Below are 51779 nucleotides of genomic sequence, written 5' to 3' on the forward strand. Positions count from 1 at the left end.
TCGACGCCGCCGGTGTGTGGCGGATACCGAGGAGCGACCTGCAGAATCTCCATCTTACTCGAAGGCTTCGCGGAGTTCCTCGTCGACTTCCCAGGTGCCGTCGCCCTCGCCGCGGAGGAGTTCGACGCCGGCGCGCAGCAGCGACACCTGCGCGTCGAAGACGGCGTAGATCGCCTGCAGGGGGCCGAGGAGGTCCTTCTGCCCCAGCCAGACGAACGTGAGGAGGGCGGCGGGGACTGCCAGTCCGGCGGGCCCGGCGACGGAGATCGCGGCCGCAGAGACCGCGAGGACGCCGAGCGCGACCAGCCACGGCGAGACGATCATGAACCACCAATTGAACGGGAGTACGAGCCGGCCGTAGTTGCCGTACCGGCCGACGGCGTCGCGGTGCTGGGCGAGCAGGCGGATCAGTCCCATCCCGCGACGATCCTTCTGGAGCCGGCGCTTGCCGAACTGCGAGTGGGAGGCTTCCATGTACCGGATCGCGGGGTCGAACACGACTCTATCGCCCGCGCGCCGGATCTTCAGCGCGAGTTCGGTGTCGTCGGCCAGCGAGTTCGGGTCGATCGGCTGGATGGCGTCGTTCTCGAACGCCGAGAAGGGGCCGTGGAAGATCAGCGTCGAGTCGAGATGCGACTCCAAGGTCTGAATGTGGGCCTGCACGCCTCGATACCCGGCCTCGACCTCGCTGCCGCCGAGCACCTCGGCGTTCCGCCCGGTGACGGCCCCGATGTCGGGGTCGGCCAGATTCGCGGCGGCTTCGCGCAGCGCGTCCTCCCCGACGTAGGAGTCACAGTCGGTCTTGACGACCATCTCGTTGCTCGCGGCGGCGTAGGCGTCGTTGAGCGCGGGTGCCAGCCCTCGACGTTCGGTCTCGCGGATGAGATTCAGCTCAGGGAACTCCCTATCAGCGAAGTACTCCTCGATCAACTCGGGCGTCTCGTCGTCGCTGGAGTCGACGACGACGAGTTCGATCTTCTCCATCGGATACTCCAGCGCACAGATGTCGTCGAGTTTCTGCTCGACGATGCCCGATTCGTTGTACGTCGGGAGGACGATGCTGACGGTCGGCTCGGCCTCGCGCTTCTCGGCCGGAGAGCCGGACGGCCGAACCCACGCATAGAGCGCAAGAAACGCGAGATACGGTAGTGCGGTCACGGCGACGAGCGCGGCCGCGACAGCGACGAAGAGGTTCATGCGACCGGCTACGGAACCGAGTTATAACATACTGTTGGTCGGTCGGAAACGACAGCAGCAGCGGACCGAGCGAATCCGCCGGCAAGCATTCCCATTCCGCCAGCACTTATACCCCACGAGGAGCACCGTTCGAGTATGGCCCGAAACGACTACCAACAACAGCTCGCAGAGCTCGAAGAGGACGTGCTCTACATGAGCGAGCTCGTGCTCGAACGGCTCCGGATGGGGCTCGACGCGCTCGAACAGAAGGATCACGAGACCGCACGCGAGGTCATCGAGGGCGACCACGAGATCAACCAGCTGTACCTCGATCTCGAACAGGACTGCATCGACCTGCTGGCGCTCCAGCAACCGGTCGCCAGCGACCTGCGCTTTATCGCCTCGTCGTTCAAGATCATCACCGACCTCGAACGCGTCGGCGATCTGGCGACGAACCTCGCGGAGTACTCGTTGGACGCCCACGAGGACGTGTTCCCGGAGGTCGACGTACAGGCGATCGGCTCGCTCACCCACGACATGATCGAGGACGCGATGGACGCCTACGCCGACCGCGACACCGACGCCTGTCGGGCGATTTCGGCGCGCGACGACGACCTCGACGAGCTGTGCGAACAGGCCAGCCAGATCGTCGTGCGGGACCTGATCGAGCGCGAACTCGACTCGCCGGACGACCAGCAGATCGAAGAACTACTCAACGACGTCTCGCGGCTGCTGCTGACGATCCGCGACCTCGAACGCATCGGCGACCACGCCGTCAACATCTCCGCGCGGACGGTGTACATGGTCGAAAGCGACGACGAACTGATCTACTGACTCTCCTCAGGGACCGTCGTAGCGCCACGTCTCGCCGCCCCAGCGCGGATCGACCACGCCGGGCAGGTCGCCGAGGCGCTCGGCGATCATCTCCCACCACGGCTCCGGTTCGTCGTAGCCCGCGGCGTGGGAGGGGTACACGTCGCGCTTGAACGCCTCGGCGTCGAGTTCCCCGGCTTCCCGGAGTCGGTCGAAGGCCGCACGGACGGCGTCACGGCGCCAGTCGCGCATCATGCCGCTGACGCCCGGCATCTCCATGTCCTTGAGCAACTCGTCGACGCGCTCGTCGACCGGTCGGTCGTCGCCGTCCTCGCCGACGAAGGCGGCTCGCGGTCGAAACCACACCGTTAGCGGCGGCTCTTCGCGGATCTGCTTGCGGCGCAACTCGCCGGCGCGACAGAGCGCGTCGAGCTTGCTCGTCGCCTCGTACTCCGTCACCGCGATGGCGTCGGCAATCTCGGCCGCAGTGTGTGGTTCTGCACCCTCAAACTCCGCGAGCAGCGACTGGTCGGGGACCTCTTCGACGAACTGTCCCCAGCTACGGTCGTCCTCGCTCATCGGTCACCACCGTAGAGTCGGCCATTATTTTTTCCATCAATCCACGCCCCGATAACTTTTTCGGGGACGCGGGTGGGCGTCGTCTATTCGAGCGCGCTCTCCGGGAACCGAGAGGAGGCACTAGCAGCGCGGCCGGAGCACAACGTAGAAGGCGCCGACGCGTCGAGTGGTGGCATGGTCGGGAAAGTCGATCAGGAGACGCTGGCGCGGGTGCTCGCGGGGACCGGCGCGTCGAGCACGGTGCTCGGCGTCGGCCCCGGCTACGGCGAGGACGCCGCGGCGATCGAGTTGGGCGAGCAGACGCTCGTGATCAGCGCCGACCCGATCTCGTTGGCGGCCGAGCGCATCGGCACGCTCGGTGTCAACGTCGCGTGCAACGACGTTGCGGCGAGCGGCGGCGACCCCGAGTGGCTGACGAGCGTCCTCTTGCTCCCCGGCGACGCCGACGACGCGATGATCGACGCCATCGTCGCCGACCTCGATCGGGAGGCTCGCTCGCTCGGCGCGACGATCGTCGGCGGCCACACCGAATACGTCGATCAACTGGAGCGCCCGCTGCTCTCGCTGACGGCGATCGGGACGACCGACCGGTTCGTCCCCACGGGCGGGGCCGATCCGGGCGACCGCGTCGTCCTGACGAAAGGCGCCGGCATCGAGGCGACGGCGATTCTGGCGACGGATTTCGCCGCCGAACTCGACGTGCCGGACGACGCCGTCAGCGCCGCGGCGACGTTCTTCGAGGAGATCAGCGTCGTCCCCGAGTCGCGCATTCTCGGCGCCCACGCCACCGCGATGCACGACCCGACGGAGGGCGGCGTCCTCGGGGGGTTGGTCGAGATGGCCCACGCGGCCGCGGTCGGGATCGAGGTCGAGCGGTCCGCGATCCCGGTCCGGGCGGCGACCGAACAGCTCTGTGCAGCGGCCGGCGTCGATCCGCTCCGGACGTTCGGCTCGGGCGCGCTGTTGGCGACGCTGCCCGAGGCACAGGTCGACGAGACGATGGCCGCGCTGGACGACGCCGACATCGAAGCGGCGGAGATCGGTCGCGTCGTCGAGCGGGAGCAACCGGGCATCGAACTCGACGGCGAGCGCTTCGAGAACGCGCCGCGCGACGAGCTGTACGCGCTCTGGGAGTAACCCGAAGCAGGTGGCGCGAACGGACTTCTCGACGGCGGTCGGCGTCTGACTTGCATGACCGTCGTCAAGATCATCAAAGTGCTCGGTACGTCAGGCGAATCGTTCGACCACGCGGCCCAAGAGGCCGTCCACGAAGCGTCCCAGACCGTCGAAGACATCCACGGCATCGAAGTCGAAGACCAGACCGCTACCGTTGAGGACGGTGAAATCGTCGAGTACAAATCGACCGTCGAGGTGGCGTTCCCGGTCAAGCACGGCGAGGAGTGAGTAGCGCTCGGCGCCTCATCCTCGATATTCCCACGACCGAGTGTGCATCGTCGTCCGCGACCGAATCGCCCGACTGCACCGACGCCAACGTATGTGGCGACCGACGTGGAAACCTCCGACGAGATGTCTCTGACCGAGTCCATCGGCGTCGCCGAGGGGGAACGAACCGGGAGCGAGCAACGCGGTCGACGCTGGCTGACCGCGGCCGCCGCGATCGGCGGGACTGTCGTGTTGTACCTGTTCTCGCTGTACGCGCCGCCAGTGATTCGTCGAGCGCTGGGGAAAGAGTCGGCCGAGGAGTAGCAAGCGACCGAGGCGGAGCCTACGTCAGCACGCGTTCGAGCGCCACCGCGACACCGGCATCGGCCTCGGGATCGCCGACGATCCGGCCGAGACAGATCGCGGCGTCGTCGGGCGTGAAACACGCCACCAACGGGGCGTCGTCGGACTCCGCATCGGCGCCCCAGCCGGCCACGGGGGCGGCGTCATCTTCGACCGAGAGCACGCCGGGCGCGTAGACGGGCGCTCCCTCGGCGACTTCGCGGGCGGCGCTTTCCGCGATCGTCACGTGGGGTAGGTGGGCGAGCGCGCGCTCGGCCGGGTCGACGACCTCGCGAAGCGACGCCTCGTCGCCCTCGTCGAGAAACGCCAGCGCGTCGACCAGATCGTGCATCGTGTGCAGATCGCGGTCGTCGAAGGGATCGGTCGCGGTCCGGCGCAGATCACCCATGTGCGCGCCGGTGCCCAGCGCCAGCCCGAGGTCGTGACAGAGCTTTCGGATGTACGTCCCGCTCTCACAGCGAATGCGAATGAGTGCCTGCCGATCGCGCACCTCCAGCAGGTCCAGCCCGTAGATCTCGCGCGTGCGAAGGCGCCGGGTCACCGCGCTCTTTCGCGGCGGCTTCTGGTAGAGTTCGCCCTCGAAGGAATCGATCACGGCTTCGGCGTCGCTCGGCGGGTCGTCGTGGAGTTCCAGCACCGCGACGTACTCCTTGGCGCCCTCCAGAAACACCTGCGCGAGGCGCGTGGCGTCGCCGAGCAACACCGGTAGACAGCCCGTCACCTTCGGATCGAGCGTCCCGGCGTGTGCGGCGGCCCACTCGCCGGCGTAGTCGGCGGCGGCGACGTGCTCGCCGGTGGCGTCGCGCAGCCAGCCAGACACCTGATGGGCCGACGGGCCGGGCGGCTTGTCGAGGTTGACGACGCCGAAGGCGAGCAGTTCCGCGGGCGTTCGATCCTCGGGCGGGCCGCGCATGTTAGAAGTCGTAGTCGACGCCGGTGATCGGCGTCTTGCCCTCGTCTTGGTCGGGGTCGTACCGCTCGACGGCATCGACGACCAGCGACGGGACGGCGTCCTCGCCCCAGCGCGCGGTGTTGACCGTCAGGTCGTAGATCGAGAGATCCGCGATGTCGATGCTGTAGTACTCCAGATAGCGCTGGCGCTCGCTTGCGGCTCGCTCTTCGGTCTCGTCGAGGGCCTGCGCGACGGGCTTGTCCTCGCGCTCGGCGATCCGACGCGCGCGAACCTCGATCGGCGCGTCCAGCCAGATGCGCACGTCTGCCTCGTCGGCGGCGAGCCAACCGGCGAGTCGGGATTCGAGCACGACATCGTCGCGCTCGCGGGCGACTTTCTGGAGGCGCTGATCGAGGTCGCGGTCGATCTGGTCGTCCTGTTCGGCGAGTTCGTTGAACTCCGCGAGCGTGTGGCCGCGCTCGTCGGCCAGTTGACGGAAAATGTCGCCGCCGCTGACGTGCTCGACGTCGAACGCGTCGGCCAGCGTGGCGGCCGTCGTGCTCTTGCCGGCGCCGGGAGGGCCGGAGACGGTCAGTAACATACACACACTGAGCGACTGGCGCTAAAAGAGGTTTTGAACTCGGGCGATGCGAGGACGCCGAACGGCGACGACCGCCAGATCAGGTCGGCGTCGTCTGGATGTTGAGCGGCTTGGCGAACAGCTGGCGGAAGCCCATCGTCGACAGGAAGTACCAGACGATCCACGCCGGCATCGGACCGAGGATCCCCTCGTTCCACTCGATCTCGCCGACGAAGGGCAGGATGGCGGTCTGCTCGGCCGCCGGAATCTGGCCCGTGTTGGTCATCCAGTAGAGCCACAGGAAGATGGGGATCGTCAGCACCATGATCCACACCATCGGGCGGAACTGCTCTTTGAACATGCCGAGCTGGTCGCCCATGGCTTCCATCTGCTCTTCTTGGATGCGTTCGAGCGCCTCGTCGTCGCCGCGCTCCTTGGCGGCCTTGCGGCGCTCTTGGATGGCCTCCATCTGCTCTTGGTACTCGGACATCTTCTCGGAGTCCATGAGGTTCGCCTGCAACAGCATCGAGTACACCGAGGTCAGCATCGCCACGATCATCACGACGGCGTAGAACGGCAACACGGCGTCGATCGGCCCCAGAACGGTGTTGAACGTGTTCCCGATGGCGTCCCGGACGGGGTTGAAGTAGTACCCGACCATCATCGCCAGCGTGGCGACGCCGGCGAGCTTGTCCCACTGGGACCACGAACTCTCCTCGCTGTCGGGCGAGTCGGGCGATTCGGGCATTTCGACGGAGCCGTCGTCGCCGACGACCTGATCGACGCCGTCGGGGTCGGCCAACTGGAAGCCGTCTCCCTCGGTGCTCCGGAGGATGCCACGTTCGATCAGCCGCCCCCACTGGCCGCTGGTCACCTCGCCCTCGACGTCTTGCCACTCGACCTCGCCGCCGTTTTGCTCGGCGACGCGTTTTACTGACGCGAGCGCGTCGGCAAAGCTCTCATCTTCCTCGATGAGAGACTGTACTTTCTCCGCGGTGCGTGCCATTTGACGGTTGCTAAGCGGTCCCCCGTAATCAACCTTTTACTCTCGTTCCCCGACGGCTGCCAAGCAGACCGGGGCGACCGGGGCGTCCGTATCACAAGGGTAGGCATGGAGAGAACGACCCAGAACGGCCAGAAAGCTCAGTAATGGCCCATAACTCCCCGACGTCTTGCGACGTTCGAACAATACCGAAACACTCCGTACCCTCCCAGCGAGTACACGACCGCGACACCAGTGAGAAGGCCGAGTTCCGCGGCTGGAAACTCCCAGAGTCGAACCCCGCTGCGCATGGCTCGCTGTAACAGTTCCGATCCCTTCACCAACGGCAGGAGATTCATCACAAACACGTCAGCTCTTGGCGCCGCGACGAGTCCCATCAGCGCGAACTGCATGAGCTGTGAGATGCTACTGATACGCTTGTACACGAGGGTTAGACCCGCAAAGCCGAACCCGAGACCGACCACAGATAGAAGCGCCAGAGTCGTGAGCGGAACGATCGTAACGAGATCTAAAGCGAGGCTGCGCCCGCTCGTGAGAAGCATCAGCGCGAGCATCATCCCACCAATACAAAGACTCATGAGCATATTCACGAGCATCTTTCCTGCGATGATTACACCGAATCCGTACGAAGAGATGTACAACTGTTCGAGGGTGCCCCAGCGTGATTCCTGGGTGATTTCCCGGGATAGGCTGGAGTAGGCACTCTGGGCCATCGTCCAGAGGAACCAGCCGACGATAACCGCGTCGAGCGTTGATCCCAGTGCACCTGCCCCTCCATTGAGACTGCCAGCAGCGGCCTGACCGCCAAAGAAGATGACCGCGAAGAACAGGTACATCGAGACGATCTGGGCCAAGAAATTCATTCGGTAGCGCACCACAAGCAGAACTCGTATTCGGAGAAGCATCAGTAGCAATTGAGCCATACCAGTTCTCTCGCTTGCGGGATCGGTTTGTGGAGGTGGCCCCTCAGTCGCTGCATCGCCCATCAGTTATCGGACCTCCTGAGCCGGTGTTTCCTGCCCCAGTTTGTTTTCTTTGATCACGTGCAGAAAGGCATCTTCCAGAGACGAATCGGACGATTCGAGCGATTCGATTGTGAGTCCCTCCGAGCGAAGTGTATCCACGAGCGAATAAAATTCGTCATGGGCGACACTGACTGTAAACGTCGTTGCATCCGGTTGTTTCTCGAACGCTCTGGCATCGACTGTCGAGGCGAGTCTGTGTCGAGTGTCGTGGTCCAAGCACTCGTCGACTGCGATTTCGTAGATCTGCGTGCTGAACAGTTCCAGCAGGTTGTCGATCGTATCGTTCGCGACGATTCGACCGTCGTTCATGATGATCGCTCTGTCACAGACTGCCTGAACGACATCCATGTCGTGGCTGGACAACACCACCGTAGTGTGATCGTCCTCAGCGAGTTCACAGAGCGTCTCACGAAGTGTTCGAGTGCTCTCGACGTCCAGACCGAGCGTCGGCTCGTCGAGAAAGACGATATCGGTGTCTTGCACAGCGGTACAAGCCAGAGAGACCTTCTGCTTTTCACCACGTGATAATTCTCGGACAACGGTGTCTGCTTCGTCGGTCAAGCCGAATCGCTCAAGCAATTCGTTTATCCGGTCGTCGCGGAGCGCGTCGGCCCTTCTTCCGAGGACGGAAAAAAACTCCAAATTTTCCCGAACCGTGAGCCGCCAGTAGACGTTTCGAGCCCCCTCTAGCATCGCACTAACTCGCTTATGGGGCGCCGATACGTCAGCGTGGACATCGGTACCGGCGATACAAATCCGGCCGCTGGTCGGAACGATCAACGAGAGTATCGACTTGATCAGTGTCGTCTTCCCGGCACCGTTTGGTCCGAGGAATCCAACCGTCGAACCTCGTTCTATGTCGAAGTTGACACCGTCTACAGCCCGGATTTCTTCGCCGTCACGGCGGTAGGTCTTGACGAGATCAGTCACCGAAACAACGGATGCAGTCGATGGATCGGATGGAGAGTTGCACGTTGGTTGCGGAGACGCCACGTTTAGAGAGGAGAGGCTAAATTTATGACCCCACATTACTCAGTTCGTTCAACTTGTATATAAACACATAAATTTATCCATATATTATGGAGTAATAAGAATCGAGAATCGGCGTCCGATCCAGTTACCAAGGAATCCAACGATCAATATCACGTCACCGCACAATATTTTGAAGAATAATACGAAATAATTACGTAGAGAATTCTCAAAGATACTCGCATGGGCGACACCGACTTTCACGCCGGGAAGGTACAACAGATGTACGACAACCGGCGGAAGTTGTATGAGATTGGATGGGAGAAAGGAGATCATCAAAGCATTCACTGTGGGCTGTACGACGAAACCGAGCACGGGACCAACGATCCGTTCGAAAACATGATACGTCGACTGTCGAACACCGCAGAGGTTGATGCCGGAACACGTGTCCTAGACATCGGCTGCGGCGGGGGAGACGATGCGGTCTGGAACGCGCGCCACAGAGATGCCACGGTCGTTGGGGTCGACATTGACGACGAGTTTCTCGAAGCCGCAGCGGACAACGCAGCCTCTGCTGGTGTCACAGATCAGGTGTCGTTTCGTAACGACGACTTTCACGAGCTAGCAAGCGTCAACGATCGGACGTACGATGTCGTGTGGGGACTCGAGGCGATCGGCCACTCTGCCAACAAGTCACGAGTTTTCGAGCGGTGCCGGCAAGTGCTTGATGACGGAGGTCGACTGGCGATCGGTGACCTATTTGCACGCTCTGACACGCCTGTCGACGATGCTGGACGGCGCATCGACATCCTCGAAAACTCGATGTGCGTTCGAATCGATACGGTCGAGAAGATCGAGACGGCTCTCGCGGACGCAGGGTTCGAGAACATCGAGATACTAGACATCACGGAGGCGGTCAAGCCGGGTCTGAAAAAGTCGTATTTGTCGAGCCTGTTCATGTATCCGCTCAGTAGCCTACTGCGCCGCCTCGGACGTGCCACAGATTCCGTAGTCGGATTTTATCGTGGATCGTATCACATGTACAAACTTCTTAGCAAGGGGGCACTCGGATACTACTTCGTCACGGCCGACCGAGCCTGACCGATCGGCAGGGGCGGGCAAAGTTCCCACAATAGCGAGGTCAGAACAACCAACTGCGGACGATGTCGTTAGCGTAGAAGACGGCGGGATACGTCGCGGGGAACGCGATCAAAAACCCGTTTAGCCGCATGAAGAGTGCTGTCGCAAGGTGGAATACGAATCCGGCCACAAAAAAGCCAAGCGTCCAGACTGGGTCAACGATGAGAACGAGCGGAAAGAGCGATTCGAACGCGATAACAGACACCGAAAGCAGTTGTGACAGTCGCGGATGGTCGTTTGCCAGATTATAGATGCCACCGTGTCCCCACACTCTCGTCGAGAAGACGACGACGATCGCCGAACCATCGCGCCACTCAGTAGAGACGAGTTTGGAGAGTCCTGCGATGAGATATGAAAGAATCGACTGAACTGCAATAAACAGGAGCCCTGCGAGCTGAAGAGTGCTCCCCGGAGAGGCGGCACTCGCGACGAGTAGCCCAACTGCAACGACCGTGGCGATATGATAGTCACCACTCAGCCCACCTTGATGACGTAGCGCAATAGCGATGTCGAGAACGACGACGGGTGCGAGCAAGAACGGTGAAACGTTGCCAGTGACAGCTAGTCCGCCGAGAGCAAGCCCAACTAACAACCGAGCGACCAGCATCCACTGAAAGTAGGGATTACGAAGAAGGGGAGCGAGACGATCAGCAACCCGGTTGCGCTGGAGGTGTAGCTTGGTAACTTCCCAGCTCAACATGCCTCCATCAGTAAATCGTTCGCGCGATCGCAAGTGCTCCAGAGAGGTCAACACGATGTGCATCGACAGAGCGATTGCCGTGATCTGGAGAATTACCGCCGGATCGACTGTGGATTCGATCATTGTTCTAACGCGTGAAACTTCGATACGAAAACCGGTTCGTAGCCGTCCATCTGTCTCGACCCTCGCATAATAGCGAACTGCCGCGCCTCACTCACATCGAGGTGCGACAGCTCGGAGATGAATTTCAAGATAGTGAGATAGTGAACGCTGAGATGGATCGGTTTGTCGTCAATTGACCGTAGCTCGTTCTCGCTGTCGTCCGCGCCGATCTGCTCGGGTTCGGAGGGCGCATCTTCGTCAACCGGTCCGGAGGTCAACGGCCCCACGACGTCGAAGAGGATTTTCGTCTGGTAGTAGGAGGGATTCCAAAGCCAGCCGAGCCTGTCCGGTGGTTCGCTGAATCCATCCACTTCTTGCCACTTCGTTAGTTTGCCGTCGACGCAGCGATCACGGTAGACGAGGTAGTAATCGACGCGACCCGGGTGCGGTGCAAAGAAATTGTACTTCGGTACCAAGCCTAGAAATGGCCCCAGTATGCGCTGCAGTCGCTCCGATCCGCCTTGGACGGAGTTTACGCAGGTCACAGCAGTGAATATTGTTAATAAAGCGACAGTGGCGCCAGCTGCAATACTTTCTAACATATATAGTAGACATAATTTTATTTGTAGTACTAATAACTTTCTAACTTTCGGTGCTTATCCAAGCAAGAATAAATGAACGTAGTCGGTTTTCCAGTCCCAGTGACCGTCGTTAAGAGGACTGAATGCGTGCCTCGATGAGCGCGTCGGCGGACGCTTCTGCATCGTCGAGTTCGGAATCGATTTCTCGGATCTTTTCTCCCATGGCTTCGGGAGCGGACGCATCGCCTGCAGTCATCACAGCCGTTGTAACCGCCAGCACGACGAGGTGATACGGCGCCGAAGGAGTCGGCGAAAGCTTCGCGCTGTCGGCGGCGTCCAGAGCGCGCTCGGCATCCAGAGCAACCTCGGTCTGCGAGGACGGCATCACAGCGACGAGGTACTCGTAGGATTCCGCATCATCGGTGCGATGTTCGCCGATCTCGAAATCGTCGGCGTTCGGTTCGCTGCCTTCGTAGGGGACGACAGTTGCACCCGTCGAACCGTCGTGGGTCGAGAGGTCGCTGAACAGGGTTTCACCTTGGTATAGCAGGTCGAACGAGAGGTCGTCGTCGTCGGCGTCGACCTCTGCGAGAGTGTCGGCCTCAGTGTCGTCGATAGCCGCTTCAAGCTCAGCGTACAGGTCGGAGTTCTCGGCTTCGGCCGCAAACTCGATATCCTGCATCAGATCGCCGTCTTCGCTCCAGATCACGACGGCCTTGTTCTCGAGGGGCTCTAGTTCCTCCGGCAACTGGTCCGTGATCTCAATCGTGGAGGGAGAGATTCGGTTCGAAGGCTGGTCAGCATCGAGGCTGTTTCTCTCAACAGCATACATTTCTTTTGACGCCATGCGAGATAAAATATCTACCAGTAGGATAAATAAGTTTCGTCAGCATCAATATAAATACAGCACTGATAACACACGTCTCTCAGAAATCACAGCAGTTGTGCAGTTGGTTCTGTAGAAGGCTGTTCGATGGTTACCAAATAGTCCCCGGAATTATCGCTCAGTTTCGGGAGGTGGGTAGCGGCACGATTACCGATCCCGCCACCGGAGCACGGTCGCGGCCCACGTGTAGCCGGTTCCCGCGGCGAGAAAACAGACGAGGTCGCCCGGCTGGACCCGACCGCGGGCGAGTCCTTCCTCGAGTGCGAGCACCTGATCGACGCTCTGGACGTGCCCGTACTCGTCGAGGTAGTAGCCGTCGGCGTCCGGATCGAGGCCGAGCTCTGCGAGCAACTGCTCGTGGAACGACCGTTTCATGTGGGTCAGCGCGACGAAGTCGATGTCGGTGCGGTCGAGCCCCGATCGTTCCAGCGCACGGTCGGCGACATCGAGATAGTTCGGAAGCGAGACCGGCGCCAAGCGCTCTTTCATTCCCTTCGGATCGGGCACGTCGAGCGCGTGAGCGCCGGTCGAGATCGTTTCTTTGCTCAGTGGGTTCCGCGTCCCGCCGCCGGGCATCACCACGTCCCGGGAGAACGACCCGTCGGTGACCGCCGCGCTCTCCCGGACGTGTGCGAGGGCGCGGTCGCCGCCGCCGCGTTCGAGGACCATCGCCGAGGCGCCGCTGCCGAAATTGAACATAAAGGAGGAGTCTTCGTTGCCGTAGTCGACGAGATCCTCCTCGCGGCTGGCCGCGACCAGCAGCGCCGTGTCGATGTCTCCCGTGAGCAACTGTGCGCGGGCCTGCCGGATTGCGATCGGGGCGCCGGCACAGAGCGTGTAGCTCTCGGTTGCGTACGCAGCCTCGGCGCCGAGTCGCTCCGCGATGTCGGCCGCCGCGCTCCAGACGACGTAGTCTTTGAACTCACTGCCGTGATACAGCACCAGATCGAGATCGGCGGCGTCGAGATCGGCGGTGGCGAGGGCCTCCTCGGCGGCGGCGACGCACATGTCGCTTGGGTGCTCGGCGTCGGGTGGACAGACGCGCTTCTCTCGGACGCCCATCTTCTCGACGACGACGTCCTCCGGAATGCCGCTGCGATCGGCGATCTCCGCGCCCGTCAGCCGCTCGTCGGGGAGGTATCGACCGTAGCCGGTGAGCGAAACGGTCACCGCTGCCACCCCCGGATGCGAGAGCGCAGGCGCTCGGGCAGGCGCTCGGCGACCGTTCCGCCCAGCCGATCCCGAAGCGTGCCGAGGATTCCCCGCGGGACGTAGAGGACGAATAGGATGAACACGATACCGAGATACAGGTCGGCCCGCCCGTCGACGAAGATGCGGATCACGTCGGCGACAGTGACGCCACCGACGCCCGACGACAGCGTCGATTCGGGTAACGCTCGGCGGAGATAGCGCGCGACGCCGTAGTACTCCGTCGAGAGCACGCCTTCGGTGGACGCTTTGAATAGGTAGCCGTACAGCGGCCCAGCGAGCGTGCCGAACCCGCCGATGATCGACGCGAGCAGGGCGTCGGCCGTGACGAACAGATCGAACGTGTTCTCCGGTGAGACGGACCGGCGGTAGCCGGCAAACAGCGCGCCGGCGATCGCCGCGAAGAAGCCGCTGATGGCGAAGGCGACGAGCTTGATCCGGAACACGTCGTAGCCGACCGCGCGGGCGCGCTCTTCGTTCTCCCGAATGGCGATCATCACCCGACCGAACGGGGAGTGGACGATTCGCTGCAACACGAAGTACGAGACGAGCACGACGACGCCGATGGCGTAGTACGACACCCACGTCGCGTCGACGGCGATCCCCGGCCCGAACTCACCGAGGCTCGTGCCGACGATGCGCCCGATTTCGACCTGCAGCGCGTCGACGCCCGGGACGCCGATCGAGAACCCTTCGCCGCCGCCGATCAGGGCGCCGTCGCGGGGGTTGGAACCGACGTAGTCCCAGTTTCTGATGAACACGTGGGCGACCTCGGCGAACCCGAGCGTGATCATCGCAAAGTAGACGCCCGACAGCCGGAACGAGACCGACCCGACGAGCAGTGCGACGCCGACCGCGAACAGGCCCGCGATCAGCAACAGCAGCAAGAACGGCGTCCCGGCGCCGAGCAGCGGTATCTTTCCCGTCGCCGCCAAGACGACGAAGTACGCGCCGGCGCCGTAGAACAGTCCGTGCCCGAAGGAGAGATACCCCGTGTAGCCGCTGATGAAGTCGAAGCTTACGGCGAACAGACCGATGTACAGCACCGCGACCATCGTGTCGATTCGCGGCAAGAGCACGGCGAGCTCGGCGCCGACCGGCGTCCGAGTGAGGATCGCGTAGACGAACGGGTACAGCGCGAATGCGGCGACGACGGCGATGTGGACGGCGTGGTCGCCGAGCATCCCTCGCACGGAGCCGAACCGCGAACCAGTCGACGTGTCGCCGGCGTCAGCGGACGCGTCGCTGGAGTTCGCCGCCGTGTCGCTCACCGCCGACGCCGAGGCGTCGGCCGGTTCGGTAGGGTCGCTAATGGCCCCCCACCTCCTCGACGCCGAACAGTCCTTGGGGCCTGACGATGAGGACGCCCACAAGCACGAGGAACGTCACCATCTCCGGAAGCCCGGGGAAGGGAATGTGGTTCTGGAACAACCACGTCATCAGCGCGTCGGTGAACCCGACGACGCCGGCCGCGACGACGGTGCCGCGGAAGGAGCCGAGGCCGCCGATAATCACGACGACGAACGACACGAGCAGCGTCTCGACGCTCAGTGGGACACTGGCGCCGAATCGCGGATCCCACATCAGCACGGCCCCGGCGACGCCGGCCAGCCCGGCACCGACGCCGAAGACGACCGTGAACGCTTGCCGGATGTCGACGCCGAGCGCGCGGGTCATCTCGGGATCCTCGCTTCCAGCACGGATGTACAGGCCGTAGCGCGTCCGGGTGAGAAATGCCCAGATTCCGGCGACTGCGAACGTTCCGAGCACCACCTCGAACAGATACAGGCCCCGCATCGAGATGCCGGCGACGGAGTACCAGTTCGAGAGGAAGCCGGGCGCGGTGCCGATCGCCGCCTGCCACTTCGCCTGTGGCTGGAGCCCGTTCAGCTCGACGGCGATGCGCGCGAACTCGTCGAGCACCAGCACGAGCCCGAACGTCAGGAGGATCTGGAACAGCGGCTCGCGGTCGTAGATCGGCCGAATCAGCGATATTTCGACGGCGCCGCCGAGCAGCGTCAGCAGGGCAAACGTCGCGGCGATGGCGACGAAAAACAGCGCGAACCGGGCCGGGCCGCCGGTGCCGGACGACACCAGCACGACCATCGCCGCACCGCCGAGGTAGGCGCCGATCATCGTCAGCGAGCCGTGGGCGAAGTTCAGCACGCCCATCAGCCCGAAGATCAGCGAGAGGCCGCTGGCGATGATGACGTACAGCGCCGACTTCGACAGGCCGTCCAGAATCAGGCGCACGAGCGTTCTCGGCTGCAGCAGCTCGACGAGGATGTCGAGCATGCCGAGGACGACGAGGTCGGTCATGCGCTGAGATACCTCCGGATGGTTTCGTCGTCCTGCGATACGGCGTCTGAGTCGCCGGATTCGACCACAGTGCCGTGGTCGAGCAGGTAGAACCGGTCGGTCAGATCCATCGCCATCGGGAAGTTCTGCTCGACGAGCAGCAGCGTCACATCCTCGGCGAGCGAGCTGAGCGCGTCGACGACCTCCTCGACGATCAGCGGGGCGAGCCCCTCGCTTGGCTCGTCGACCAGCAGCAGGTCGTTGTCGCCGACGAGCGCGCGGGCGATGGCGACCATCTGCTGTTGCCCGCCGCTCAGATCGCCGGCGTCGCGGGTGCGGTGGTCTCGCAGTTCCGGGAAGGCGTCGAGCGCCTCCTCGACCCGCGCCGCGACATCGGCGTCAGGACGCGTCGCCGCTCGCAGGTTCTCCTCAACGGAGAGATGGCTGAACATCCGGCGTCCCTCGGGGACCCAACCGACGCCCCGGCGGGCGATTTCGTGGGTCTCGGTGCCGGTGATGTCCTCGCCGTGCAGGCGGACGGACCCCTCCCGGGGCGGGGTTAGCCCGAGGATCGAGCGCAGTGTCGTCGTCTTCCCGACGCCGTTGCGCCCCACGAGCGCGACGTTCTCGCCCTGCTCGACGGCGAGGTCGACGCCGCGAAGGACGTGGCTCTCGCCGTAGTAGCTGTGTACGCCGTCGAGTTCGAGCGCGGGCGGCGCGTCGCTCACGCCGCCTCACCTCCGGGATCGGCGTCACCGCTCGTGTCCGTCGAAGTGTCGCCGGTCGCATCGGCTTCGTAGCCGCCGAGATAGGCCTCCTGAACGGCCGAGTCCTCCCGCACAGCGTTCGGCGGGCCGTCCGCGATCAGCTCGCCTTGATGGAGGACGGCGACCCGATCGCTCACGTCCATCACGACGTCCATGTTGTGTTCGACCAGCAGGACGGCGTGATCTTCGGCGACGCTCCGGATAAGCTCGACAAGCCGGTCGATGGCGTCGCTGGAGACGCCCGCAGTCGGCTCGTCGAGCAGCAACACGTCCGGATCGCCGGCCAACGCGATGGCGACCTCCAAGTGACGCTTTTGCCCGTGCGAGAGCGCTTCGGCGGGAGTGTCAGCCTCGTCAGCGAGGCCGACCCGATCGAGGATCGCACGGGCTTCGCGCTCGTAGCGCTCGAAGGCGTCGGCGTTGCGCCAGAGCTTCCACGAGTCGACGCCGCCGTGGGCTTGGGCGGCCACCCGGACGTTCTCCAGCGTCGTCGCCGTCGGGAACAGATTCGAGATCTGGTAGGAGCGGTGGACGCCTCGCAGCGCCGTCTCGTGGGGGTCGTCGTCGGTCACGTCCGTCCAACCGCCGTCCTCGCGGAACTCGACGCTTCCCGCCGTCGGCGCGAGCGTGCCGGTGAGCAGGTTGAAAAACGTCGTCTTGCCGGCGCCGTTCGGGCCGATGAGCGAGCAGAGTTCGTTCTCGCCGAGTTCGAACTCGACGCCGTCGACGGCTGTCAACCCACCGAACCGCTTGGTGAGATCGCTCGTACGGATCATCCTGAGAGGTTGCAGTCCATCCCCCCGGCGTCCTGTGAGAGCGTCGATTCCTCGCCGCCGACGGTTGCAATCGGCTCGCTCGGCATCACCGCGGCGTCCCAGTTGCTCGCCCACTCGTCGCTCGTCGGCACTGGGTTCGCGATCGTCATCGACGATCTGGCTTGGTTGTTGTACTCCTGATAGGTGTAGCCGCCCTCTCCTTTCGGCGTGTCTTGGACGGTCATACCGGTGAGCGCGTCGACGACATCGTCGGCGCTGGTCGATCCTGATTCCTCGACGGCCTGTACCAGCGAGGACGCCGCGGTGAACGTCCCGGACGTGAACAGGTCGGGGACGGTCCCGTACGTGTTCGTGTAGTCCTCGACGAACGTGTTGTTGATCTCGTTGTCGTACTGGTTCCAGTGGTACCGCGTCGTGAACGGCCCGAGTTCGGCGTCTCGGAGATCTTGGGCGGTGAAGTCTTCGCCGAAGGTCCGCTGGGCGACGCCGCCGATCGCTCTGTTGGAGATCATCGTCGCGAAGCCGCCGAACATCCGGAGGTCGTAGTCGCCCGCGAGGCCGGTCGAAAGGAACGCCGGCAGCGTCGAGACGGTGAAGCCGCCGATGACGGCGTCGGCGTTCGCCTCGACGGCGTTGTCGTACAGCCCCTGGAACTCGGAGTAGCCCCGCGGGACGAACTGCTCGCCGACGATTTCGATCCCTTCGCTCTCGAGGACGGTCCGGTAGTTCCGCGCGACGGCGCGACCGAAGCTGTAGTCGGCGGCCATGATGTACACCCGCTGAACGTCGGTCTGGTTGGCGACGTACTGGCCGCCGCTGCGCGCGTCCATCGCGGTGTTCTCGTTGGCTCGGAACACCCGATCGTGGCAGTACTCGCTGGAGGAGGTGATGTCGGCAGCCGCCGCCGGCCCGGCGATAAAGGGCGTGTCGGTGTTGGCCACGACCGAGCCGATCACCTGTCGCGCCGAGCCCGACGACGCCGTTCCGAAGAGCACGTCGACGTCGCGGTTCTGAACCAGATCCGTTGCGACCGACTGGGCCTGATCGGCGTCGAACTCGGTGTCCTCGATCAGGAGTTCGTAGTCGTACTCGTCGCCTTCGACTGTTTCCTCGCCCGCGGAGTCGATGTCGAGCGGATCGGCGTCGTGCTTGTACGCCAGCCCCGAGAGGAACCCCCAGAGGCTCTGTTGGCCGTAGTACTCTAGGTCGCCGGTCAGCGGCTGCATGACGCCGATACGGAGCGAGTCGCTCCCACCACCGCCGGGGCCGTCTTCGCTCAGGCAGCCGGCGAGGCCGGCCATCCCGAGCGCGCCAGTGCTCTTCAGGACCGATCGTCTGGAAATGCGTGTCATTGTATCTCAATATGTCGAGCGAACACCGCAAAGACACCAGTGTTGATATACAAACCTCGCTAGTCGTTCCCGATCACGCGTAGGTCAGCGTCATGCCGCCGTCAAAGAGCAGATCGCCGCCGTTGAGGTGCCGTGCGAGCTCTGAGAAGCCAAACAGGAACAGGTTTCCGACCTCGACGGGCGCCAGCATCTCGGTCTGGCGGGACTGGCCGAGCATCACGTCCTCGACCACCTCGCGCTCGGAGATACCGCGCTGCTCGGCGGTGTCGGGGATCTGCCCGGTCACCAGCGGCGTCTTGACGTAGCCGGTGCTGACCGAAAAGGAGCGCACGTCGCCGTCGCCTTCGGCGGCGATCGACTGGGTCAGCCCGCGCAGTCCGAACTTGGCGACGTTGTACGCGACCTTGTCGCTGGTGACGTAGTGGCCGTGGACCGACGCCATGTTGCCGACGCAGCCGCCGCCCGCCTCGCGCATGTGGGGAAGACAGCGCTTTGCGAGGTACGTCGGCGCGCGCACCATCACGTCCTGGATCTCGTCGTAGGCGTCCATCGGGAACTCCTCGATGGGGTCGACGTGCTGGAGGCCCGCCACGTTCGCCAGAAATCGGAGGTCGCCGAGTTCGGTGGCGGCGTCGACGAGCGCATCCATCTCGGCGTCGTTTCGGAGATCAGTAGGGACCGTCTCGATCGCGCCTTCGGCGTCCATCGCGGCCGCGCGCTGGGCGGTTCCGTCGAGGCCGTCCTCGTCGATGTCGGTCGCCGCCACGGTCAGCCCGTTCGCGGCCGCCGAAAGCGCCACCGCGCGGCCGATGCCCGAGGCCGCCCCGGTGACGAGACAGACGCTCTCGGGGGCGAATCGATCGTCGTCGATCGTGTGGATGTCCTCGCGCTCGACCTCGGGCGGCGTGATATCCTCTCCCATGAAAGAACGTACACCGGGACCGACCAACAAGTCACGAGTTGATATACAAACCGGGCGGCGGACGAGAGCCGGGTTAGGAACTTACTCGAACAGCGGGGCAGGACCTTCGGGCGTGTCGATGGCACCGACGAACCGTACGGTGTCGCCGATCGACGCGTCGCCGTCGAGGCGGGCGGTCACGCGCGCGTCGCCGAGGGCGACCAGCGCGACGCGATAGGGCGCCTCGAACCCCTCGGGCGCGACCTCGATGCGGGTCGCCGTGTAGACGGTCCCCTGCTCGGGGAGTTCGACCGGTTCGAGGTCGCGCGAGCCACAGCGCGCGCAGGCCGCCTTCGGCGCGGCCGTGACGTGCTCGCACTCGAGACACGCTTGACCGAGCAGACGGTCGTCCGCCAGCGCGGCCGTCCAGCCGTCGGCGTCGAGTCGGCCATCGGACAGGTACGCAGACAGGTCGCCCGTCATCGCGCCGCCTCCAGAACAGTCACGAGAGTCGTCGCGGCGTCGCCGCCGAGGTTGTGCGCCAGTCCGACATCGGCGGCCTCGACCTGCCGATCCCCGGCGTCGCCCCGGAGCTGTTCGGTCAGTTCGACGAGTTGGGCGACGCCGGTCGCGCCGATCGGGTGGCCCTTGGCCTTCAGTCCGCCGCTGGGGTTGACCGGAATCTCGCCGCCCAGCGAGGTGCGACCCGCCGCCGCGGCGGGGCCGCCTTGGCCGTCTTCGATCAGACCGAGCGCTTCGGTCGCAAGCACCTCCGCGCCGGTAAAGCAGTCGTGAAGTTCCACGACATCAACGTCGTCTGGCCCGACGCCGGCGGCCTCGTAGGCCTGTCCGGCGGCGTCACGCGCCGACTGGGTCACCGAGGGATGGGCCTTGTCCGCGATCGGGACGATGTCGGTCGCGTGACCGACGCCCGAAACCGACACCGGTTCGGCGTCGAGTTCCGACGCGACCTCGGCGCTGGTCACGACGACTGCAGCCGCGCCGTCGGAGAACGGACAGCAGTCGTGGAGGTGGAACGGGTCGGCGACGACGGGGCCGTCCAGCACCTCCTCGACGGTCGTCTCCTTGCCGAAGTGCGCGCGGGGGTTAAGACTTCCGTGGCGATGGTTTTTGACTGCGACCTCGGCGAGTTGCTCCTCGGTCGTCCCGTGCTCGTGCATGTGGCGCTTGGTCAGCAGGGCGAACACGCCGGGGAACGTCAGTCCGGTCGGGCGCTCGTAGGTGCCGTGGGCGGCGCTGGCGAAGATCCGCGTCATCGCGCCGGTTCCCTTGCCGGTCTCGGGCGAGCAGCGCTCGACGCCGCCGACGAGCACCACGTCGTGCTGGCCGGCCTCGACGGCGCGAACGGCGTGTTTGAACGCGTTCGAGGAGGTCGCGCAGGCGTCCTCGAAGCGCTGGCAGGGCACGCCCGCGAGACCGAGGTGGGAGGCGAGCGTCGGCGCGAGGTGGCTCTCGCCTTCGATCTGGCCGCTCATCGCGTTGCCCAGATACAGTGCGTCGACCGCGTCGGCGTCGACGCCGGCGTCGTCCAGCGCCGGCAGCGCCGCGTCGGCGAACAGGTCAGGGAGCGTCGACTCGTGGACGCCAAAGCGGGTCATCCCGGCGCCCACGATGTGTGCATCGTGCATGCAAGTACAGTGTCGCCGGAAGGCGAAAAGCGGGCAGGTTGAAATGCGAACCTACTCCAGTTGCTCGATCGCCGCGACGAACTGCCGGAGCAGTTTGCGCTCGCCACGGCGGAGGTTCTTCGAGACCGCGGTGTCGGAAACGTCGAACTCGTCGGCCAGCGACTGCAGGGTCGCCCCGCGCGGGTCCTCGAAGTAGCCCTGCTCGGCGGCCGTCGTGAGCGTATCGCGCTCGACCGACGACAGATCTCGGCAGCCCTCCAGCAGCGCCAGCGCCGGCTCGGCGTTCTCCAACAGGTCGAACAGCTCCTCGGAGCCCAGCGATTCGCGCGACTCGACGGTGAACTCGTTGTTCCGTTCGAGATCCGAGAGCGTGTCGTCGGCCACGCGCTCCTCGTCGAAGCCGACCTCCCAGCGCTCGCTGCCGTCCTCGATGTGGAACGGGCCGGTGATGTACCCGCCGTGGTCGCGGATCACCTGCATCGCGTCGGTCTGGTCGATGACGGTCCGGATCACGGCGTCGTCGTCCCGCTTGGAGAACAGCGAACACTCGCGCATGTTGTCGTGGTTCTGCAGCGCGGTGAGCCCCTGTTCGAGTTCCGTTCGGCTCTCGCCGTCGACCGCCAGTCGCGTCTCCAACTGCTCGGAGACGCCGTCGAACTGCCAGTGGATCGCGGTAAAGGATACCTCGTAGTCGTCCGTCGTGTCGATAAACGGACAGTCGTACTGCTCCATATCCATGGCAACGTCGATCATGGAGACCTGTACATCCCATATACATAATTATCTTTCGAGCAAGTAGGACAGGGTGAGGCGTCAGTTGCCGTCCGTCCCAAATCGCCGCGCGATCGCCGACCGGTCGATCTTCGAGGGACCGCTGGTCGGCATCTCGTCGACGAACGCTAGTTCTCGGGGATGTTTGAAGCCGGCCAGTCGCCCGTCGAGGAACTCTCTGAGAGCATCGAGCGTCAGCGACTCGTCGCCCTGAACGACCGCCTTTCCGACCGTACCCCACTGTTCGTCGGGGACGCCGATCACGACCGCCTCGTCGACGCCCGGATGGTCGGTGAGCGCGGTCTCGATCTCGGGCGGGTAGACGTTTTCGCCGCCGCTGACGAACATGTTCTTCTTGCGCCCCTCGATGCTGTAGTAGCCGTCCTCGTCGACCCGAGCGAGATCGCCGGTCGAAACCCAACCGTACGCGGAATCGGCGTCGCTCGGGGACGCCGCTGCGTCGGCGTTCTCGGCATCGCTCCCGGACGCCGCCACGCCGTCGGCTTCGGCGTCGCTCCGAGGGGTACCGAACGTCGCCCGCGTCTCGCCCTCGTCGCGCCAGTATCGGTCGGCGGCGTGAGGGCCGGCCAGTTCGAGTTCGCCGATCTCGCCGCGCTCGACGGGGTCGCCGGACTCGTCGACGATCCGTACGTCGGCGTGTAACACCGGCTTTCCGATGGTGTCTGCCTTCTCGTCTGGCCACCCCTCCGGCATGGCGAAGTTGTTCGGCCCGCACTCGGTGAGGCCGTACCCCTGCGAGAGGTCGACCCCGCGCTCGCGCCACGCCCGGATCGTCGCGTCGCGGCAGGGGCCGCCGCCGCTCTTGACGAACCGCAGCGCCGAGAGGTCCGTCTGTTCCCAGCGGTCGGTTTCGGCCATCATGCGCAGGACGGCCGGGACGGCGACCAGCACGCTCGCGCGCTCGTCCTCGATGGTCCGAAGGACGCGCTCGGGATCGACCTCTCGACCGATCACGACGGTCCCACCGATGTGGAACAGGGGGATCGTGAGCACGTTCCAACCGCCGGTGTGGAACATCGGGAACACCATCGGCGTCACGTCGTCGGGGCGGAGCCCCCACGCGGTGATCGTGTTGAACGAGTTCCAGCAGATCGAGCCGTGGGTCAGCACCGTCTCCTTTGGCGTCCCCGTCGAGCCACCGGTGTGGAGGAAGAGTGCGGGGTCGGAGAGCGCGACATCGGCGCCGTCGACCGGCGAGCCATCGGCCGGCAGCGCGTCGGCGTACGTCGGCGCGGCGTCGAGCGCGCTCGTCGTCGCTTCGGCGTCCGTCTCGGCGGGCAACCGTATCGTCGGGCACAGCGGGTCGTCACCGGACGCTTCAGCGGGGCTGTCGTCGACTGCGTCGGCATCTCCATCCAGCGCCGTCGCAACGTCCTCGGCGAAGGGAGCCTCGACGGCCAGCACCGAAGGATCGACCCGATCGAGCAGTTCGCCTAGCTCCGGCGGCGCGAGCCGATGGGACAGCGGCGCCAGCACGGCGCCGAGCTTGCCGGCCGCGAAGAAGAGATCGACGAGCTCGATCCGGTTGCGCGAGACGACCGCGATCCGGTCGCCCTTCTCGACGCCACGCTCCGCGAGCAGTCGCGCGGCCCGGTTCGCGCGCTCGTCGAGATCGGCGTAGGTGTAGCTCTCGCCGGTCGTCACGTCTTTCAGTCCGACGGTATCGGGCGTGAGCGTCGCCCGGCGCTCGCTCCACGCGCCGACCCAGTCGTACGGTCGGTCGCCGTGATCGTGGATCATCGGTCGCCGTCCCCGCCGTGGCGTCCCGCAGCCTGTTCGCCGAGAAAGTCCAGCAGCGTCTCGTTGACGGCGTCGGCCTGCTCGATGAAGAAGAGATGCGGGCCGCCATCGAACAGTTCGAGGCGGGCGTCCGACAGCCCGTCAGCGAGCAGTTCGGCGTTCTCGACCGGGAGGACCCGGTCCGCAGTGCCGTGAGCGACCAGCGCCGGGGCGTCGATTTCGCCGAGCCGATCGGCGGCGTCGAACGCGCCGACTGCGGCGAGTTGAGACTCCCGGGCCGCATCGTCGGCGTCCTGTGTCAAGCGCCAGTCGACGATCCGTTCGATCAGGTCGTCGTTTCGCTCCGGGAACTCGTCGGTCATCGCGGGCGCCATCCGATGACGGATTACTTCCCGCTCGTCGTGCCCCTCCGGTTCGGCGACCATCCGCGCCTGTACCTCGGGCGATGCCGCAGGCGCCTCCTCGCCGCCGAGGCTCGAACACAGCAGCGCGATCGACGCCGCGCGGTCGTACTCGATCGCGTACTGCTGGACGATCATCCCGCCCATGCTCGCGCCGATCAGGTGGGCCCGCTCGACCCCGCGGTCGGCCAGCACGGCCTCGACATCGGCGGCCATCTCGGCGATCGAGTACGGACCCGCGGGCGCGTCGGACTCGCCAGTCCCGCGGTTGTCGACGACGATAGTCTCGTAGTGCTCCGCGAGCGCTTCGCGCTGCCACCGCCACATCCAGCGACCGTAGCCCAGCCCTTCGATCAGGACGACTGTCTCCGCGTTCGACGGCCCATCGACCTCGTAGTAGATATCGACGCCGTCGTTGGTAGCAACTGGCATACAGGAACGTGAGCGCGGACGCTATTCAAACGCGAAGTTTGCATGTCAACCCGGCATTTCACCCGGATTCCGTCCGTCCAACGAGGTATGCCAGTAGCGACCCCCGGCGACACGGCCACGGCGCGGCTCCCGGTGACCGAGGAACGCATCGAGGCGTTCGCCTCGGTGACCGGCGACGACAACCCGCTACATCTCGATCCCGAGTACGCCAGCGAGTCGCTGTTCGACGGCCCGGTCGCCCACGGGATGCTCCCGGCCGGGGCGATCTCCAGCGCGCTCGCGGAGCTGCCCGGCGACATCGTGTACGTCTCTCAGGACCTCTCCTTTGATCGGCCCGTACGACCGGGCGAGACGATCGAGGCGACGGTCACCGTCGCGGAGGGCCTCGACGGCGACATGCTCCGGGTCGAGACGACCGCGGCGGCCGACGGCGAGCCGGCAGTCACGGGGACGGCGACGGTGCTGTCGGAACCTCACGAGTAGCGAGGCGAGCACGACCTGCGTCCGGGTCGCAGCGGGCGGCTCGGCGGCCGCAGTCACTCCGAGTCGAACGGCCACTCCCCATCGGTAGAGTGGATCAGAAGGTGCAGCTTGGGGGGAATTGATTAGTGGGTTCCAGCCATAATTCTAGCCGTGAACCGCCGAATGATCGGGAGCGCGTTTCGCAGGGTTCGACCGATCCTCGTGACTTTTGCACTGCTCGCCGTCACCACTGGAACCGCTATCGCCGCCCGTGACGGGCTGACCGCGCTGGGCTACGAGGAGTTGACGACTGGTCTATCTGGGCAAGCACTGTTCGCGGCGTCGTTCGCGACCGGCTTCGTCGTGCTGTTTGCTCTCCTGACGTTCTGGTACGCTCGCCGCGACTGAAGTCTTCATGCGCGGCGCGCGATCGCAGGTCTAAGAAGAACGGAATCGAGGTCGATCAGGCTCGCTCGGCGACGGCATCGCGCACGTCTTCCCAGACGGCGTCGGGCGCGCGCTCGCCGTCGATGCTGACGAAGGCCTCGGATCCCTCGTAGTGCTCGATGACGGGCACCGTGTTTTCCTCGAACACCGACAGGCGCTCGCGGACGGTCTCCTCGGTGTCGTCGTCGCGCTGGACCAGTTCGCCGCCACACTCGTCGCAGACGCCCTCTTCCTCGGGCTGGTCGTACTCGACGTGGTAGTTCGTCCCACAGTCATCACAGACGCGACGGCCGGTCAGCCGGTCGACCAGTTCCTCCGTCCCGACATCGAGCGAGAGCACGACGTCGAGGTCGGTGATCTCGGAGAGATACTCCGCCTGCGAGAGATTACGGGGGTAGCCGTCGAGTACGTAGCCGTCGGCGTCGGCCAGCGCGGTTTTGACGATCTCGTTGACGACCTCGTCGGGGACGAGTTCGCCAGCCTCCATGTACGCGCGGGGCGTGTCGTACTCGGTGTCGAGATGTCCGATATCCATGTCCTTGTTCGCGCGCAGGGCGTCGCCGGTCGTGACGTGCTCGATGTCGAACTCGTCGACGATCCGCGAACTCTGTGTGCCCTTGCCCGCACCCGGTGCTCCCAGTATCAGTACGTTCGGACTGGCCATACTCGTCTCTCAGCCTCCCGGGTTAAAGGTTTGAAGAAAATCGTCCGGGTTTTTGTCGACCACCCGCAAACGATCGGCCATGACGCGATTCGACGCCGCCGATCCCGACGACCGCCGAGCGCTGTTCGTCGATGCCATCGCGGCACACGAGCACCGCGAGAGCCCGTTTCTGACCGTCGAGGCAGAGCCGATTCCGGCCGACGAACCGGACGACGACGCCGAGAGCGCCGCCCCACCGTGGGTTCAGTACGGCGACGGCACGCTCAATCTCGACTGTACCGACGAGGAACTCGACCGACTGAAGTCGCTGCTCGACGAGTTTTCGGCGATCACGATCGACGACCTCCACAGACCCGAACAGGCCGAGGGAACGAACGTCCGGCTGACCGCCCGGACCGATCCCGAGCGCGTCGCGCAGTTTCTCGATCGCACGTTTCTGGCAGTCTACGAACGGCCCGACGACTACCGCGTCTGGGCCGCCGAAGTGTAAGCGCGCGACCGCGACCCCCGAACGGTTTTCGCCGGGGGCGACGTAGCTCGATCGGAAGCGCACATGAACGAAAACGCCAGCCCCGAATCTGTCAGTGGCGGTCGACGCGGATGGAAAGAAATTCTGCGCAACGTCGTGATCGTCGTCGTCGCCATCGGCGTCGCGTGGACGCTCAAGTCGTGGCTGTACGACGCCGACGAGACAGCGCGCGATCGGTAGCGCTACGGCGTCGATCCGCGCTGTGACGGTCGGAGCGACGGCGTCCCGTAGGATGGCAGCCACCCGAGACACGACGCTATCCGACGTGGCATCACGGACAAAAAATCGAACGACGGTTCAGCGCTACTTGCCGAACATGTCCCGCATCATCGGGTGCATCTCCATGAGCTGCTCCTCGGCGATCTCCTCGTACAGTTTGTACGTAATGGAGACCGTCAGCAGCAGGCCCGTACCGGAGACCGTCCCGATAGTGCCGAGCATGTTCGCCATCACGGCCAGCAGGCCGACCAGTGCGCCGCCGATGACGGTCACTTGCGGGATGTACCGCTCCATGACCTTCTCTAAGACGCCGGTGTTCTGGCGGAACCCGGGGATCTGCATCCCGGAGTTTTGGATCTGCTTCGCCGTCGATTCCGGGCCCATGTCGGTCGTCTCGACCCAGAAGATGGCGAAGATCGCGCCACCGAAGATCATGATCGAGAGGTCGATCCCGACCCGGAGCATTATCTGCCAGATCTCGTAGTTGGCGGCCGAGCCGCCGGCCCACCACATCCACTGATCGGGGCTGTAGATCGGCGACATGTAGTAGAAGAACCCGCTGACCGGGCTCCCCTGCTGATAGACGCCGAGCCACGCTGGCATCCCCGCCCACGTCTGGTTGATGATCTGCCCGAGGAACTGCAGGTTCGCCTGCAGCGCGCGGACGAGGATCATCGGCAGGACGCTCGCGTAGATGAGCTTCACGGGGAAGCGTCCCCGTGCACCCTTCACGCGACTGTGCGAGAGGGGGATCTCGACGCGGACGCTCTCGGCGTACACGACGACTGCGAAGATCAGGACCGTCGTGAACAGCGCGAGGATCTGGCCCTCGCCGAAGATCAGGTACTGAAGCCCGCTCCCGCCGACGAGCGATCCATCGGGACCGGCCCGGCCGAGCGCGATGTCGAACCAAGTCGGTAGGAATCCGCCGGCGCGAGGGCTAAACAGCCCCGCGACGAGCTTCTGGCTGACGCCGGCGATGATGAACAGCCCGACGCCGCTCCCGACCCCCCACTTGGAGACGATCTCGTCCATGTAGAGGATCAGGATACCGCCGACGACGATCTGGGCGAACACCAGCAGTTCGAGGCCGAGCGTGGAGATGCCGAGCTGGCCTGCGAGACTCGGATCGACGGTCAGGAAGCCAGCCCAGACGGTCGGGATGGCCATCATGACGGTCATCACGACCACCAGTAGCTTCTGGAGGCCCTGGTAGAGCACCTGATCACGCGGGTCGTTCGTGTCCAGCCCGAGCAGATCGGTTCCGCCCAGCAGCTGCAAGACGATGCTGGCGGTGACGATCGGCGCGATACCGACCTGCAGGAGCGTCCCCTGCCCGACCGCCAAGATCGATTGGAACTGCTGGAACAGCGCGCTTCCCGAGCCGCGGGGCACGCCGACCAAGTAGATGTTGGTCAGCAGGAAGTACAGCATCAGGATGCCGCCGGTCCACAGGAGCTTGCGCTTGAACGGCACGTGGCTCTTCGGCTGACGGACGACGGGCATCCGCGTCAGGACCGGTTCAGCGACCTCCTTCCATCCCATGTCTTACTCCCCGTCGTCGTCTCCTTGGGATACGTCTTGTGGTTCGTCCTCGGCTTCTTCCGCGCGGTCGCTCAGGGAGGCTTCGCCGCCCTCCTCCTCGATGAGCGCGCGAGCGCTCGCGGAGAAGGCGTCGGCGACGACCTCAAGCTGGTTGCGGACCTGTCCGCCACCGAGCACCTTGACGACATCGGCCTCGTGGCCGTCCTCGACGACATCGCGCGCGTCGAGGCTGTAGCCGCCGTCGGTCTCCTCGGCGACGCCCTCCGCGGCGTACACCGCGGCGTCCTCGTCGAGCTTCTGGACGTCGATCGTCAGAACCTCGTCCTGAACGGACTCGGGGCGGGTGAAGCCGTGCTTGCCGAGCGGTTCGTAGTTGTGGAACTCGTGTTTGTCGCGCCCGGCTGCGCCTCGGCCGCCGCGATGGCCGGCTCCGCGACGGTTCTTGTGGGAACCGCCGCCGTGCGTGCGCGAGCCGCGCTTTCGTCGTTTCTTGCTGGTCATGATCTATCGCATTGCAGTGAGGAGGTCGTCGATCTCCTCGGAGGTGTGTTTACCGAGCTGCCCGCCCTCCTTGGTCGGGTGCTTGAGGCCCTCGTGACCGCTGCGCGGCGGGTGAAGTCGCAGGACCGGCGAGAGGCCTTCGTCCTGCAGCTTCGTCTCCTCGTCGAGCAGGGCGGCCGCGAGATCGCTGATGTCGTCGTAGTCGGTGTTGTCAGCGACCCACTCGTCGTCGATGTCGGCGTCGCCCTCGAGGGGCTCGGCGCGCTTTGCCAGCAGCGTCTCGACGACGTCTTGGCTGGGCTCGCCGTGGGCCACGTGGTCGTTGACCTTGTGGACCATCCCGGTGTACGCGTCGGTCTCGGGGACGAGGGTGCAGTGGTTGATCCGCGAGAGGTTCAGCATCGAGAGCGTATCCTCGACGCCGCCCTCCATGTTCACTTCGCTCCGGAGCTGAACGACTGCTTTCGTCATTCGATCACCTCGCGCTTCTCGAAGGCGCGCTCGGGGACGCGGGCCTCGGCCGTGTTGCGCAGGGCGTTGAACGTCGCCTTGGCGAAGTTGACCGTCGTTCGCGTGTTACCGGAGGAGCGCGTCCAAGCGTCCTCGATGCCCGCAAGCTCGAGCACGTTTCGAACCGTTTCACCGCCGGCGAGACCGAGGCCTCGCGGTGCGGGGCGCAGTTCGACCTCGACGGAGCCGGCCTTGCCGGTCGAGCGTAGCGCGACCGTGTGGGGACGGCCACAGCCACACTCCCAGGAGCCACAGCCCCGAGAGACGTTGATCATGTTCAGCTTGGCGATGTCGATCGCCTTCTGGATCGCGGCGCCGACCTGATCGTCGCGGCCTTCAGCGTAGCCGACGAAGCCGTCGCGGTTGCCGATGGCGACGACACAGCGGAACTTGACTCGGCGACCCGAGTCGGTCATCCGCTGGACCATGTTGATGTCAAGCACCTCGTCTTCCAGCCCCGGCAGGAGCTGGTCGACGACCTCCGGCTCCTTCAGGGGAAGACCGGAGTTGAGGGCGTCCTCCATCGTGTCGATCTCGCCCTCCTGTACCTTGCGACCGAGCCGTGTGACAGGCTCCCAGCCGCCGTTGTAGTTGTTGCTCATTCTAGGATCTCCTCCCGCACTTCGTCGAAGTGCTCGGGCAGTTCAGTAGCGTCGAACTCGCCGCTGTACAGCGGCTCGTCGAGCTGTTCGGCGTACTCGGCGATGTGCTCGCCGCGGTTACGCGACCAGTCCGCCAGCACGCTCTCGTTGTGGGGGATTTCGACGCCCGCGTCGATCGCCCCTTCCTGTACTGCGAAGACTTTGCTCCCTTCTGTCGCCGTGTTGAGGCCGATGTCCAGCACCGCTTCCTCCAGACCGGCGTCGAGCGCGCGTTTGCCAGCGAGAAGTCCAGTCAAGTACGCGGCGGGGAGATTGCCCGTGGGGGCCTCCCAGCCGTACTCGGCCAGATCGCTGGAGTTCGCGCTCACCTTGGTCTCGTCGCCCTTCGGTCCGGGGACGATCAGCTGCGCCGTCACGTGCTTGTTGCTCTTCCGAGCGACAAGCCGCGGTTTACCGGATTTGAGGAGGCGCAACCTCTGGTGGTAGTCGGTCCGGACCTCGCGGCGGCGCCGCATCGGCACCTTGTATCGTGGTCCACTCGCCATTACTGATCACCTTCGACGTCGACTTCGACGTCGTAGTTCGTCTCGATGTAGTTCACCAGCCGCTTGCGGTCACGGAACTCCCCGCCGCGAGACTTGTTGTACAGTTCGCGGTACTGGCCGGGGTCGATGGCCCCGGAGTCGCGGAGTTCGCGGAGCAGCTGACGCTGGGCACGCACTTTCGCTCGCCACTCGTCTTTGGAGTCCTGTCGCGCACCGGCCTTGCCCTGGCGCTTGCCGGGGCCTTTCTGGTGGCCGTACGAGCGCTTTTCGGCGCGCTCGCGAGCGCGACCGCGCGAGTTGCTCTTCTTTTCCTCGGCGCGGATCGTTCCCTCGTCGACGAGTTCTCGGATGTCCTCGCGGGTGATCGCGTCGACGATCTCGCCCTGCGCGTCGGGGTCGAACCAAACGCGGTTCTTACCGACGTCGAGGACGTCAGCCGCGAGTCGCTTCTGGGAACTCAGATCTGTCATTGGTCGACCTCCACTTCGACGTAGGTCGGGTTCAGGACCCGAATCTCTGCTTCTTCTGCCTGTTCTTCGATGCGTTCGCGCTTGCGCGCGCCGACGGTGGAGGCGATTCGGACCGCCTCGCTGTCGGGGTCGACGCCGTCGAGGTCGTCCGTGTTGTGGACACGGACTTCCTCGAAGCCGCTGGGGTGGCGTCCGCGAACGGCCTCGGGCGTCCGGTAGCCGGCCTCGACCATGTCGCCTTTGCCCTTGTGACCGCGGCGCATCTTCGAGAGATCGCCGCGGGGCTTGCGCCAGGACTCGGGAATTCGCTTTTTCTTGTGGTAGTCCTGCTGTCGGAACGCCGGCTTGCCGACGCGGCGGCGCTGGTCGAGCAGGCGCTGCTCGTCGTCCGAGAGGTCGGGCGTCTTCGACGCCAGCCCGCGGGGCTGGAGTTCCGTCTCGACGTCTTCCTCTTCGGCGTCCTCTTCTGCGGCCTCGTCTTCGATCTCGGCTTCGGTCTCGGCGTCCTCGTCGACTTCGAGGTCGCCCACGTCGGCCTTGATACGGGCCGCGAGCGCGTTCCCGATGCCGTCGGCGTCCGAGAGGTCGTCTTGGCTGGCGCCTTTGACGTCCTCGACCGACTCGAAGCCGGCCTCGCGGAGCGCCTCGGCCTTGCTCTCGCCGACGCCGCTGATGTCTTCTAGAGTTTCAGGTTCGTCTGCCATCTATCAGGCACCTCCTTTGCTGGGCTTCTCGGTGATGTAGACGCCGTCTTGGAAGACGCGAACGTCCTTGCCCGTAACTTTCGTCAGCTGCTCGATGTCGGCGGCGGTCTGACCGACCGCTTCCTTGTCGGGGCCCGAGAGCGTGATCATCTCCTCGTCGACCTCGACGTCGGTGTCGCCGTGGACCTGCGTCCGACGGGCGGCCTTCTCGCCGAGGAAGTTCTCGATCACGACCTCGCCACCCTCGGCGCGAACCTGCATCGGGAAGTGAGAGTAGAAAACCTCCATGGTGTACTCCCAGCCTTCCGAGACGCCGTGGATCATGTTCTCGACGTGGCTCTCGAACGTGCCGACCGTCGCGGTGGTCTTTGCGTCCTCGGCCTCGGATTCGACGACGACCGCACCGTCGTCGACCGAGACGGACACGTCGGGATACCAGAGGCGCCGGGTGACGCTTCCGTTCGGTCCTTCGACGGTCAGGTCGAGGTGGTCGACCTCGGCGCTGACCTCGTCAGGTAGTTCGACTGTTACCTTCATTGTCAGTACACGTACGCGATGACCTGGCCACCGATGCCCTGTTCGCGGGCCTCGTAGTGGCTCATGATGCCGTGGCTGGTCGTGACGACGAGCGTCCCGTAGTCGCGGGCGGGGAGGAATCGCTTCTCCCACTTCTCGAACTCGTCGGCGCCGGCGGAGTAACGGGGCTTGACGGGCCCGCACTCGTTGATGGCACCCTTCAATTCGACCTCGAACTGACCGGACTTGCCGTCGTCGACGAACTCGAAGCCGTCGACGTACCCGCGGTCGTAGAAGACCTCGAGTACCTGTCCGATCTCGTTGGAGGCGGGCGATACCTCGTGGGTGAGATGCCCCACGCTCTCGGCGTTGCTGATGCCCGAAAGCGCGTTGCTGAGGGGATCGTTTGCTGTCATGGTTATCGATACTTCTTGAATCCCATCGATCGGGCGATCTCGCGGAAGCACTGTCGGCACAGCCAGATGTCGTACTTACCGACGAGACCTTGCTTGCGGCCACAGCGCTGGCACTCTTCGAGCTGGCCGGTGCGCTTGGTGGCGTGCTCGCCCGTCTGTTCGTTGCCGTTCTCGCTTTCGCTCATTTGGATACCTCCGCGTCGAAGGTCGACTCGACGTAGCGGATCGCGTCCTCGGGGTCGAGTCGGTGGTTCGAGGGGATCGAGCGGCTGGCCTTGTCGCGCTTTGCGACGCGGTAGCCGGGACGCACAAGGTTGACGGTGACGTCCAGTCCGAAGATCCCGATGCTCGGATCGTACTCCTGGCTCGGGAAGTCGGTGTGTTCCTCGACCCCGAAGCTGAAGTTGCCGGTGTCGTCGAACTGCGACGCGCGCAGTTCGGCCAGCGGCAGCGCGGTCTCGAGGAACTCCTCGGCGTCGTCGGCGCGAAGGGTGACCTTCGCACCGATCGGGTCGCCCTGACGGATGCCGAAGTCGGGCTTGGTGGACTTGGCCAGCGTGCGAACGCTGTCCTGTCCGGTGACCTCTTCGAGGATCTCCTCGCCGTTGGCGAGTTCGCGGCCGCCCTGACCGACGCCCATGTGGACGACGACCTTCTCGACGCGCGGCTCGCGCATCTCGTGGAACTCCGCTTCAGCTTCGCTCATTCGTCATCCTCCTCCGTGTCGTCGGCGTCGTCGAGGCCGCCCTCGACGAAGTTCTCGTCGATGACGACGACGTAGGGCTCGACGGTCTCGAAGTCGCCGCTGCCGTCGACGCCCTCGACGAGGACGCCGTTGTCGCCGCTGCCGGGCGTGACCTGAATCTCGTCGATCCGGCCGATTTCGCCGGCGTGCTGGCCGCGGACGGCCGTGACGAGCGCACCCTCCTCGTAGGGGAAGTGCGCGACGACCTCGGTGGTCTCGTTGTCGACGACGATCGAGTCGCCGCCGCCGTACTGGCTCCCGTCCTCGACGAGCAGGTTCTGCCCGTCGTGGAGGTTGAGCTGGGTGTCCCCGCCGGGGACCTGCTGCTTGTCCTCGATCTTGCCGAGCTTGCTACCCGCGGCGTCGGCGTCGATCTCGGAGAGAGCGAGTCGGCCGCCCTCGTCGGGGAAGACGCGGTAGTACTCCTCGCGCTCGGTGAAGGCCAAGATGTCGAACATCCCGATCGGGCGGCTCTCGTCGGAGACGGCGACGCCGTTGACGAGGACCGCATCGTTGTTCAGCGCGTAGCGCGCTTCCTTCTTCGAGTCGGCGTAGCCGAGCACGTCCCGCAGCAGGACGACGAGAGGAACGCCCTCGCGTCCGTGCGGGCCGGAACCGGCCTTCACGGTGAAGGTCTCGGTCTTGCGCTCGACTGGCCAGGAGTCCGGTGCTGACAGTCGTTTCTGGTGTTTCGTCATTCGCTATCACCTCGGAGACGGTCCTCGCGCCGGTCGTCCTCGAGGTCGAGGTCGGTGATCCGCAGGTTGCTGGCGTCCAGCGGCCGCGGAACCTCCTCGCCGTCGGCCTTCTCGAGGGTAACGTCCTCGACGTGGACGACGCCGTCTTTCAGGTTGACCTCGACGACTTCGGCCTCCTCGCCGGCGTAGTCGCCGCGCATGACCTCGACCGTGTCGCCCGCGTTGACGCGGGCGCGACGACGGTCGAACTCCTCGCGGAGGTCGCCGGACAGTGTGGCGTGGACCTGCTTGTGTCGCTCGTGCAGGGGCGCGTTGTCCGTCTGATTTCGCTGTTTGCGTGGTTGTCGTGTCATGCTATACGATCATCGTAGCGGTGCTTGCGATACTTCCGAACCGCTCTGCGACCTCCCGCGCGATGGGACCCTTGATCTCGGTCCCGCGGGGCTCCTCGTTCTCGTCGATGATGACGGCCGCGTTGTCCTCGAACTTGAGGCGCGTGCCGTCGGGTCGACGGATCGACTTGCGCTGGCGGACGACCACTGCCTCGAGCACCTGGCGACGCATCTCGGGCGTCCCCTTGGTGACCGACACGGTGATCTTGTCGCCCAGACCCGCCTTGGGGTGGCGGCTCTTGGTGCCGGAGTATCCCGACACGCTGATGACCTTCAGCTCACGGGCGCCGGTGTTGTCGGCACACGTGATCAGCGAGCCCTTCTCGAGGCCCTGGGTCACGTCAGCATTGAGCGCTTCCATCAGTCGCCACCTCCGGTGGCGGCGTCCTCGCCGTCGACCTGCTCGACGACGACGTGGCTCTTGGTCTTCGAGAGCGGTCGCGTCTCTGCGATGCGGACCGTGTCGCCGACCGAAAGGCCGAGACACTCCGGCGCGTGGGCCGGCACTCGGCTGCGTCGCTTCATCAGTCGGTCGTACTTCGGAACGTTCACGTCGTACTCCCGCTCGACGATCACGGTCTTCGTCATGTCTGTGGAGGCCACCTCGCCTTCGAGCGTCTGACCGCGCACGGATAGCGATCCGTGGAACGGGCAGTTCTCGTCGGAGCAGGTGGACTCCGGCTCTGGTACGTTTAATCCGATTGCCATGGTGAATTACCTCGTGTTTCGGTGCGTTCTGCGGGTCGTGAGAGCAGTCGTGAGCCATCCACCGTAACGTAGGTCGCGCCATCGCCGGAGGCGGCGGCGGCGTCGGTTTCCCGATCGCCGGCCGATCGGCCGGCAAGCGCAGGTTCCTCCTGCGCGGTCGCCGTCTGCCCTGCCTCCAGTTCTGACGCGATCCCCGGGCCCTTCTCGGCCCCGGCGGCTTCATCTGTGGCGTGCGCGTCGGCACGCGTCTCGAGCACGAACTCGAACGTCGATCCCTGCTTTGGCACCTGTCGCACCCGGGACGCACCGCTGTCTACGTGGAGGGTGTGAGCCGTCTCGACGACGACTCGTCCCTCGATCCCGACGAGATCGGGGTTCGAAGCCTCGACGACCTGCACGTGCAAGCCGTTGAGCTCGTGTCGCGGTAGCGTCTCGGGTGTCAGTGGCATGTTACTCCTCGTCGTCTGCGAGATCGCCTTCCTCGCGCTGGATCGTCTTGATCCGCGCGACGGCCTTGCGAAGCTCGCTGATACGACCCGGATCCTCCGGGGCGCCACCCGCCGCCTGCACGGCCTTGGCGTTGAGCAGTTCGGTCTCGAACTCCTCAAGTTCGGCCTCGCGTTCGGCGGGGGTCATGTCGCGGATCTCCTCGGGGTGAAGCACCGCCATCAGGCGTCACCTCCCTCTTCGGAGTCCTCGTCGTCGGCCTCTTCTTCCATCTCCTCGAGCATCTCGTCAGCCTGCTCTTCGACATCGGCTTCGAGCTCGTCGAGCTCCTCGGCGATCTCCTCGTCCTCGTCGCCGGGGACTTCGACATCCTCGAAGTCCTCGTCGGCGGCCTCGCTGGCCTCCTCGACGACTTCCTCGTCGAGAACTTCTTCGGCCGAATCAGCGTCGGCGTCAGCCTCACTGGCCTCGGCGTCGGCTTCGAGCTCTTCGAGTTCCTCTTCGTCGGGCTCTTCGAGGAGTTCCTCGACGCCCTCGTCGGTCTCGACTTCGGCTTCGAGCTCGGACACGTCGGCGTCCTCCTCGATGTCGAAGTCGTCGGGCAGCTCGGCGCCCGGCGGGATGATCTTCACGTCCACGCCGATGGTACCGAGCTTCATGACGGCGACGCCCTGACCGTGGTCGACGATCGACTCGGCGGGTTCGCCGTTGTGCTTGATGTACCCGTCGTTGAACTTCTCGACGCGCGAACGCGCGCCGGTGACCTTCCCGGACAGGACGATCTCGGCGCCCAGCGCGCCGGCGTCCATGATGCGTTCGAGCGTGGTGTGGCCCGCCTTGCGGAAGTACCAGCCACGTTCGAGCGCGTTGGCCAGACGGTCGGCGACGATCCGGGCGTTCAGGTCCGGCTCGTCGACCTCCTGCACGTCGATCTGGGGGTCCTCGAGGTCGAACCGCTCTTCGAGGGCGGTAGTGATCTTGCGGATGTTCTCGCCGCCCTTACCGATCACCATACCGGGCTTTTCGGCCTTGAGGACGATCTGGGTGCCCATCGGCGTCTTGGCGACGTCCATGCCGCCGTAGCCGGCGCGACCCAGTTCCTCGGCGAAGAACTCGTCGATCTGGGACTTTTGCATCCCGTCGTCGATGAACTGTTGCTCGTCTGCCATTATTCGTCAGCCTCCTTGAGGATGAGTTCGACGTCCACTTCCGGCGTGTTCCAGGCGGTCGCTCGGCCCATCGCGCGGGGCTTGCGGCCCTGCACCTCGCCGACCTTGTGGGCGGCGACGTGCTCGATGACCATCTCCTCGCCGTCGAACCCCTGATGATCGGCGTTGTTGACGGCGTTCTCGATCAGGTCGAGGAACTCGCCGCTTGCCTTCTCGGGGTAGCGACCGGCGTCCCAGCCGTCGACGCCGGACTTGTGGCCGACGCCGCTGTTGTGCTGGCGGAACGGGACGGGCTGGTCCTCCGCGATGACCGCTTCGAGGTACTCGGTGGCCTCGGCGGCGGTCTTGCCCTTGATCTCCCGGGCGATCGCCTTGCTGTGCTTGTGGCTCATGTGACGCTCCCGGAGCATGGCTTTCGCCGTCGAATCCGGGTCCACGTCGACGCTGTAGTTGATTCCCATGGTTTACTTGAGCGGTACGAACTTCGACGAGCGCGTCGCGCCGATGCCGGCCTGTCCGTGTTCGACCGACGTTCGGGTGAGCTGGAACTCGCCGAGGTAGTGGCCGATCATCTCGGGCTCTACCTGAACCCGCTCGAAGCTCTGGCCGGTGTAGACCGCGAAGGTCAGACCGACGAACTCCGGCAGCACCGGCATGTCGCGCAGGTGCGTTCGGATCGGGTCGTTGGCGGTCTCCTCTTCGCCCTTCTCGCTGGCCTTGTCGAGCAGCTTCTCGTGCTCGACGCCGAGCCCGCGCTCGATAGTTCGCCGCTGGCGTGCGGGGAGCAGTTCCGCGACCTCCTCGATGTCCATCTCCTGCAGCTCGTCGAGTGTGTGACCGCGGTAGGTGAACTCACCTTCGCGGCCGGTTCGGTATTCGGATTCGCTCATTCGTTACCACCTCGTCCAGTTCGCTTGGACGCGATGTCGCCGACTTTGCGGCCCGGGGGCGTGTCCCGCGAGACGCTCTTGGGTTTGCCGGGGTGCTGGCGGCCGCCGCCACCGAACGGGTGGTCGACGGCGTTCATCGCCACACCACGGACGCGCGGGTACTTCGACCCGCGAGCTTTCATCTTGTGGTACTTGTTGCCGGCCTTGACGAACGGCTTTTCCGTCCGTCCGCCACCGGCGACGACGCCGATGGTTGCTCGGCAGTCAGGGTCGAGGCGCTTGACCTCGCCCGAGGGGAGCTGGACGACCGCGGCGTCGCGGTCGTGGGTGATCAGGTCCGCGCTCACGCCGGAGGAACGGGCGTACTTACCGCCGTCGCCCGGGCTCGCCTCGACGTTACAGACCGGAACACCCTCCGGGATCTCGGCCAGCGGCAGGGTGTTGCCGGGCTTGATCTCCGCGGAGATGCCGACCTGAATTCGGTCGCCGATGCCGACGCCTTCGGGCGCCAGCACCATGCGCTGGTCGCCGTCGTCGAACTCGACGACCGCCACGGGCGCAGAGCGCGCGGGGTCGTGCGTGATGTCGATGACGTCGCCAGCGACGAGGTCGCTGTCCTCTGCGGTCTTGTGCTGTTTGTCGGACTTGTAGCGGTGCGAGGGAGCTCGGAACGTCGAGCCGCCGCGTCCGCGTCGTTGTCCCTGAATTCGTCGTCCCATTTTTAGAACACCCCGATTCTGGAGGCGACCTCGTCGGCCGCGTCGTCCTCACTGAGTTCGACGGTGGCCTTCTTGGTGCCGTCCATCGTGACTTGCGTGTTGACGCCGACGGCGTCGACGTCGAAGCGCTCGGAGACGGCCTCCTTGATCTCGGGCTTGGTGGCGTCGACATCGACGATGAACTGGAGCTTGTTCTCGAAGTCCATGTCGTTCATCGCCTTCTCGGTGACCAGCGGGTGAACGATGATATCGCTCATCGGTCGGCCACCTCCTCGAGTGCGCTCTCGGTGAACACCGTCAGTCGACCGCCCTGCGCACCGGGCGCGAGGTCTTCCGCGTTGACCTCGGCGGCCGTTGCGACGTCGGCGCCGGCGAGGTTGCGTGCGGCCTTCGAGGGGCCGGTCTCGCTCGACGTGACAAAGAGGATCGACTTCGGCGTCTTGTACTTCCGTCCGCGGGTCGTACCGCGACCGGCGCGGACCGATCGGTTCTCGTCGGCGCGTTCGATGTCCTCGTGAACGCCGAGGGATTCGAGCAGCGCGACGACCTCTTGGGTCTTCACGAGATCCTCGAACTCGTCGTCGACGACGAGCGGCAGTTCGAGGTCCTCGTCGAACTCGTGACCGCGCTCGGCCACCAGATCGGCGTCCGTCGTGGCGGCGATCGCCGAGCGGACTGCCTTCTTGCGCTCTTTCGTGTTGAGGTCGAGGCCCTGATCCTTCTCCTCTTTCGGGGGGTGGGCCTTGCGACCACCGACTGTCTGGGGGACGCGGCGGGCCTGCCCGTTCTCCTGGGGCACGTGGGCCATGCCGCGGCCGCTACCCGGCGACTCGGCCGGGGTTCGGAGGCCGGCGTACTCGTCTGCGCCGTAGTCTTGCTTTCGGTTGGCCTGTGCGGCGAGCACCGCGCGCTCGATCAGGTCCTGCCGAACGGTGGTCTCGAAGACCTCCGGCAGATCGACCGTGCCCGCGTCCTCGCCGTCCAGGTCGCGTACTGTTGCCTGCATAAGTTATCCCTGGTTCGACTCCGTTGCTACGTAGCGCACCTCGGGGTCGAGGCGCGGTTGGTCGTTCGGTCGCACCGCCGTCCGAAGTCGGAGCAGGCGCTCCTCGGGGCCCGGTGCCGAGCCCTTGATGAGCGCGTAGTTGCCTTCGACTTCGCCGTAGTTGACGAAGCCGCCCTCGGGCGTGACGCCGTCCTCGCTGGCGTCGCCGAGGTCGATGAGGCGCTTGTTGAGCTCCGTCCGCTGGTGGTAGCCGGTCTGACCCTGCTGGGGAACCGTCGAGCGAACGCGCGACGGGTTCCAGGGGCCGAGGTTACCGATCCGGCGCCGCCAGCCTTGGCGGGCGTGCTTGCCTTTGCGTTTCTGGACGCCCCAGCGCTTGACGGGGCCTTGGGTGCCCTTGCCCTTGGTGACGCCGGCGACGTCGAGATACTCGCCGGGCCGGAAGATCTGGTCGGCGGCGTGCTCGCCGCCATCCTCCAGCAGTTCGAGACCGTAGTCGAGGCGGTCCGCGAGGGAGCCGCCGCCGATCCGGGTCTCCATGACATCGGGCTTCTTTTTGGGGACGCTCTTGATTTCCTCGGGGACCGTGTGCGTGATCATCCGCAGGTCCGCGATCCGACCCTCCTCGAGGGTCTCTCGGATCTCGGACTCGGCGGCGTCACGGTCGTGGTCCTCGGGAAGGTCCAGCGTCCGGTCGAGTTCCTCGTGGAACTCGTCGGCCCAGACCTCCGTCAGGGGCGTCTTACCGTATGGTGTGTCCTCGTACGCTCGCAGGGCGACCGCCCGCATGGGCGGGGTCTCGACGATGGTGACGGGAACCGTCTCCTCCATTCCTTCGCGGGGGGAGTCGGCTTCGTCGTTGATCATCACCACGTGAGACATGCCGGCCTTGTAACCGGCGAACCCCTGCAGCGTCGGCTGTCCGTCGTCGTCCGGCCACGATCGGAAGCGCGGAACCTCACTGGTCGCGCGCTTGCGGGGGCCGAACCCCAACGAGCCTTTGCGTGGTCTGCTTGGTTGTGGCATTGTTAGTTCACTCTGGGAGTGTCAGGCAGGCGAGGGAGGCGAACATCGCTTCTTCAGTTCGCACGACCTCGCTGCCCTGATTCGGGACCGTGTTCAACCAGAGGTCGAACCGGTTGGGTGCGTCCGATTCGACGTCGATCCGCGACGAGTCGCCCCCGTCGCTCGATTCGCTTTCGGCGGGGACGGCGTCCCCGCCACCTCGTTGCCCCTCGGGGGCAACGTCCTCGACGGAAACTCCGTCGAGCATCGCCGGAAGCCCTCTCTCGGGCGCGCCGAAAGCGACGGTTGTACCCTCGCTTCTGACGCGTCCGGCCAGCGTTCCGATCCGCGACGTGGTGAGATTCTCGCCGAATCTCGACGTTGCGATCCGAACGCCGGCGTCCTCACGGCCGAGCGCTTCCTCGAGGTCCGCGCGTTCGACCGAGAACCCCGGAAGCGGGGTCTCGACCAGCTTGGCACGGACCGGCTCTCGCGAAGAGATCCTGACTGTTACGCGCTCTCCCTCGGTCACCTCCATTCCCGGAGGGACGCCGAGCGAGATCGGGTGTTGCATTCCGCAATTGACCCGTACGCGCCCGTCAGGTCCGACCTCGGTCACGATTCCCTGTCTTGTCGACCCCGGACCGTCTGATCCGGAGCCGGTCTGCGACGAGGCGAGCAGCGGCGGCAGGATGCCGGCGTACTCCAGTTCGTCCCGACGCCCCCAAGCCTCCTTTCGGAGGTAGGGTGGCGTCGCGGCGTACCGCAACACGGTTTCGACGAACCCGCCGCCCCACCTGCGCTCGCCTTCCGCGTCGGGGAAGACGGTCAGGCGATCCGCCCGGAACACCGTCGCCGCGCGGGCGACGTAGCCGATCTTGCGAGTTGCCTCGCGTTTGTCTTCGGCTTCCCGGACGAGAGACGACGGCACGAGCAGGCTGACTGTCATGCCGTGACGCTTCGACGCCTCGCCACTAGACTGTGCCGATGTTTTCCGGTCCGGTAGTATAAGGGTAGCGGAAGCGATTCGGCACTGTGAGCCGTTCACATCCGCGTTGTGACCGGTTCCCGTACATTCAGGTCGGCCGTCCTCGCGGGGCGGGTGGTCTCGGTCCGCGGCACCGGACGGACGCCGATCGACGGCGTCACGACGAGCTGGGTAGCCAGCGGGATAGTCGGTGTGCAGAGTGTGCTTCGCTCGTGCGCGAAAGAGAATTATATAGTGGGACGCCGACGACGCCGCGCCGCTTCACCGGTGCCGGCACGCGATTCTGTCCCGTGGGTCGGCCTCTCGGTGGCGCTTCGATTCGCAACCCTTTTACAATCCACTCTCGTTGTTGTGAATGCAGACGAAGGGCGTCGGTAGTGTAGTGGTATCACGTGACCTTGCCATGGTCACAACCTGGGTTCAAATCCCAGCCGACGCATTTCTGCCGGAGCAAACCCGCAAGCAACCGCTGTGTTGCGAGCAGTGCGGTTTTCCACTCACTCGTCTCCGAGACAGCGGCCGCAGTTCATCTCGATCGCGTACAAACCCCCTACAGTTACCGCTGTGCCGGCAGAAGGGGCAGCTATGACAGTCGTCGCACTCCTCTCGGTCGCACCGGTGATCGAGGACAGCATGGCAGGCGAGGTCGCCAAGGCGGTCGATGCGCTGGACGAGTTCGATGTCGAGTACGAGACGAACCCGATGGGAACGGTGATCGAGGCCGACGAGATCGGCGAGCTGTTCGCCGCGGCGCAGGCGGCCCACGAGGCCGTCGACGGCGATCGGGTGAGCACGGTCTTGAAGATCGACGACAAGCGAACGGCCGAGACGAGCGCGAGCGAGAAAGTGGCGTCCGTCGAGGAGCATCTGGGACGGGTGGCGCGAAGCGAGGAGTAGCTAGCGGCGTCAGCACTCGGCGGTGACGTGGTAGTAGCCGAGCGCGCCGCTCTGGACGAGTTTATGGAGTTGGCCGGAGCCGCGCAGTACGTCGACGCGGGTCTGGCTCGCCAGCCCGAGGCGCTGTAGCAACTGGTACGGCCGGTACGCGAGGCGTCCATAGAGGCCGCGCTGGCGCGAGGACGGCATGATCGACTCGGTCACGTCCCGAACGTCGACGTGCTCGAAGCCGAGATCGTGGATGTGCTCGACGAACTCGTCGATCGGGTCGACGCGCGCGCCGAGGGCGTCGTTGGCCGACCGAAGCTGTGTCTGTTCGGTTTCGGAGAGTTCCCGCGGCAGCTGAAACAGGTCGCCGACGACGAGCCGGCCGCCGGCAGTGTCGGACGGCGACGCTGCATCACTTTCACCGTCGTCGAGCACTCTGCGGGCCTGTTCGAGGACGCTGCGGTCGTCGCCGGAGTGGCAGAACGCTTCGAGCGCCCAGACGACATCGAACGAGCGGGCATCGAACTCGGTCAGATCGTGGAAGTCGACATTTCGGAACGTGACGCTATCGGTGACGCCGCGGTCGGCCGCGTGCTCGCGGGCGCGGTCAAGTTGGCGATCACTAACGTCGACGCCGACGACGGTGGCTCCGCGCTGGCGTGCGAGCCAGACAGACTCGTCGCCGGCGCCACAGCCCAGTACGAGCACCCGGTCGTCGGGACCGACATCGACGGCCTCGGAAAGCACGCGATTCATGTTCTCGACGGCCGCGGCGCGGTCGTCGTGATCCTCGTCGTAGAACCCGAAGTGGATACTCGGACCGGCGTCGGACGAGCCCTGCTGGGACTCCATGTCGTCGTAGATGGCGACGACGTCGTCGGCGTCGATCGGTCGCGTCTCCATTTTCGATTTATACGGTCGGCGCGCACAAAAGCAGCGCGCTCGCCCCGACACGAACCGGTTCCGGGAAAGCTCTTCAATCCCGTGGCGCTTACATTCGACCGAGCATGACACAGCGCACGATCGAGGTCGATGGGATGGCCTGTGGCGGGTGTGAGGAGACAGTCACCGAAGCGCTCACCGAACTGGACGGGGTCGAGAGCGCCGACGCCGACCACGAGGCCGGGACCGTCGCAGTCGTCTACGAGGACGACGAGACGGACACCGGAGAGTTGAGCGGCGCTATCGAAGACGCGGGCTACGAAGTCGTCGCGTAGCACCGGCGAAATCGGGGCCGCGCCGTTTCTCGTCCCAATCACGAACTGGTAAACGGGAGGCCGACCAACCACCGGGCATGGAGAGTCTCAACCGGATGGCGATCGAGCTGGTCGACGAGGCGCTCGACTTCGCCGAGGAACTCGACGTCGGCGCGTACGAACTCGACAACGAGGCGACGGTACTGGACTTCGGCGTCGACTTCGACGGCGGCATCGAGGCCGGACTGTTGCTCGCGGAGATCCAGACCGCCGGGCTGGCGACCGTCCAGACCCGGATGGACGAGATCGACGGCGCACCGATCCCCCACGTCGAGCTGTCGACCGACCACCCCGCACTGGCACTTTTGTGCGCGCAGAAAGCAGGCTGGGAGGTCAGCACCGACGAGTTCGAAGGCTTGGGCAGCGGCCCCGCCCGCGCGCTAGTCGGCGAAGAAGAGGAGTTCGCCCGCGTCGGCTACCACGACGCGTTCGACCTCACCGTGCTGGCCATCGAGAGCGACGAACTGCCCGACGAGGCCGTCGCTGAGCAGGTCGCCGATCTGGCCGAAGTCGAGACCAGCGGCGTGTTCCTGCCGACGTTCCCCACCGCGAGCGTCGTCGGGAGCGTGACGACCGCCGCCCGCGCGGCCGAACTCGCCGCGTTCCGCCTCTCGGAACTGGGCTACGATCCGCTGGATCTAGTGAGCGCGACCGCGAGCGCGCCGCTCGCGCCGGTCGCCGGCGACGAGGAGACCGCGCTCGGCCGCACCAACGACGCGCTGGCCTACGGCGGGCAGGTGTACCTGACAGTCGACTCGGAGTTCGATCGCTTCGACGAGGTCGTCTCGACGGCGACCGACGAGTACGGCCGTCCGTTCGCCGACATCTTCTCGGATGCGGACTGGGACTTCTACGAGGTCGAGGAGAGCGTGTTCGCGCCCGCACAGGTGACAATCGACGTGCTCGGCGGCCCGACCGAAACCTACGGCGCGACCGACGAGGAACTGCTCGCGGAGAGCTTCGACCTGTAGCATGTCGACGCCCCGGTTCAAGCCGGTCCCCGAACCGCCGGAGTCGCTGGACGGGCTTTCTGAGGCCCGACAGGCCGTCCCACTGGTCCCGGACGCACAGGCCGACTGCTGTGCGCGCTTGCAGCGACAGTTGGAGCTCACGAGCCGACAGGACGCCGAGACGTGGCTGACGTTCCTGCGCGCGCTCGAACTCGTCAAGCGAACCCAGCGCGGCTACGCGAGAACGCGGGACGATTTTGACCGAGACGAGTTGGCGACCGCACTGCGAGAGCGCGTCGTCGGCGCCGAGACGGTGCTGGACGCCGCTGCGGAAAGTGCCGAGGAGAACGCGGCCGGCGCCGCATTCGAGGCCGTTCGAGAGGACGTTCCCGAGTGGGAACGGCGGCGTCACGACGACTGGGAGGCGGTCTGGCGCGACCGGACGGAGCGGCTGCTGGGATGGGTGGCGTTGTTCGACGCCGACGCGGCCGAAGCGTAAATGTGCGGTCGACATCGATGTGGTTCCGGCCGGTGGTCGGCGTCCCGGCGAGAGCGAACGGGTCGATAGTCGACACCCACACACCACTGGTTCAAGTGCGCGGGAGTGTGGAGTGGGGAGGGGAGGCAAGGAGGACCAATGAGGAACGGAGGCAGCGGGAAGACACGGGGGCAACGAAAAAAGGACGATGTCGGGGTACGAGAAGTCGGGATATAGGGAGGCGGCGAGAAGACGACGTAGAACGCCCGGTGAAACTACCCAGAGCGAACGCAAAATCAGTGTGCAGTCCTCGATGTTTGGTAGACGGTAGCCTCGCCGGCACCAAAATACGACAACCGAGACCTAGAACTCGAAGCGGCCGTTCGAACACCCACACACCACTGGTTCAAGTGCGTCGCAGGTGATCGGGAGGTAGCACTAGGTGAACTGCTACTCAAGTGAGCCGCTACTGTGGTGTGCGCCGGCGAAGGTCTGCCACGATGTCGTCGAAGGATCCGACATCTTCGAGGGCGTCTAACGAAGCCGTAATCGGGACTTCCAGCGCGTACTCGTAGTAGTTGCCGCGGGCTCCGGCGTTACGTTCGTGGCGTTCGAGGACGCTCTGCATCGTCAGGTCGCCGAGATGATCGTGGACGCTGCGCTTGGTGATCGGGTCGACGGCGAGGTGGTCGCAGTACCGACGGTACCGTGGGTACAGATCGCGCATCCGGACTGGCGTCTCGTCGCGGATCGCATGGGCAGTGACCGCCAGCAACACGAGATGACCGTGTACGGTCAGCTGACGCATCCCTTCTTGGACGCGTTCGGTCTCGATGACGTTCCGAGCCGTCCTGACGTGCGCTTCCTCGATGGCGTCAGCGTCGTCGTTACTGGCCAGCTCGCCGGCCCGCAACAACAGCGTGATCGCCTGTCGAGCACTGCCGGTGTCTTGGGCGGCGATCGCCGCACACAGCGGAATGACATCCTGATCGAGCGCGTCGTCACGAATCGCAAGGTCGGCACGCGACCGCAGAATCTGGCGCAGTTCGCCGGCGTCGTACGGCGAGAAGTGGAGTTCTTCCTCGCAGAGCGTGTCTTTGACCTTCGGCGAGAGCTGTTCTCGGAAGGCAAAGTTGTTCGAGATGCCGATGAGACCGGGCTTGACCGATTCCAGATAGCCGTTCGACCGAGCCCGCGGAAGTTCATAGAGAATGTCGTCGTCGGTGCCGATGTTGTCGATCTCGTCGAGGACGATCAGCACCGTTCCGCCGATCGATTCCAGCTCGTCGTAGAGCATATCGAAGACGGTCGCCTCGGGATAGCCAGTCGTGCTGATCTGGCGGTTGGGATCGCGGAGTTCGTTCACCAAGTGAACCGCAATCTGGTACGAGGAGTTGAGCGTGTTGCAGTTGACGTGGACGATCGAGAGATCCACGTCGTCGTACCGCCGGCAGTCGGCGGCCAACTCGGAGAGCAAGTACTCGGTCGCCGCGGTCTTGCCGACGCCTGTCTTGCCGTACAGAAAGATGTTGTTGGGCTGCCAGCCATCGACGACAGGCTGAAGCGCGTCGGTGTACGCATCGAGCTCCTCGTCACGAGCTTCCAGCGAATCCGGTTCGTAATCGTCGCGGAGCGCGTCTTTCTCCTCGAAGATCGACCGCCGACGAGTGAACCGGCCCATACACCAACCAGACCACTATCTATTCATAAAACCACCGGATCAACTGCCTCAACTCCACCGAGTATATTTAAAAAGATCCACACCACCGATTCGAGTGCGCCACGACCTGTCGACACCAGCATCGGCACAAGCAGCCATCCTCTGCGGGCGAGCACGAGAGTGGCTGATAGGCGTTACACCCCACCCGGTTTCAATACGTCGAATCGACCATCGGCGTCCCAGCATCGGCGTCGGCACGCCTCGACGCTGAACACGTCAACGCGACACTACGGCGAGTCGATGCCATATCGACTGCACGACGCCGTGCTCAAAGCGAATCGTGGATCAGACTGAGGGGACAGTAGCCACAGGAGCAGACCGGGGTATCAGCGACTGCCAGAGAAGCGACTCGAATCACCTCGGTGTCGAACGACGGGTTCGCACTCGAAGGAGTGGTGTGTGAGTGTCGAACGGACTTGAACGAGTGGTGGGTGAGAGAACCAAAGAGCAGTCGGACGAAGGCAGGTCTGAGACGTCGCCCGATTACTTTCCGGAAACAATACATCATATACCCCGGCACTCGGCCGCGCCCCCGGCACAACGGGGGCACGCCTGAGCAGTCGCACTTGAACGAGTGGTGTGAGACACCCGCCAACCGAGTCCACGTAGCCTACTTGTACTGCTGACAGACTCGCCGGATCCCCTCTTCAAAGTCGATCTGGGGCTCCCACCCGGTCGCCTCGTGCATCTTCGAGGCGTCCGCGCAGGTGTCGTGGACGTACACGTCCTCGGGGATCGGATTCTCGACGTACTCGGGCTCGACAGCCGTGCCCAGTTCCTCGTTCAGCAGCTCGACGACCGTGTTGAAGTCGTAGGCCTCGCCCGTCCCGAGGTTGTACACGCCGTCGAGGTCGTGCTCGGCCGCCTGCACCAGCCCGCGCACGATGTCCGAGACGTGCGTGAAATCACGCGTCTGCTCGCCGTCGCCGTACAGCACCGGCGCCTCGCCGCTCGCGATGTCGTCGGCGAACTGCGCGATCACGTTCGCGTACTCGCCCTTGTGCTCTTCGGCGCCGCCGTAGCCCTGATACACCGAGAAGAATCGCATCCCCGCCAGCGTCAGGTCGTAGTGGTTCCCAAAGTACTCCGCGTACGTCTCCCGGGCCATCTTCGAAGCCTCATAGCCCGTGTTCACCGTCACGGCCATGTCCTCGGGCGAGGGCTCGGTCCGACTCCCGTAGATCGACGACGTCGAGGCGTAAACGATCGTCTCACAGCCGTCCTCGCGCGCCTGCTCGACCACGTTCACAAAGCCCTCGACGTTCACCCGCGCCCCCGTCGTCGGGTCGTCCTCGTGCATCGCGTACGACGACAGCGCCGCGAGATGAAACACCACGTCCACCTCCGTCGGCAGGTCGTCCTCGACCACGCTGCGCTCGTGGTACTCGACGCCGTCGTCGAGATTCGCCGGCGTCCCCAGATACCCGTCGTCGACCACGATCACGTCGTTGTCGGCCGCCAGCGCGTTCGCCAGATTCGACCCGATAAACCCAGCGCCACCCGTCACCAGAATCCGCTTGTTCTGCATGCTTCGAGAGACGCTCGCGGATTGTCAAAAGAGTATCCACACGAGACGACCGTTCTACGATGTCACTCCAAGCAGTCGACCCCCGTGAACTCGAAGCGGGCGCCGCCCTCTTGGCTGTCACCGACCGTAATCGTCCAGCAGTGGGCGTCCGCAACCCGGCGAGTGATCGCCAGACCGAGCCCACTTCGGTTTTCGTCGGTCGAATGTCCAGATTCGAATGCGCGCTTGGGGTCGTCGATTTCGAACCCCTCGCCGTCGTCGGCCACGAAGAACCCCCCTTCGCCGTCCCGCTCTATGACGCCGACCCGGATGAGTTCCTCGGCCGGGCCGTGATCGATCGCGTTCTGGAACAGGTTCTCAAAGAGCAGTCTGAGACCGCCAGTATCGGCCTCGAACTCGATCGATTCCTCGATGAGCAGCGATACGGCCGGTTCGTCGATCGACAGCCACGCTCGCTCGGCGACCGACGCGAGGTCGGTCCGAGACACGTCGTCGAACCGTCGTCCGGTGCGAGCGAGCGTCACGATGTCCTCTGTCAGCTGCTGGGAGTTATCAAGAACGGCTGCGGTCCGTTCGATGTGCTCGTCGTCGTGTTGCCGGCGCGCCAGCTCCAGCGAGCTTTGGGCGGTCGTGAGGAGATTCGAGAGGTCGTGCGACAGCACCTGTGCGACCTCTTCGAGTAGCTCCTCGTCTTCTAACGACTCGTTCTCCTCGGCGTCCACTTGTGCCAGAGTATCCCCCATCCTCGGGAACACTTTCACTCTCACTAACATAATTGCGACGGAATCCCCCAATTGTTGCTTCATCTAATTTCAGTGACGGCGGGGCGACGCCACGGCGGAGAGGAGCTGCGATCCCGTGACAAACTCTTTTGGGACGCACGCGAAACCCCCACCTATGGAACCCTACGGGGGCGACGTGTCGTCGGAGCCGATCGACTACGAGCCCGTCAGCGTCAAAGACGTCCTCGTGGAGATGAAAGACACCTCCGAGCTGCTGATCGATCTGGCGTACTCGGCGGTGCTCCACCAGAGTGACGCGGTCGCCCAAGAGGTGCTCGCACTCGAAGAGAAGATGGGCGTCCTCCAGATGCGCGCGCGGATGAGCCTGTTGATGGCCGCCCGCAACCCCCGAGACACCGAGCGGCTGGCGCCGGTGCTCGGCGTCGTCGCCGGAGCCGAGAAGATCGGCGACGCCGCCGGCGACATCGCAAAGATCGTCCTCGAAGAGATGGGACTTCCCGACGCGATGCGGGCGGCGATCCCGGACGCCGTCGAGATGCTCGTCCGTGGCACCGTCGACGCCGACTCGGAGTACGCCGGGCGGACGCTGGGCGATGTCAATCTCGAGTCCCAGACCGGCGTGCGCGCTCTCGCGGTCCGCCGGGGCTCGGAGTGGATCCTCAACCCCGGCCCGAATACGACGATCGAACCGGACGACGTTGTCATCCTCCGAGGCCCGGACCAGTCGATCGGAGCGGTCTACGAGACCTACACCGGCGAGGGCTACGAGCCGCCGACGGTCGACGAGCCGAGCGTCGCCGACCTCGATCGGGCGGTCGACTCGATCGTCCACATGAAAAACCTCAGCGAGTTGGCCGTCGATCTGGCCTACAGCAGCATCCTCTTCGACAACGCCGCGCTGGCCGAGGAGGTCCGCAACCTCGAAGTCGAGGTCGACGCCCTCCAGTCCCGGTTCGAGGCGTGGACGCTCCGGGCCGCCGCCGACGCCGACGACCCGATCAGTCTGCGCGGGTTGATCCGGCTCGGTATCTCGACGGAGGTGATCAGCGACGCCGCCTTAGAGATCAGCGAAGGCGTCCTCCGAGATATCGAGGTCCATCCGGTCGTCGAACTGGCAGTCAAGGAGAGCGACGAGATTATCTCGCGGATCGAAGTCGAGCCGGAAAGTCGACTCGTCGGGTCCACCGTGGTCGACGGCATCCCGGACACCGAAGTCAGCATGAGCGTCATCGCCATCCGTCGGCCCGAGGAGGGCTGGCTGCTCGTCACGGACGCCGAAACCGAACTCGCCGCCGGCGACGTGCTGATCGCCAAGGGAACCCGGACCTCCGCCGAGGCGTTCGAAGAATTGACTGAAGGCTGAGCGACGGCGTCCCGTCGCCGGTCACTGCAGGACGGCCAGCGCCACGCCGAAGAGAATGAACACGCCGAGCACGTCGGTGACGTTGGTGACGATCGGGATCGTCGTCTCGTCGGGGTCGACGCCGAGCCGGTAGGACGCGTACGTCGCGCCGATGCTCAGGCCGGCGGCGACCAGTGCGAGCAACATCCCGCTGCCCAGCGAGATCACCAACAGGTTCGAAAGTGCCATCGGTTCGCCGAGCAGGTGGCCGATCCCAAAGGCCGCGACGCCGGTGATGCCGAACACGGTCGCCGCGAGCGCGAGCGTGGCGATCACGTCAACCCACAGCACCGGATCGCGGGGATCAAACGACAGCGTCCCGAGGTGGAGCCGCGTCGAGAGCCGAGCGCTCAGGATTGCACCGAGATTGCCGCCGGTACCGATCATTACGGGAACGAGCACCGCGAGCACGCGATACTCCGCCAGAAACGCCTCGTAGGTGTCGAGCACGAGCCCCGAGCCGAGTTCGAGCGCGCTCAGAGCGGCCAAGATCGGCACCATCCGGCGCACGATGCCTGAGACCGTCCAGCCGCCGAGCGAGTCGGTCGCCATCAGAGCACCACCCCCACGGTGACGAGCGCGACGTACAGGAAGAAGACGCCGAAGATGTCCCCGATCGTGGTGACGATCGGGCCGACGAGGTTGTCCGGATCCAGCCCGCGTTCGTAACTGGCGAAAATCAGCGTGAGCAGGCCGCCGATCAGCACGACCGCGGTCAGCGTCCCCGCGAGGACGAGCACGGCGACCAGTTCGAGCAGGCTGGCCGAATCCCGTCCGAGCGCTGCGAGCAGCCCCCACGAGGCCGTGGCGATGAAGACGGAGATCGTGATGCCGTTGACGTACGACGCGACGACGGCGTTGACGAGTCGCTGTTGCCACTCGAACTCGGGGTCGATCAGCCCCTGATGGATGCCGCTGGCGACGCGCGCGCCGAGCGAGCCGTAGACGTTCCCGCGAGTCGCCAGAAACGCCGGGAGGAGGAGCCACATACCGGGGAACTGCTCGAACGCGCGCGTCATCGCGTCCGAGCCGAGTACGGTGCCGGCGACCAAGCCGCCGACGAGGCTGGCGAGCAAGACGGGCAGCGACTGCCGGTAGACCTGCCAGACCTCCCGGCGGACGTCCATACACGAGTGTGATCCAGTTCGATGTTAAACCTACCGAGAGGCAGAACCAGCGGCGGCGTCACGACGCCACAGCGATCGGCGCGAACGGCGTCAGTCGAGGTACTCCGCGACGACTACTCGTGGCGAACGTCAGTCACAGTTCCGACGCCCTTGCTCTGGCCCTCCCGGAAGACGAAGCGCTGGCCCTCCTCGATCAGATAGGGTTTGAATTTGAACCGGACCGTCGCCGCGCCCTTGTCGCCGGGCAGGAGCGTCCCGCCCTCGGGGTAGAAGGCCGCAGCCTC

70 protein-coding genes and 1 tRNA gene (2 of these 71 cut by a window edge) are annotated in these 51779 nt (G+C 65.0%); 15 read left to right on the forward strand and 56 right to left on the reverse strand.

The features are described 5' to 3' along the window. Both CRO01_RS06215 and CRO01_RS06220 read right to left on the reverse strand, forming a co-directional pair. Nucleotides 1–53, reverse strand: partial view of a glycosyltransferase family 4 protein gene (locus CRO01_RS06215; protein ID WP_097008210.1) — the 5' end (the start) only. The gene continues 1006 nt to the left of window position 1, outside the view; the window shows 53 of its 1059 coding nt (coding positions 1–53); its start codon is at nucleotides 51–53; its stop codon lies beyond the left edge, outside the window. Between the two features lies 1 nt (nucleotide 54). Beyond that, the gene (locus tag CRO01_RS06220; RefSeq protein ID WP_097008211.1) at nucleotides 55–1197 is read right to left on the reverse strand and encodes a glycosyltransferase; all 1143 of its coding nucleotides are present in this window, start codon (nucleotides 1195–1197) and stop codon (nucleotides 55–57) included. 135 nt (nucleotides 1198–1332) lie between these two features. On the opposite strand from CRO01_RS06220, the gene phoU reads away from it, so the two are divergent. Then, nucleotides 1333–2010, forward strand: coding sequence for a phosphate signaling complex protein PhoU (phoU, locus tag CRO01_RS06225; protein ID WP_097008212.1), 678 nt, complete (start codon nucleotides 1333–1335; stop codon nucleotides 2008–2010). A 6-nt stretch (nucleotides 2011–2016) separates the two neighbouring features. Here the strand turns inward: phoU and CRO01_RS06230 are convergent, their stop codons facing one another. After that, nucleotides 2017–2568 carry a FaeA/PapI family transcriptional regulator gene (locus CRO01_RS06230; protein ID WP_097008213.1) on the reverse strand — a complete coding sequence of 184 codons (552 nt, stop codon included), beginning with the start codon at nucleotides 2566–2568 and terminating at the stop codon, nucleotides 2017–2019. A 174-nt stretch (nucleotides 2569–2742) separates the two neighbouring features. On the opposite strand from CRO01_RS06230, the gene CRO01_RS06235 reads away from it, so the two are divergent. From CRO01_RS06235 to CRO01_RS06245, 3 genes are all read left to right on the forward strand, one after another. Further along, entirely contained in the window at nucleotides 2743–3705 is a 963-nt protein-coding gene (locus tag CRO01_RS06235) for an AIR synthase family protein (RefSeq protein ID WP_097008359.1), read from the forward strand. 54 nt (nucleotides 3706–3759) lie between these two features. Further along, a complete protein-coding gene (locus tag CRO01_RS06240) occupies nucleotides 3760–3972 on the forward strand; it encodes a dodecin family protein (protein ID WP_097008214.1) in 213 nt (70 codons plus the stop codon). Nucleotides 3973–4065: 93 nt separating this feature from the next. Continuing rightward, complete coding sequence (locus tag CRO01_RS06245; protein WP_097008215.1) at nucleotides 4066–4275, forward strand: hypothetical protein; 210 nt, start codon at nucleotides 4066–4068, stop codon at nucleotides 4273–4275. A 19-nt stretch (nucleotides 4276–4294) separates the two neighbouring features. Here CRO01_RS06245 and CRO01_RS06250 read toward each other — a convergent pair whose 3' ends face one another. The 5 genes from CRO01_RS06250 to CRO01_RS06270 form a co-directional block, all read right to left on the reverse strand. Then, complete coding sequence (locus tag CRO01_RS06250; protein ID WP_245838507.1) at nucleotides 4295–5227, reverse strand: RNA-guided pseudouridylation complex pseudouridine synthase subunit Cbf5; 933 nt, start codon at nucleotides 5225–5227, stop codon at nucleotides 4295–4297. 1 nt (nucleotide 5228) lies between these two features. Then, nucleotides 5229–5807: a (d)CMP kinase gene (gene cmk / locus CRO01_RS06255; protein WP_097008217.1), complete on the reverse strand. Its 579-nt coding sequence runs from the start codon at nucleotides 5805–5807 to the stop codon at nucleotides 5229–5231. Nucleotides 5808–5886: 79 nt separating this feature from the next. Continuing rightward, nucleotides 5887–6792, reverse strand: coding sequence for a DUF106 domain-containing protein (locus tag CRO01_RS06260; RefSeq protein WP_097008218.1), 906 nt, complete (start codon nucleotides 6790–6792; stop codon nucleotides 5887–5889). Nucleotides 6793–6929: 137 nt separating this feature from the next. Continuing rightward, nucleotides 6930–7775, reverse strand: coding sequence for an ABC transporter permease (locus CRO01_RS06265; RefSeq protein ID WP_218839135.1), 846 nt, complete (start codon nucleotides 7773–7775; stop codon nucleotides 6930–6932). 3 nt (nucleotides 7776–7778) lie between these two features. Further along, nucleotides 7779–8744 carry an ABC transporter ATP-binding protein gene (locus tag CRO01_RS06270; RefSeq protein WP_245838508.1) on the reverse strand — a complete coding sequence of 322 codons (966 nt, stop codon included), beginning with the start codon at nucleotides 8742–8744 and terminating at the stop codon, nucleotides 7779–7781. Nucleotides 8745–9026: 282 nt separating this feature from the next. On the opposite strand from CRO01_RS06270, the gene CRO01_RS06275 reads away from it, so the two are divergent. After that, nucleotides 9027–9884 carry a methyltransferase domain-containing protein gene (locus tag CRO01_RS06275; RefSeq protein ID WP_097008221.1) on the forward strand — a complete coding sequence of 286 codons (858 nt, stop codon included), beginning with the start codon at nucleotides 9027–9029 and terminating at the stop codon, nucleotides 9882–9884. A gap of 40 nt (nucleotides 9885–9924) precedes the next feature. Here the strand turns inward: CRO01_RS06275 and CRO01_RS06280 are convergent, their stop codons facing one another. The 15 genes from CRO01_RS06280 to CRO01_RS06350 all read right to left on the reverse strand — a co-directional run bounded on the left by CRO01_RS06280 (nucleotide 9925) and on the right by CRO01_RS06350 (nucleotide 24509). Continuing rightward, entirely contained in the window at nucleotides 9925–10746 is an 822-nt protein-coding gene (locus CRO01_RS06280) for a hypothetical protein (protein WP_097008222.1), read from the reverse strand. Continuing rightward, nucleotides 10743–11327, reverse strand: coding sequence for a hypothetical protein (locus CRO01_RS06285; protein ID WP_097008223.1), 585 nt, complete (start codon nucleotides 11325–11327; stop codon nucleotides 10743–10745). The genes CRO01_RS06280 and CRO01_RS06285 overlap by 4 nt, the downstream gene beginning before the upstream one ends. A 109-nt stretch (nucleotides 11328–11436) precedes the next feature. Then, on the reverse strand, nucleotides 11437–12153 hold the full coding sequence (locus CRO01_RS06290; RefSeq protein WP_097008224.1) for a hypothetical protein: 717 nt from the start codon (nucleotides 12151–12153) through the stop codon (nucleotides 11437–11439). Between the two features lie 186 nt (nucleotides 12154–12339). Beyond that, nucleotides 12340–13362, reverse strand: coding sequence for a 3-oxoacyl-ACP synthase (locus CRO01_RS06295; RefSeq protein ID WP_097008360.1), 1023 nt, complete (start codon nucleotides 13360–13362; stop codon nucleotides 12340–12342). Further along, entirely contained in the window at nucleotides 13359–14585 is a 1227-nt protein-coding gene (locus CRO01_RS06300) for a branched-chain amino acid ABC transporter permease (protein WP_097008361.1), read from the reverse strand. The genes CRO01_RS06295 and CRO01_RS06300 overlap by 4 nt, the downstream gene beginning before the upstream one ends. Nucleotides 14586–14709: 124 nt before the next feature. Further along, nucleotides 14710–15720 carry a branched-chain amino acid ABC transporter permease gene (locus CRO01_RS06305; protein ID WP_097008225.1) on the reverse strand — a complete coding sequence of 337 codons (1011 nt, stop codon included), beginning with the start codon at nucleotides 15718–15720 and terminating at the stop codon, nucleotides 14710–14712. Beyond that, nucleotides 15717–16427 (reverse strand): ABC transporter ATP-binding protein, encoded by a 711-nt coding sequence (locus CRO01_RS06310; RefSeq protein WP_097008226.1) that lies wholly within the window; start codon nucleotides 16425–16427, stop codon nucleotides 15717–15719. Before CRO01_RS06310 ends, CRO01_RS06305 begins: the two co-directional genes overlap by 4 nt. After that, the gene (locus tag CRO01_RS06315; protein ID WP_097008227.1) at nucleotides 16424–17242 is read right to left on the reverse strand and encodes an ABC transporter ATP-binding protein; all 819 of its coding nucleotides are present in this window, start codon (nucleotides 17240–17242) and stop codon (nucleotides 16424–16426) included. The genes CRO01_RS06310 and CRO01_RS06315 overlap by 4 nt, the downstream gene beginning before the upstream one ends. Then, the gene (locus CRO01_RS06320) at nucleotides 17239–18594 is read right to left on the reverse strand and encodes an ABC transporter substrate-binding protein (RefSeq protein WP_097008228.1); all 1356 of its coding nucleotides are present in this window, start codon (nucleotides 18592–18594) and stop codon (nucleotides 17239–17241) included. The genes CRO01_RS06315 and CRO01_RS06320 overlap by 4 nt, the downstream gene beginning before the upstream one ends. A gap of 73 nt (nucleotides 18595–18667) precedes the next feature. Next, nucleotides 18668–19516 carry an SDR family oxidoreductase gene (locus CRO01_RS06325; protein ID WP_097008229.1) on the reverse strand — a complete coding sequence of 283 codons (849 nt, stop codon included), beginning with the start codon at nucleotides 19514–19516 and terminating at the stop codon, nucleotides 18668–18670. 81 nt (nucleotides 19517–19597) lie between these two features. Beyond that, nucleotides 19598–19978, reverse strand: a complete 381-nt coding sequence (locus CRO01_RS06330) for a Zn-ribbon domain-containing OB-fold protein (protein WP_097008230.1) — start codon at nucleotides 19976–19978, stop codon at nucleotides 19598–19600. Beyond that, nucleotides 19975–21144, reverse strand: a complete 1170-nt coding sequence (locus CRO01_RS06335) for a thiolase domain-containing protein (RefSeq protein ID WP_097008231.1) — start codon at nucleotides 21142–21144, stop codon at nucleotides 19975–19977. The genes CRO01_RS06330 and CRO01_RS06335 overlap by 4 nt, the downstream gene beginning before the upstream one ends. Nucleotides 21145–21195: 51 nt before the next feature. Next, on the reverse strand, nucleotides 21196–21897 hold the full coding sequence (locus CRO01_RS06340) for a helix-turn-helix domain-containing protein (protein ID WP_097008232.1): 702 nt from the start codon (nucleotides 21895–21897) through the stop codon (nucleotides 21196–21198). A gap of 60 nt (nucleotides 21898–21957) precedes the next feature. Beyond that, nucleotides 21958–23676, reverse strand: a complete 1719-nt coding sequence (locus CRO01_RS06345) for an AMP-binding protein (RefSeq protein WP_097008233.1) — start codon at nucleotides 23674–23676, stop codon at nucleotides 21958–21960. Continuing rightward, nucleotides 23673–24509, reverse strand: a complete 837-nt coding sequence (locus tag CRO01_RS06350) for an alpha/beta fold hydrolase (RefSeq protein ID WP_097008234.1) — start codon at nucleotides 24507–24509, stop codon at nucleotides 23673–23675. The genes CRO01_RS06345 and CRO01_RS06350 overlap by 4 nt, the downstream gene beginning before the upstream one ends. A gap of 87 nt (nucleotides 24510–24596) precedes the next feature. On the opposite strand from CRO01_RS06350, the gene CRO01_RS06355 reads away from it, so the two are divergent. Next, nucleotides 24597–24992 (forward strand): MaoC family dehydratase, encoded by a 396-nt coding sequence (locus CRO01_RS06355; RefSeq protein WP_097008235.1) that lies wholly within the window; start codon nucleotides 24597–24599, stop codon nucleotides 24990–24992. Between the two features lie 150 nt (nucleotides 24993–25142). After that, nucleotides 25143–25379 (forward strand): hypothetical protein, encoded by a 237-nt coding sequence (locus CRO01_RS06360; RefSeq protein ID WP_097008236.1) that lies wholly within the window; start codon nucleotides 25143–25145, stop codon nucleotides 25377–25379. Nucleotides 25380–25434: 55 nt separating this feature from the next. Here the strand turns inward: CRO01_RS06360 and CRO01_RS06365 are convergent, their stop codons facing one another. Beyond that, nucleotides 25435–26082 (reverse strand): adenylate kinase, encoded by a 648-nt coding sequence (locus CRO01_RS06365; protein ID WP_097008237.1) that lies wholly within the window; start codon nucleotides 26080–26082, stop codon nucleotides 25435–25437. Nucleotides 26083–26161: 79 nt separating this feature from the next. On the opposite strand from CRO01_RS06365, the gene CRO01_RS06370 reads away from it, so the two are divergent. Together CRO01_RS06370 and CRO01_RS16570 are read left to right on the forward strand one after the other, a co-directional pair. Continuing rightward, complete coding sequence (locus CRO01_RS06370) at nucleotides 26162–26572, forward strand: hypothetical protein (protein ID WP_097008238.1); 411 nt, start codon at nucleotides 26162–26164, stop codon at nucleotides 26570–26572. Between the two features lie 63 nt (nucleotides 26573–26635). Next, nucleotides 26636–26791 carry a hypothetical protein gene (locus CRO01_RS16570; protein WP_179747408.1) on the forward strand — a complete coding sequence of 52 codons (156 nt, stop codon included), beginning with the start codon at nucleotides 26636–26638 and terminating at the stop codon, nucleotides 26789–26791. A gap of 123 nt (nucleotides 26792–26914) precedes the next feature. Here the strand turns inward: CRO01_RS16570 and secY are convergent, their stop codons facing one another. From secY to CRO01_RS06495, 25 genes are read right to left on the reverse strand one after another with little or no spacing between them, the layout of a single operon-like run. Then, nucleotides 26915–28375, reverse strand: coding sequence for a preprotein translocase subunit SecY (gene secY, locus CRO01_RS06375; protein WP_097008239.1), 1461 nt, complete (start codon nucleotides 28373–28375; stop codon nucleotides 26915–26917). A 3-nt stretch (nucleotides 28376–28378) separates the two neighbouring features. Next, a complete protein-coding gene (locus CRO01_RS06380; RefSeq protein ID WP_097008240.1) occupies nucleotides 28379–28876 on the reverse strand; it encodes an uL15m family ribosomal protein in 498 nt (165 codons plus the stop codon). Nucleotides 28877–28879: 3 nt separating this feature from the next. Next, on the reverse strand, nucleotides 28880–29347 hold the full coding sequence (locus CRO01_RS06385; protein WP_097008241.1) for a 50S ribosomal protein L30: 468 nt from the start codon (nucleotides 29345–29347) through the stop codon (nucleotides 28880–28882). Continuing rightward, nucleotides 29344–29988 carry a 30S ribosomal protein S5 gene (locus CRO01_RS06390; protein WP_097008242.1) on the reverse strand — a complete coding sequence of 215 codons (645 nt, stop codon included), beginning with the start codon at nucleotides 29986–29988 and terminating at the stop codon, nucleotides 29344–29346. Before CRO01_RS06390 ends, CRO01_RS06385 begins: the two co-directional genes overlap by 4 nt. Continuing rightward, nucleotides 29985–30533 carry a 50S ribosomal protein L18 gene (locus tag CRO01_RS06395; RefSeq protein ID WP_097008243.1) on the reverse strand — a complete coding sequence of 183 codons (549 nt, stop codon included), beginning with the start codon at nucleotides 30531–30533 and terminating at the stop codon, nucleotides 29985–29987. The genes CRO01_RS06390 and CRO01_RS06395 overlap by 4 nt, the downstream gene beginning before the upstream one ends. Then, a complete protein-coding gene (locus tag CRO01_RS06400; RefSeq protein ID WP_097008244.1) occupies nucleotides 30533–31003 on the reverse strand; it encodes a 50S ribosomal protein L19e in 471 nt (156 codons plus the stop codon). Before CRO01_RS06400 ends, CRO01_RS06395 begins: the two co-directional genes overlap by 1 nt. Then, complete coding sequence (locus tag CRO01_RS06405; protein ID WP_097008245.1) at nucleotides 31000–31707, reverse strand: 50S ribosomal protein L32e; 708 nt, start codon at nucleotides 31705–31707, stop codon at nucleotides 31000–31002. The genes CRO01_RS06400 and CRO01_RS06405 overlap by 4 nt, the downstream gene beginning before the upstream one ends. 3 nt (nucleotides 31708–31710) lie before the next feature. Further along, the gene (locus tag CRO01_RS06410) at nucleotides 31711–32244 is read right to left on the reverse strand and encodes a 50S ribosomal protein L6 (RefSeq protein WP_097008246.1); all 534 of its coding nucleotides are present in this window, start codon (nucleotides 32242–32244) and stop codon (nucleotides 31711–31713) included. Nucleotides 32245–32246: 2 nt separating this feature from the next. Beyond that, nucleotides 32247–32639: a 30S ribosomal protein S8 gene (locus CRO01_RS06415; RefSeq protein ID WP_097008247.1), complete on the reverse strand. Its 393-nt coding sequence runs from the start codon at nucleotides 32637–32639 to the stop codon at nucleotides 32247–32249. A 2-nt stretch (nucleotides 32640–32641) separates the two neighbouring features. Next, nucleotides 32642–32824, reverse strand: coding sequence for a 30S ribosomal protein S14 (locus CRO01_RS06420; RefSeq protein WP_097008248.1), 183 nt, complete (start codon nucleotides 32822–32824; stop codon nucleotides 32642–32644). Beyond that, entirely contained in the window at nucleotides 32821–33345 is a 525-nt protein-coding gene (locus CRO01_RS06425) for a 50S ribosomal protein L5 (protein ID WP_097008249.1), read from the reverse strand. The genes CRO01_RS06420 and CRO01_RS06425 overlap by 4 nt, the downstream gene beginning before the upstream one ends. Next, nucleotides 33342–34082 carry a 30S ribosomal protein S4e gene (locus CRO01_RS06430; protein WP_097008250.1) on the reverse strand — a complete coding sequence of 247 codons (741 nt, stop codon included), beginning with the start codon at nucleotides 34080–34082 and terminating at the stop codon, nucleotides 33342–33344. The genes CRO01_RS06425 and CRO01_RS06430 overlap by 4 nt, the downstream gene beginning before the upstream one ends. Further along, the gene (rplX, locus tag CRO01_RS06435) at nucleotides 34079–34435 is read right to left on the reverse strand and encodes a 50S ribosomal protein L24 (protein ID WP_097008251.1); all 357 of its coding nucleotides are present in this window, start codon (nucleotides 34433–34435) and stop codon (nucleotides 34079–34081) included. Before rplX ends, CRO01_RS06430 begins: the two co-directional genes overlap by 4 nt. A 1-nt stretch (nucleotide 34436) precedes the next feature. Next, entirely contained in the window at nucleotides 34437–34835 is a 399-nt protein-coding gene (locus CRO01_RS06440; RefSeq protein WP_097008252.1) for a 50S ribosomal protein L14, read from the reverse strand. Beyond that, entirely contained in the window at nucleotides 34835–35182 is a 348-nt protein-coding gene (locus CRO01_RS06445; protein WP_097008253.1) for a 30S ribosomal protein S17, read from the reverse strand. The genes CRO01_RS06440 and CRO01_RS06445 overlap by 1 nt, the downstream gene beginning before the upstream one ends. Further along, nucleotides 35167–35631: a ribonuclease P protein component 1 gene (locus CRO01_RS06450; RefSeq protein ID WP_097008254.1), complete on the reverse strand. Its 465-nt coding sequence runs from the start codon at nucleotides 35629–35631 to the stop codon at nucleotides 35167–35169. Before CRO01_RS06450 ends, CRO01_RS06445 begins: the two co-directional genes overlap by 16 nt. Before the next feature lies 1 nt (nucleotide 35632). After that, nucleotides 35633–35851, reverse strand: a complete 219-nt coding sequence (rpmC, locus tag CRO01_RS06455) for a 50S ribosomal protein L29 (RefSeq protein WP_097008255.1) — start codon at nucleotides 35849–35851, stop codon at nucleotides 35633–35635. Further along, nucleotides 35851–36798 (reverse strand): 30S ribosomal protein S3, encoded by a 948-nt coding sequence (locus CRO01_RS06460; protein ID WP_097008256.1) that lies wholly within the window; start codon nucleotides 36796–36798, stop codon nucleotides 35851–35853. Before CRO01_RS06460 ends, rpmC begins: the two co-directional genes overlap by 1 nt. Beyond that, on the reverse strand, nucleotides 36798–37259 hold the full coding sequence (locus CRO01_RS06465) for a 50S ribosomal protein L22 (protein ID WP_097008257.1): 462 nt from the start codon (nucleotides 37257–37259) through the stop codon (nucleotides 36798–36800). The genes CRO01_RS06460 and CRO01_RS06465 overlap by 1 nt, the downstream gene beginning before the upstream one ends. A gap of 3 nt (nucleotides 37260–37262) precedes the next feature. Continuing rightward, the gene (locus CRO01_RS06470) at nucleotides 37263–37688 is read right to left on the reverse strand and encodes a 30S ribosomal protein S19 (protein ID WP_097008258.1); all 426 of its coding nucleotides are present in this window, start codon (nucleotides 37686–37688) and stop codon (nucleotides 37263–37265) included. After that, on the reverse strand, nucleotides 37685–38407 hold the full coding sequence (locus tag CRO01_RS06475) for a 50S ribosomal protein L2 (RefSeq protein WP_097008259.1): 723 nt from the start codon (nucleotides 38405–38407) through the stop codon (nucleotides 37685–37687). Before CRO01_RS06475 ends, CRO01_RS06470 begins: the two co-directional genes overlap by 4 nt. 2 nt (nucleotides 38408–38409) lie before the next feature. Then, nucleotides 38410–38664, reverse strand: a complete 255-nt coding sequence (locus CRO01_RS06480; RefSeq protein ID WP_097008260.1) for a 50S ribosomal protein L23 — start codon at nucleotides 38662–38664, stop codon at nucleotides 38410–38412. Further along, the gene (gene rpl4p / locus CRO01_RS06485; RefSeq protein ID WP_097008261.1) at nucleotides 38661–39413 is read right to left on the reverse strand and encodes a 50S ribosomal protein L4; all 753 of its coding nucleotides are present in this window, start codon (nucleotides 39411–39413) and stop codon (nucleotides 38661–38663) included. Before rpl4p ends, CRO01_RS06480 begins: the two co-directional genes overlap by 4 nt. Nucleotides 39414–39416: 3 nt before the next feature. Continuing rightward, nucleotides 39417–40439, reverse strand: a complete 1023-nt coding sequence (locus CRO01_RS06490; RefSeq protein ID WP_097008262.1) for a 50S ribosomal protein L3 — start codon at nucleotides 40437–40439, stop codon at nucleotides 39417–39419. 7 nt (nucleotides 40440–40446) lie between these two features. Next, the gene (locus CRO01_RS06495; RefSeq protein WP_097008263.1) at nucleotides 40447–41367 is read right to left on the reverse strand and encodes a putative RNA uridine N3 methyltransferase; all 921 of its coding nucleotides are present in this window, start codon (nucleotides 41365–41367) and stop codon (nucleotides 40447–40449) included. Nucleotides 41368–41774: 407 nt separating this feature from the next. Between CRO01_RS06495 and CRO01_RS06500 the strand changes: the two genes are divergently transcribed. Together CRO01_RS06500 and CRO01_RS06505 are read left to right on the forward strand one after the other, a co-directional pair. After that, nucleotides 41775–41845: transfer RNA gene (locus CRO01_RS06500), tRNA-Gly, on the forward strand. Nucleotides 41846–41991: 146 nt separating this feature from the next. Then, nucleotides 41992–42303, forward strand: coding sequence for an MTH1187 family thiamine-binding protein (locus CRO01_RS06505; protein WP_097008264.1), 312 nt, complete (start codon nucleotides 41992–41994; stop codon nucleotides 42301–42303). A 9-nt stretch (nucleotides 42304–42312) separates the two neighbouring features. Here CRO01_RS06505 and CRO01_RS06510 read toward each other — a convergent pair whose 3' ends face one another. Beyond that, nucleotides 42313–43194, reverse strand: a complete 882-nt coding sequence (locus CRO01_RS06510; RefSeq protein ID WP_097008265.1) for an SAM-dependent methyltransferase — start codon at nucleotides 43192–43194, stop codon at nucleotides 42313–42315. A 104-nt stretch (nucleotides 43195–43298) separates the two neighbouring features. Here CRO01_RS06510 and CRO01_RS06515 point away from each other — a divergent pair, with 104 nt between their 5' ends. The 3 genes from CRO01_RS06515 (at nucleotide 43299) to CRO01_RS06525 (ending at nucleotide 44996) form a co-directional block, all read left to right on the forward strand. Then, on the forward strand, nucleotides 43299–43508 hold the full coding sequence (locus CRO01_RS06515; protein ID WP_097008266.1) for a heavy-metal-associated domain-containing protein: 210 nt from the start codon (nucleotides 43299–43301) through the stop codon (nucleotides 43506–43508). A gap of 77 nt (nucleotides 43509–43585) precedes the next feature. After that, nucleotides 43586–44518 carry a methenyltetrahydromethanopterin cyclohydrolase gene (mch, locus tag CRO01_RS06520; RefSeq protein WP_097008267.1) on the forward strand — a complete coding sequence of 311 codons (933 nt, stop codon included), beginning with the start codon at nucleotides 43586–43588 and terminating at the stop codon, nucleotides 44516–44518. 1 nt (nucleotide 44519) lies between these two features. Then, complete coding sequence (locus tag CRO01_RS06525; RefSeq protein WP_097008268.1) at nucleotides 44520–44996, forward strand: hypothetical protein; 477 nt, start codon at nucleotides 44520–44522, stop codon at nucleotides 44994–44996. A 445-nt stretch (nucleotides 44997–45441) separates the two neighbouring features. On the opposite strand, the gene CRO01_RS06530 is transcribed toward CRO01_RS06525, so the two are convergent. From CRO01_RS06530 to CRO01_RS06540, 3 genes are all read right to left on the reverse strand, one after another. Next, the gene (locus CRO01_RS06530; RefSeq protein ID WP_097008269.1) at nucleotides 45442–46656 is read right to left on the reverse strand and encodes an orc1/cdc6 family replication initiation protein; all 1215 of its coding nucleotides are present in this window, start codon (nucleotides 46654–46656) and stop codon (nucleotides 45442–45444) included. A 649-nt stretch (nucleotides 46657–47305) separates the two neighbouring features. Continuing rightward, complete coding sequence (locus CRO01_RS06535; RefSeq protein ID WP_097008270.1) at nucleotides 47306–48223, reverse strand: NAD-dependent epimerase/dehydratase family protein; 918 nt, start codon at nucleotides 48221–48223, stop codon at nucleotides 47306–47308. 62 nt (nucleotides 48224–48285) lie between these two features. Next, nucleotides 48286–48966, reverse strand: a complete 681-nt coding sequence (locus CRO01_RS06540) for a sensor histidine kinase (protein WP_179747409.1) — start codon at nucleotides 48964–48966, stop codon at nucleotides 48286–48288. 154 nt (nucleotides 48967–49120) lie between these two features. Between CRO01_RS06540 and CRO01_RS06545 the strand changes: the two genes are divergently transcribed. Beyond that, on the forward strand, nucleotides 49121–50329 hold the full coding sequence (locus tag CRO01_RS06545; protein ID WP_097008272.1) for a potassium channel family protein: 1209 nt from the start codon (nucleotides 49121–49123) through the stop codon (nucleotides 50327–50329). Nucleotides 50330–50350: 21 nt separating this feature from the next. Here CRO01_RS06545 and CRO01_RS06550 read toward each other — a convergent pair whose 3' ends face one another. From CRO01_RS06550 to CRO01_RS06560, 3 genes are all read right to left on the reverse strand, one after another. Further along, nucleotides 50351–50920 (reverse strand): magnesium transporter, encoded by a 570-nt coding sequence (locus CRO01_RS06550; protein WP_097008273.1) that lies wholly within the window; start codon nucleotides 50918–50920, stop codon nucleotides 50351–50353. Continuing rightward, on the reverse strand, nucleotides 50920–51495 hold the full coding sequence (locus tag CRO01_RS06555) for a magnesium transporter (protein WP_097008274.1): 576 nt from the start codon (nucleotides 51493–51495) through the stop codon (nucleotides 50920–50922). The genes CRO01_RS06550 and CRO01_RS06555 overlap by 1 nt, the downstream gene beginning before the upstream one ends. Nucleotides 51496–51608: 113 nt before the next feature. Continuing rightward, on the reverse strand, nucleotides 51609–51779 hold the 3' portion of the coding sequence (locus tag CRO01_RS06560) for a GTPBP1 family GTP-binding protein (RefSeq protein ID WP_097008275.1). It continues 1533 nt past the right edge of the window; 171 of the gene's 1704 nt are visible here — the last part of the coding sequence; its start codon lies off the right edge, out of view; the stop codon is at nucleotides 51609–51611.

Source organism: Natronoarchaeum philippinense, assembly GCF_900215575.1.
In the GTDB taxonomy this organism is placed as follows: domain Archaea; phylum Halobacteriota; class Halobacteria; order Halobacteriales; family Natronoarchaeaceae; genus Natronoarchaeum; species Natronoarchaeum philippinense.

Bases quoted from the DNA above. Each gene is read 5' to 3' on its own strand.
- CRO01_RS06220 (WP_097008211.1), bottom strand. From the start codon at position 1,197: ATGAACCTCTTCGTCGCTGTCGCGGCCGCGCTCGTCGCCGTGACCGCA.
- phoU (WP_097008212.1), top strand. From the start codon at position 1,333: ATGGCCCGAAACGACTACCAACAACAGCTCGCAGAGCTCGAAGAGGAC.
- CRO01_RS06230 (WP_097008213.1), bottom strand. From the start codon at position 2,568: ATGAGCGAGGACGACCGTAGCTGGGGACAGTTCGTCGAAGAGGTCCCC.
- CRO01_RS06235 (WP_097008359.1), top strand. From the start codon at position 2,743: ATGGTCGGGAAAGTCGATCAGGAGACGCTGGCGCGGGTGCTCGCGGGG.
- CRO01_RS06240 (WP_097008214.1), top strand. From the start codon at position 3,760: ATGACCGTCGTCAAGATCATCAAAGTGCTCGGTACGTCAGGCGAATCG.
- CRO01_RS06250 (WP_245838507.1), bottom strand. From the start codon at position 5,227: ATGCGCGGCCCGCCCGAGGATCGAACGCCCGCGGAACTGCTCGCCTTC.
- cmk (WP_097008217.1), bottom strand. From the start codon at position 5,807: ATGTTACTGACCGTCTCCGGCCCTCCCGGCGCCGGCAAGAGCACGACG.
- CRO01_RS06260 (WP_097008218.1), bottom strand. From the start codon at position 6,792: ATGGCACGCACCGCGGAGAAAGTACAGTCTCTCATCGAGGAAGATGAG.
- CRO01_RS06265 (WP_218839135.1), bottom strand. From the start codon at position 7,775: ATGGGCGATGCAGCGACTGAGGGGCCACCTCCACAAACCGATCCCGCA.
- CRO01_RS06275 (WP_097008221.1), top strand. From the start codon at position 9,027: ATGGGCGACACCGACTTTCACGCCGGGAAGGTACAACAGATGTACGAC.
- CRO01_RS06280 (WP_097008222.1), bottom strand. From the start codon at position 10,746: ATGATCGAATCCACAGTCGATCCGGCGGTAATTCTCCAGATCACGGCA.
- CRO01_RS06285 (WP_097008223.1), bottom strand. From the start codon at position 11,327: ATGTTAGAAAGTATTGCAGCTGGCGCCACTGTCGCTTTATTAACAATA.
- CRO01_RS06290 (WP_097008224.1), bottom strand. From the start codon at position 12,153: ATGGCGTCAAAAGAAATGTATGCTGTTGAGAGAAACAGCCTCGATGCT.
- CRO01_RS06300 (WP_097008361.1), bottom strand. From the start codon at position 14,585: ATGCTCGGCGACCACGCCGTCCACATCGCCGTCGTCGCCGCATTCGCG.
- CRO01_RS06305 (WP_097008225.1), bottom strand. From the start codon at position 15,720: ATGACCGACCTCGTCGTCCTCGGCATGCTCGACATCCTCGTCGAGCTG.
- CRO01_RS06315 (WP_097008227.1), bottom strand. From the start codon at position 17,242: ATGATCCGTACGAGCGATCTCACCAAGCGGTTCGGTGGGTTGACAGCC.
- CRO01_RS06320 (WP_097008228.1), bottom strand. From the start codon at position 18,594: ATGACACGCATTTCCAGACGATCGGTCCTGAAGAGCACTGGCGCGCTC.
- CRO01_RS06325 (WP_097008229.1), bottom strand. From the start codon at position 19,516: ATGGGAGAGGATATCACGCCGCCCGAGGTCGAGCGCGAGGACATCCAC.
- CRO01_RS06330 (WP_097008230.1), bottom strand. From the start codon at position 19,978: ATGACGGGCGACCTGTCTGCGTACCTGTCCGATGGCCGACTCGACGCC.
- CRO01_RS06335 (WP_097008231.1), bottom strand. From the start codon at position 21,144: ATGCACGATGCACACATCGTGGGCGCCGGGATGACCCGCTTTGGCGTC.
- CRO01_RS06340 (WP_097008232.1), bottom strand. From the start codon at position 21,897: ATGATCGACGTTGCCATGGATATGGAGCAGTACGACTGTCCGTTTATC.
- CRO01_RS06345 (WP_097008233.1), bottom strand. From the start codon at position 23,676: ATGATCCACGATCACGGCGACCGACCGTACGACTGGGTCGGCGCGTGG.
- CRO01_RS06350 (WP_097008234.1), bottom strand. From the start codon at position 24,509: ATGCCAGTTGCTACCAACGACGGCGTCGATATCTACTACGAGGTCGAT.
- CRO01_RS06355 (WP_097008235.1), top strand. From the start codon at position 24,597: ATGCCAGTAGCGACCCCCGGCGACACGGCCACGGCGCGGCTCCCGGTG.
- CRO01_RS06365 (WP_097008237.1), bottom strand. From the start codon at position 26,082: ATGGCCAGTCCGAACGTACTGATACTGGGAGCACCGGGTGCGGGCAAG.
- CRO01_RS06370 (WP_097008238.1), top strand. From the start codon at position 26,162: ATGACGCGATTCGACGCCGCCGATCCCGACGACCGCCGAGCGCTGTTC.
- CRO01_RS16570 (WP_179747408.1), top strand. From the start codon at position 26,636: ATGAACGAAAACGCCAGCCCCGAATCTGTCAGTGGCGGTCGACGCGGA.
- secY (WP_097008239.1), bottom strand. From the start codon at position 28,375: ATGGGATGGAAGGAGGTCGCTGAACCGGTCCTGACGCGGATGCCCGTC.
- CRO01_RS06380 (WP_097008240.1), bottom strand. From the start codon at position 28,876: ATGACCAGCAAGAAACGACGAAAGCGCGGCTCGCGCACGCACGGCGGC.
- CRO01_RS06385 (WP_097008241.1), bottom strand. From the start codon at position 29,347: ATGACGAAAGCAGTCGTTCAGCTCCGGAGCGAAGTGAACATGGAGGGC.
- CRO01_RS06390 (WP_097008242.1), bottom strand. From the start codon at position 29,988: ATGAGCAACAACTACAACGGCGGCTGGGAGCCTGTCACACGGCTCGGT.
- CRO01_RS06395 (WP_097008243.1), bottom strand. From the start codon at position 30,533: ATGGCGAGTGGACCACGATACAAGGTGCCGATGCGGCGCCGCCGCGAG.
- CRO01_RS06400 (WP_097008244.1), bottom strand. From the start codon at position 31,003: ATGACAGATCTGAGTTCCCAGAAGCGACTCGCGGCTGACGTCCTCGAC.
- CRO01_RS06405 (WP_097008245.1), bottom strand. From the start codon at position 31,707: ATGGCAGACGAACCTGAAACTCTAGAAGACATCAGCGGCGTCGGCGAG.
- CRO01_RS06410 (WP_097008246.1), bottom strand. From the start codon at position 32,244: ATGAAGGTAACAGTCGAACTACCTGACGAGGTCAGCGCCGAGGTCGAC.
- CRO01_RS06415 (WP_097008247.1), bottom strand. From the start codon at position 32,639: ATGACAGCAAACGATCCCCTCAGCAACGCGCTTTCGGGCATCAGCAAC.
- CRO01_RS06420 (WP_097008248.1), bottom strand. From the start codon at position 32,824: ATGAGCGAAAGCGAGAACGGCAACGAACAGACGGGCGAGCACGCCACC.
- CRO01_RS06425 (WP_097008249.1), bottom strand. From the start codon at position 33,345: ATGAGCGAAGCTGAAGCGGAGTTCCACGAGATGCGCGAGCCGCGCGTC.
- CRO01_RS06430 (WP_097008250.1), bottom strand. From the start codon at position 34,082: ATGACGAAACACCAGAAACGACTGTCAGCACCGGACTCCTGGCCAGTC.
- rplX (WP_097008251.1), bottom strand. From the start codon at position 34,435: ATGACACGACAACCACGCAAACAGCGAAATCAGACGGACAACGCGCCC.
- CRO01_RS06440 (WP_097008252.1), bottom strand. From the start codon at position 34,835: ATGGAAGCGCTCAATGCTGACGTGACCCAGGGCCTCGAGAAGGGCTCG.
- CRO01_RS06445 (WP_097008253.1), bottom strand. From the start codon at position 35,182: ATGGCAATCGGATTAAACGTACCAGAGCCGGAGTCCACCTGCTCCGAC.
- CRO01_RS06450 (WP_097008254.1), bottom strand. From the start codon at position 35,631: ATGCCACTGACACCCGAGACGCTACCGCGACACGAGCTCAACGGCTTG.
- rpmC (WP_097008255.1), bottom strand. From the start codon at position 35,851: ATGGCGGTGCTTCACCCCGAGGAGATCCGCGACATGACCCCCGCCGAA.
- CRO01_RS06460 (WP_097008256.1), bottom strand. From the start codon at position 36,798: ATGGCAGACGAGCAACAGTTCATCGACGACGGGATGCAAAAGTCCCAG.
- CRO01_RS06465 (WP_097008257.1), bottom strand. From the start codon at position 37,259: ATGGGAATCAACTACAGCGTCGACGTGGACCCGGATTCGACGGCGAAA.
- CRO01_RS06470 (WP_097008258.1), bottom strand. From the start codon at position 37,688: ATGAGCGAATCCGAATACCGAACCGGCCGCGAAGGTGAGTTCACCTAC.
- CRO01_RS06475 (WP_097008259.1), bottom strand. From the start codon at position 38,407: ATGGGACGACGAATTCAGGGACAACGACGCGGACGCGGCGGCTCGACG.
- CRO01_RS06480 (WP_097008260.1), bottom strand. From the start codon at position 38,664: ATGAGCGATATCATCGTTCACCCGCTGGTCACCGAGAAGGCGATGAAC.
- rpl4p (WP_097008261.1), bottom strand. From the start codon at position 39,413: ATGCAGGCAACAGTACGCGACCTGGACGGCGAGGACGCGGGCACGGTC.
- CRO01_RS06490 (WP_097008262.1), bottom strand. From the start codon at position 40,439: ATGCCACAACCAAGCAGACCACGCAAAGGCTCGTTGGGGTTCGGCCCC.
- CRO01_RS06495 (WP_097008263.1), bottom strand. From the start codon at position 41,367: ATGACAGTCAGCCTGCTCGTGCCGTCGTCTCTCGTCCGGGAAGCCGAA.
- CRO01_RS06505 (WP_097008264.1), top strand. From the start codon at position 41,992: ATGACAGTCGTCGCACTCCTCTCGGTCGCACCGGTGATCGAGGACAGC.
- CRO01_RS06510 (WP_097008265.1), bottom strand. From the start codon at position 43,194: ATGGAGACGCGACCGATCGACGCCGACGACGTCGTCGCCATCTACGAC.
- CRO01_RS06515 (WP_097008266.1), top strand. From the start codon at position 43,299: ATGACACAGCGCACGATCGAGGTCGATGGGATGGCCTGTGGCGGGTGT.
- mch (WP_097008267.1), top strand. From the start codon at position 43,586: ATGGAGAGTCTCAACCGGATGGCGATCGAGCTGGTCGACGAGGCGCTC.
- CRO01_RS06525 (WP_097008268.1), top strand. From the start codon at position 44,520: ATGTCGACGCCCCGGTTCAAGCCGGTCCCCGAACCGCCGGAGTCGCTG.
- CRO01_RS06530 (WP_097008269.1), bottom strand. From the start codon at position 46,656: ATGGGCCGGTTCACTCGTCGGCGGTCGATCTTCGAGGAGAAAGACGCG.
- CRO01_RS06535 (WP_097008270.1), bottom strand. From the start codon at position 48,223: ATGCAGAACAAGCGGATTCTGGTGACGGGTGGCGCTGGGTTTATCGGG.
- CRO01_RS06540 (WP_179747409.1), bottom strand. From the start codon at position 48,966: ATGGGGGATACTCTGGCACAAGTGGACGCCGAGGAGAACGAGTCGTTA.
- CRO01_RS06545 (WP_097008272.1), top strand. From the start codon at position 49,121: ATGGAACCCTACGGGGGCGACGTGTCGTCGGAGCCGATCGACTACGAG.
- CRO01_RS06550 (WP_097008273.1), bottom strand. From the start codon at position 50,920: ATGGCGACCGACTCGCTCGGCGGCTGGACGGTCTCAGGCATCGTGCGC.
- CRO01_RS06555 (WP_097008274.1), bottom strand. From the start codon at position 51,495: ATGGACGTCCGCCGGGAGGTCTGGCAGGTCTACCGGCAGTCGCTGCCC.